A 53,687-nucleotide genomic window follows, 5' to 3' on the forward strand; every position below is an offset into this window, starting at 1 on the left:
TGCCGCGCCTGAAGGACATGGCGATCGGCCTGTGGCAGCGCGCGTGGATCTTCCTGCGCCGCGCGGGCACGATCATCTTCACCGTCTCGGTGGTGCTCTGGCTGCTGCTCAACTTCCCCAAGGCGCACCCCGGCGAAAGCCAGGTCAACGCCTCGGTCGCCGGGCACATCGCCAATGGCCTTGCCGTGGTGGTCGAGCCGATCGGCTTCAACCGCAACATGGCGCTGGCGCTGATCCCGGCGATGGCCGCGCGCGAGGTTGCCGTCTCGGCGCTCGCGACCACCTACGCCGTCGATGCCAGCGACAGCGAGGACCAGCAGGCGGTCGACCTCGGCAAGCGCCTGCAGGGCGTGTGGACGCTGCCGATGGCGCTGGCGTTCCTGGCATGGTTCGTCTTCGCGCCGCAGTGCATGTCGACCATCGCCGTCGCCCGGCGCGAGACCAACGGCTGGAAGTGGCCGCTGGTGATGCTGGGCTACCTGTTCGCGATGGCCTACGTCGCAGCGGGCGTGACGTTCTGGCTGGCGACATGGGCCGGGCTGGGCTGAGGGCTCGGGGGTTCAGGTTAAGAGCAAGGGTTAGGGCAGGGGCTATTGCCCCTGCACCCCGTTACGTTTTCCGGCGCTGATCTCGCGCCTGAGGCCGCTGCCCCCGCGTATTTCAGACGTCTCGCACTCTAAGCCCGTCATCCCGGCGAAAGCTGGGACCGCTGTGAGGCCTGGTACGACGCTGAAAACGATCCCGGCCTTCGCTGGGATGACGGTTGGGGTGAGGGATTTCACGTCGTGGACATCTCCCTTTCCGCACTTTGCGATCCGCGCGCAGATTGGCTACCCCGTTCGCCACATTCCAAGGGATACCCGATTCTATGGCAGGCAGCGTCAACAAGGTCATCATCGTCGGCAACCTCGGGGCCGACCCTGAGGTCAAGTCGTTCCAGAACGGCGGCAAGGTCTGCAACCTGCGCATCGCCACGTCGGAAAGCTGGAAGGACCGCAACACCGGTGAGCGTCAGGAGCGCACCGAGTGGCATTCCGTCGCGATCTTCTCGGAAGGTCTGGCGGGCGTGGCTGAGCGGTTCCTGCGCAAGGGCTCGAAGGTCTACATCGAAGGCCAGCTGCGCACCCGCAAGTGGCAGGACCAGAACGGCCAGGACCGCTATTCGACCGAAGTGGTGCTGCAAGGCCCCGGCGCGGTGATGACGATGCTCGACGGGGCGCAGGGCGGCGGCGGCGCTGGTGGTAGCGGGGGTGGCTTCGGCGGCGGCTCGCGCTCGGGTGGCGGCAGCTCCGGCGGCGGCTGGGGCAATGACGGCGGTTCGTCGGGCGGCGGCTTTGGCGGCGGCGGCCGTTCGGGCGGTGGTTCGCGCGGGGGCTCGTCCTCGGGCGGCGGTGACGAGTGGGGCCGCAGCGGCGGTTCCTCGGGCGGTTCGGGCGGCGGCTTCGGCGACGATCTCGACGACGACATCCCGTTCTGATCGCCGCGCTTACAGTACGAAACACGAAAAGGCTCTTCCCTTTGGAGGAGCCTTTTTCGTTGGTGCAAACAGGTCCGCCGCGAAGATTGTGCGCCGCGCAAGTCCGCTTGCGTGTGCTTGCCCTTTCTTCTTGCGCCCATTTGCCATACAGGCGCCTCTCCCATGCCGATCACCCGTCTTTCAGACCTCGCCGATCCCGCCCTTTGCCCCTGCCTTGTTGTCAAGGTGGGCTCTGCGCTGCTGGTCGGCCCGGAAGGCGTGCGCGCCGCGTGGATCGATGCACTGGTGGACGAGATCGCCGAGGCGCGCGCGCGCGGCCAGCAGGTGATCGTGGTGTCCTCGGGCGCGATCGCGCTGGGCGCGGCGACGCTGGGGCTGGAGAAGGGCGGGCGCGGCAGCCTTGCCGATGCGCAGGCGAGCGCGGCGGTCGGCCAGATCGCGTTGTCGGGCCTGTGGTCGGACCTGCTGGTCTCGCACGGGATCACCGCGGCGCAGATGCTGCTGACGCTGGAAGACCTTGAGGACCGCCGCCGCTACCTGAACGTCACCGCCACGCTCTCGCGCCTGCTCGATTGCGGCGCGGTGCCGGTGATCAACGAGAACGATTCGGTCGCGACGCAGGAAATCCGCTTCGGCGACAACGACCGGCTGGCCGCGCGCGTGGCGCAGGCCGCAGGCGCCAGCGCGGTGGTGCTGCTCTCCGACATCGACGGCCTCTATGATCGCCATCCGAAAGAGCCCGGCGCGCGGATGGTGCCGGTCGTCGCCGGGATGACCGACGCGGTGCGGGCGATGGCCAGCGCCGAATCGAGTTCGGGCATGGGCTCGGGCGGCATGATCTCGAAATTGCAGGCGGCCGAGATCGCCGAGCTGGCGGGCATCGCCATGGTGATCGGCTCGGGCCAGCACCAGCGCCCGCTGGCGCGGATCATCGGCTCTCATGAAGCGCAGGATGGCATCGGCACGCTGTTCCGCCCGATGCGCCGCGCGGGCGCGCGCAAGGCGTGGCTGGGCGGACGGTTGCGCCTGAAGGGAACGATCGTAGTCGATGCCGGGGCGGCAGAGGCGCTGGCGCGCGGCGCCAGCCTGCTGGCCAAGGGCGTGACCGGGGTTTCGGGCACGTTCGAGCGCGGCGATGCCGTGGCGATCGAGGCGCCGGACGGGCGCGTGCTCGCCCACGGCCTCAGCGAATACGATGCGCGCGAATGCGTGGAAATCCGGGGGCTCCATTCGAATGAGCAAGCCAGTGTGCTCGGCTATGCGCCGCGCTCCTCGGTTGTGCACCGGGACCAGATGGTGATGAAGTGAACCAGCATAAGACAGTTATCGCGCTGACCGGGGGGACCGGTTTCGTCGGCAGTGCGACCATCGAGGCGGCGCTGGCCGCTGGCTATCACTTGCGCGCGCTGACCCGCCGCGAGCAGGCGCCGCGCGCCGGGATCACCTGGGTCCGTGGCGAGCTGACCGACACTGCCTCGCTCGAAAACCTCGTGCATGGCGCCGATGCGGTGATCCATGTCGCGGGCGTGGTCAACGCGCCCGATGCCGAAGGCTTCGAGCTGGGCAATGTCACCGGCACGCTCAACCTCGTGACCGAATGCGTGGCGGCAGGCGTGCGGCGCTTCGTCCATGTCTCGTCGCTGAGCGCGCGCGAGCCCGACCTGTCGGACTATGGCGCGTCGAAGGCGCGGGCCGAGACGGTGGTCAAGGCCAGTCCGCTCGACTGGACGCTGGTGCGCCCGCCCGCGATCTATGGCCCGCGCGACAAGGAGATGTTCGAGCTGTTTCGCGCTGCGCGCTGGGGGGTGATCCCGGTGCCGGGCAACGGGCGCGCCTCGGTGATCCACGTGCAGGATCTGGCGCGACTGCTGGTCGGCCTCGTCCCGCATGACGATCGCACGGCGGGGCGCACTTTCGAGCCGGACGATGGCACGCCGCAGGGCTGGGCGCACTACGAACTGGCGCAGGCGATCGGCTATGCCATGGGCCGCCGCCCCAAGGTGCTGGGTCTGTCGCGCCGCACGCTGGAGTTCGCGGCGTGGTGCGATCACTTCGCGCGCGGCACCAAGGCGAAGATGACGAAGGACCGCGCGGCCTACTTCAGCCACCCCGACTGGGTGGTGTCTGCGGGGGCAATGCCGCCTCCGGCCTTGTGGGCGCCGCAGATCGAGACTCGCGCCGGGCTGAAGGCGACGGCGCAGTGGTATCGCGACGAGAAGTGGATCTAGGCCAGGCCTGACCTGCATGGCGTGCAACCGCGCTGGCAGGAAAGGGCACGGAATCCGGCTCTTTCGGTGGGTTCCGATGCACATTCACGCTTGTTCGGAAGGGGGGAGAGGGGTAAATTGCGCGCCTGCACGGGCGCGCGCACCGCAAACGGATGCAAACGATTTTGGATATGACGACAGAACGCAAATTCATCGAGGCCATCGCGCTGCGGCGCATGGTCGTTGCCCTGTACAATGGCAACGAGATGCGGCTGGCTCCGCACCAGCTGTTCTCGCGCCACGGCGACCTGTTCGTCAGCGCGCTCAACACGCTCAAGAACTGGCGCTCGGACGATGATCGCCGCCTGACGCAGTACAAGCTGCTGGGCCTGAGCGAAGTGACGCTGACCGACGAGACGTTCGAGCCGCTCGCCGTGTTCGACGGCACGCTTCCCCGCGAAACCGACACCGAAGTCTTCGCGCTCGCGCTCGCCTGATCGCAAGATCGGGACGCGCTCGCCTGAGCGCAAAGCCAAGGCGCGCTCGCCTGAGCGCATGCGGGGTGGCCCGGTCTGAAAAACGAGGCATTCTTCCGGCTCGCCCCATGGCGGGCCGGTCGCGTTTCCGGCACCCGCCTCCGGCTGGAGGCACCGGCAGTAGGCTGGGCCTGCAAAGGATGTCATTCCCCCGTTCGACTGTTCGGAACCTTGTTTCGGCTGCGCCGTTACTATGGGCAACAGAACGAAACACGGAGATGGGACTATGACTCTTCTGCTTATCCTGATCGTTGGCGGCGTGATCGGCTGGCTGGCCAGCCTCGTGATGCGCACGGATGCCCAGCAGGGTATCTTCCTCAACATTGTCGTGGGCGTGGTCGGCGCGGTGATCGCCGGCTTCCTGATTACCCCGCTGATCGGCGGCGCGCCGATCACCAGCGGCAGCTTCGACCTGATGTCGCTGATCGCCTCGTTCCTGGGTGCGGTGGTGCTGCTGGCGATCGTCAATCTGGTGCGTCGCGGCTCGGTCCGCTAAGCGCTGCGAAAATCGCAATGCAATAGATTGCATGCAATAAAACGGAGCGGCGCGGAACCAACTGCGCCCTCCATTGCTTGAACATCGGGCGTATCGAACAGAAATGATGCGCTTTATTCAGGTAAAACAGGGAAAGGATATCCTGTCATGAAATTCGTCACCATGCCGCGCGTCGCCATGATCGCTGCCGCCACCGCCTCGCTCGGGCTTGCCGCCTGCCAGAAGTCGGGCGCCGACAAGGAAGCCGAGGCGATCGCCAGCAGCTCCGATGCGGCTGCCGATGCGATGGACGATCAGGCCTCGCAGATGTCGGGCGCTGCGGCGGACCAGATGAACGACGCTGCCGATGCCACCCGTGCGCAGGGCAATACCGATGCCACTGCGGTCAAGGATCAGGCCTCGGAAGCTGCCGGGAACTGATTTCGGCACCTGATGCCGCGAGACTGATCCGCGATAAGGGTCGCATGACTGCCTGCGTGAGACTGCGAATCCCCCACAGGCCAGCCAACGGATCAGCGAGGAGGGGTGGCATATGCCGCCCCTCTTTCGTTGCGAGCAATAAAATTACCGATAATCATGCTGCTACTGCGAAAATGTCACCAGTGAACGCTTGAATTGTCGGCCTCCAGCGCTGACATAGGCCCCGAACGCGCGCGGGGCCAGATGCGCGCGGAAAATCGCAGGTCACCAAGAACCGCAAAACAGGAAGACATGCCATGACGATCCCTTTGATGCCGCTGCCCTATGCCCTCGACGCGCTTGAGCCGCATATCTCCAGCAAGACGCTCGAAATCCATCACGGCGCCCACCACAAGACCTACGTGGACAAGCTGAACGCCGCCATCGAAGGCACCGACAACGCCGGCAAGTCGGTGGAAGAGATCGCCAAGGCCGCTTCCGGCCCGCTGTTCAACAACTCGGCCCAGACCTGGAACCACGGCTTCTACTGGCACTCGCTGTCGCCTGAGAAGACCGCCCCCAGCGAGAGCCTGCTGGCCGCCATCACGGTCGATTTCGGCTCGCTCGACGCGCTGCTCGAAGCGCTCTCGAACGAGGCGGTCAACCACTTCTCGAACGGCTGGGCCTGGCTCGTCGTCGACGGCGGTAAGCTCAAGGTCATCTCGACCCATGACGCCGACAGCGCGCTCGTCAAGGACGTGCTGCCGCTGCTGACCGTCGATGTGTGGGAGCATGCCTACTACATCGATCAGATGAACAAGCGCCCGGCCTACGTGAAGGCGGTTCTGGAGAACATCCTGAACTGGACCTTCGCCAGCGACAACTTCGATCGCGGCACGGCCTGGACCTATCCGGCCTGATCCCGGTCTGAAGTTTCTTCCGGTCTGAACGGGCCGGACATCTGTTAGGGGGAGGGGCGTCCCGTCCGGCTGCGGCCAGGCGGGGCGCCCCTTCTTCGTGGCTTTTCGGTGTTCGTCTGGAAATTCGCCAAAGGCGAATTTTGCGGCACCGGCCCTCGCCCCCACCCTACCACCCGCAGGATACTACCGTTGGGTGGTAGGGTGGGGGAGAGGGCCGGTGCCGCGCCATAAATGCCCTGCTGGGCATTTATCGAACAGTCTTTAGCCACGTTTCCGCACCTATCCTCCCAAGAACTATCCAAGGATATCAGCATATGAAGATCGGCATCATCGGCCTCGGCAGCATGGGGCGCGGCATGGCCGCCAATCTGGTTCAGGCCGGACAAGAGGTGGTCGCCTGGAACCGTTCGGGGGGCGAGGTTGCGGGCGTGACGATGGTGGCAACGCCCGTCGAGGCCATGCAGGGCGAAGTGCTGTTCACCATGCTCAGCCAGGACGAGACCATCGAGGAGGTGATCGTCGGCCCCGGCCTGCTGGATCAGGCGGCGAAGGGCCTGATCCATGTGGTCAGCGCGACGATCTCGGTCGCCTATGCGAAGAAACTGGTGGACCTGCACGAGGCGGCGGGCCTCACCTATGTTTCGGCGCCGGTGCTGGGGCGCCCGGACGTGGCGGCGGCGGGTAAGCTCAACGTGCTGGCGGCAGGCCCGGCAGAGGCGTTGGCGAAAGTCTCGCCCGCGCTGGAGGCGGTTGCGGGCAAGGTCTGGGATCTCGGGCGTGAGGCGCCCACCGCCAATGCCGTGAAGATCGCCTGCAACATGATGATCACCATGGCGATCGAGGGCATGGCCGAGGCGGTCGTGCTCAGCGAGAGCGAGGGCTGCGGGCGCGAGCAGTTCTTCGAGGTGATGCTGGGCACGCTGTTCGGCTGCCGCGTCTACGAAGGCTATTCGGGCATCATCGCCAAGGGCGAATACCAGGCGGGCTTCAAGGCGACGCTGGGCCTCAAGGACCTGCGCCTCGCCAGTGAAGTGGCGAAAGCCTCGGGCGGCGACCTGCCGATGCTCGCCGCCGTCCACAAGCGCATGGGCGAGGCGGTCGAGGCCGGGAACGGCAACAAGGACTGGGGCGTGATGGCAGGCTACACGATTGCGACGGCGAAGGGCGCGCCAGCCAAGGATGCGATCGGCGGGTAAACTCGGAACTACCGGATAACCGGGAACATTCGGGTCGGCGCGGGCTGCGGGCGGATCGCCGCGTCCACGCTGGCCCGGTCCCATTCAAGTCCCCGGAATGCGTTAACCGCTTAAGGACGATTTCATGGCATACTGCCGGGAATCGGAAAGGCGTGTTCCCGGGAGGTCGTCGAAGTGCCGTCAGCCCTGCCCAGTTCTTCTGCTCTGTCATGGCGCGCCCTCGCGATCGCGGGCGTGCCGCTTGCGTTCGCGGGAGTGCATCTGGCTGCGCTCCACGTCCTGCCGTTTCGCGGGGACCAGATCTCGTTCGCGTTCCTGATGCTGGCGCCGCTGCTGGCCGCGCTCGGCTGCCTGTGGCGGGTCTGGCGCGAGGGCGCCGAAGGCTGGCTGGCGATGGCCGCGGCGATGCTGCTGTGGGCCTCGGGCATGTTCACCGCGATGATCGGGGTGATGGTCTATGCGATGGAGGGCGAGGAGCGGCTGAGCATGCTGCTTTTCGTGCTCTACGGCGTGCCGCTGATCTTCACACTGGCCAGCCCTGTGGGAGACAAGTGGCCCAAGCGCGCGATAGATGCCGCGCTGGCGGCGGCACTGGGCTATCTCTACTACGCCTATGTGTTCCGCCTGATCGCCGCGCAGGGTGCCGATGCGGTGGGGCATTCCGCACTGATAACGATGTTCGATATCGAGAACCTGTTCGTGGCGTTCTGCGCGGTTCTGCGCCTCGTCACCTGCGTCGATACCGCGCGGCTGCGGTTCCATCGCATCTGTACAGGGTTCGCGTTCAGCTATCTGGTTATGGCCTTCTACATCAACCATTTCCAAGGCGCGTCCGATTACGGCGGGGTGACCGATCTGGTGATCGACCTGCCGTTCCTGGGCCTTGCGACAGCGGCTTTCGTGGGGCGGCGCAGCCCGGCGACGCTGCGCCGTCCGGTCGGCAACCGCACGGTGATCCGCGCCGTGGAAGTGGGCAGTCCGCTGCTGATCCCGGTGACGCTGCTGTCGGTCTCGGCGCTGCTGGTCTCGCACAACCCGGCGCAGGCGGTCAGCGGCTGCATCGCGGCGATGCTGGGTTATGGCCTGCGCACGATACTGGTGCAGATGCGCACCATCAGCGAACGTGACCGCATGGCCGCGCTCTCGCATCTCGACGGACTGACGGGGATCGCCAACCGCCGCCAGTTCGACGAGTGCTTCGCGCAAGGCTGGCTCGATGCGCGCCGGACGGCTGCGCCGCTGGCGCTGCTGATGATCGACATCGACCATTTCAAGCCACTCAACGACCGCTACGGCCACGCGATCGGGGACGAGCGGCTGATCGAGGTGGCGCAGGCACTGGTCGCGGTGCCGGTGCGCGGCGGCGGCCTCGTCGCGCGCTATGGCGGCGAGGAGTTCGCGGTGATCGCGCCGGGAGTGGACTTCGCCGAGGCGCAGCGGCTGGGCGAGGCGATGCGCGGGGCGGTGGAAGCGCTCGCGCTGGCGGCGCCCGATGGCATCGTCACGGTCAGCGTCGGGCTGGCGCTGGCACAGGCGGGGGACGATCCGCCCAGCCTGCTGGCAGCGGCCGACGCGGCGCTCTACGACGCCAAGCGGGCCGGGCGTAACCGGGTGTCCGGCCAGCCGGTGCGGCTGCACATGGTCCCCCCGTCGCCGCCTGCCGACGAGCGCTCGGCGGCAGGGTGAGCGCGGTCAGGCGGTTTTCACCAGACGCGACGCTCCTTCAGATCAGCCCCGGATAGGCCCCGCCGTCGAGCGCGAGGTTCTGGCCCGAAACGAACCCGGCCTGCGCCGAACACAGATAGGCGCAGGCATCGCCGAACTCGGCAGGATCGCCGATCCTCCCGGAAGGCCCGCGCGCGCGGCCTAGCTTGGCGAAGGCGGCTTCCAGATCGATGCCGTCTTCTTCGGCGATGCGGCGGGCACGATTGGCGAGCCGGTCGGTGCGGAACGGGCCGGGCAGCAGGTTGTTGATCGTCACGTTATCGGCAATCGCCTCGATCTGCACGGCCTTGGCCATCGCCGTCAGCCCGGCGCGCGCCGCGACCGAGAGCGCCATGTCGGCGGGCGGCGCCTTGACCAGACCTGACGTGATATTGACGATCCGCCCGAACTTGCGCGCCCGCATCCCGGGCAGCGCGGCGGTGATGAACTGGATTGGCGCGAGCATGTTGGAATTGACCGCCGCAGGCCAGTCTTCCGCCACGATATCCGCGAACCTGGCGACGCGCGGCCCGTGGTTGTTGGTCACGAGAATGTCGGGATCGGGGCAGGCGGCGATCAGTGCGGCGCGGGCATCCGCATCGTCGAGATCGGCCGCGAAACGATGGACTTTCGCGCCGGTGGCGGCCTCGATGATCTGCGCGGCCTCGGCCAGCCGGGCATCGTCGCGACCGTTGATCCACACCTGAGCCCCTTCGCGGGCGAGTGCGGTGGCGCAGGCAAGGCCGAGCCCTTTCGAGGATGCGCAGACCAGAGCGCGGCGACCGGCGATGCCAAGGTCCATTCTCTACTCTCCCGGATAGTCTTGGAGGTTGTGCTTATCCGATCCTGCGGGCGCGCAGGTCGAAGGGCTTTTCGGCATCGACGTCGAGCATGCGGGCAAGGTCGGCGCGGGCGCGGGCGACACGGCTTTTCATCGTGCCGATCGGGCATTCGGCGATCGCGGCGGCCTCTTCGTAGGAAAAGCCCGAGGCGCCCACCAGCAGCACCGCCTCGCGCCGTTCGGGGGCGAGATTGCGCAGCGCCGCTTCCATGTCGTCGAGATGGAGCGGGGCCTCCTGATCGGCCTCCATCACCAGCAACCGCTCCGCCACGCCCTCGTCGAGGTCGGTCTGCCGCTTGGAACGGCGCAGTTCGGAAAGGTAGTGGTTGCGCAGGATCGCGAAAGTCCAGGCGCGCATGTTGGTGCCGGGGGTGTAGCGCTCGCGCGCGGTCCACGCCTTGATGGTGGCTTCCTGCACCAGATCGTCGGCGAAGTCCGGGCGACCGCACAGGCCGCGGGCGAAAGCGCGAAGGTGGGGAAGCACCCCCATGAGTTCCTTGCGAAAAGCCTCGTCCTGCGAGGAAGGCTGGATGCGCTCAGGCATCGCCGTCGCCGTCAAGCTTCTTGAGAAGATCCCTGAAGCTGTCCGGCAGCGGTTCATCCACCACGGAGTTGTAGAGCTTCCTCAGGCCGCCTGCCCAGCCGGGCTCGCCGTCGCGGCGCACTTCCGGTGGCAGTCCGGGAACGGCATTCCCGGCGGGGCCATCTCCTTCTGGATGAGTCAACTCAAACTCCTTTTCGCCCGGCCCCGATGCCCGCAGGTATCCGTGCGGTCAAGCGCCTTTGGGGCGCGACCGATGGAGTCGGCGGAAGCGGGGCGGAGCCTGTCGGTCTGTCACGGTTCAGGCATGGAACATTTCATCACGCGCAAGGTTCCCCTCGCGTCAAAGACTTGCCATAGATGTACCGGGCGCGCTCTCCTTGTCGGGGGCGATCCGTCGATCCGGGGCCAGATTTCAAGGAATACATCGGGTGATTGACCAGCCGCTGCTGGACCGGGTGAAGAAGCAGGCATGGTTCCACCGCTATCCGCGCGGTTGGCCGCTGCTGCTGTTCGTGATCGCGGGCATGACCACGGCGGTCTCGGTCATGGCGATCGAGCGGGCCGACCGGCAGACTCGCCAGGTCGAGCTGGATCGCAACCTCACCGAGATCTCCTCGGCCCTGCAGCGGCGCGTCACCGAAAACATGGCGCTGCTGCGCGCAGGCGCGGCGCTGTTCGCCACCCAGTCGAACGTCAGCGCCGACCAGTTCCGCGACTTCGCGCAGGACCTGCAGGGCAGCGGCAACATGTACGGCTCGCTTGGCATGGGGTGGGCGCCGCTGCTGACCGCCGCGCAAGTACCCTTCTTCGAGGTGGCGGTGCGTCAGTCACCGGGCAGCGAGACGTACGCCGTCACGCCCTATGTCGATGGTGCGGATCCCTATTCGGTGCCGGTGCTGTTCCTGGAGCCGGGATCGCCCGACAACCGCAAGGCGATCGGCTTCGATATGTATTCGGAAGCCGTGCGCCGTGCCGCGATCGACAGGGCTCGGGCCGCGCGCGCGCCGGTCGCCTCGGGCAAGGTCACGCTGGTGCAGGACAACGGACGCCCCGATGCCGCCGGGTTCCTGATCTACATGCCGGTGGTGATGGGGCGGGGCCACAACCAGTACATCAAGGGCTTCCTCTATAGCCCTTTCCGTGCCGAGGATTTCCTCAGCTCGGCCAGTGAACTTTATCGCAACAACCGCATCGACGTGTCGATCTACGACCAGAGCGTCGATCCGGCCAACCTGCTGGCCGAACGCACTGCCGAAGGCACCGAGGGGCCGACGACCGAACGCACCATCGATGTGGGGGGCGAGCAGTGGGTCGTCGTCGTCAGCGACCGGCAATATGGCGCGCTTTCGCCGCTGGCCCGGATCACGCTGTTCTTCGGGATCATCGCCTCGCTGGCGGCGATGGCGGTGGGACGCTTCATCACCCACCGCGCGGCCGAGGACCGGCAGGTGCTGGAATGGCTTCAGGGCCAGTCGGCGATCCGCGATTCACTGACGCGCGAGCTGAACCACAGGGTGAAGAACACGCTGGCCAACGTGCTTTCGATCGCCGCGCTGACGCGCCGGCGGGCGACCGACCTTGACGATTATACCGAGAGCCTGAGCGCGCGCATCCGTGCGCTGTCGGCCACGCACGATATCCTCTCGCAGTCGGACTGGACCAGCGCGGCGTTGGGGGATGTGATCGAGGCGGAACTCGCGCCCTACATGGAAGGCAACGAGAGCCATGTCGAGCGCGGCGGCCCGGATATCAAGCTGGCGCCCAACGATGCGATGTCGCTGGGCCTCGCGATCCACGAACTGGCGACGAACGCGGCCAAGTACGGGGCGCTGTCGACTATCGAGGGGCGCGTTCACGTTCACTGGAAGATGGTGTCGGACCGGCTGGCGCAGATCAGCTGGCGCGAAGAGGGCGGCCCGCCCGTGGTGGCACCGAAAAAGCGCGGTTTCGGGCGCGACCTGATCGAGAAGATCGTCGCGCACGAGTTGAAATCGGCGGTGGACCTGCGGTTCGAGCCGACCGGCGTGGAATGCATGCTGCGCGTGCCGGTGCGCGCAGCGCGCGAGTTTGCCCTGAGAACCGAGCAGCGGCTCGGGCCAACAGGCGGTTCGAGGGGCGGGCGGCGATAGCCGGTCCGAAAATGTCCGCGGGCGCTTTTCGGACCGGCTTCTGAAAAGCGCCTAGAGGTACTTGGCCAATTCCCCCAGCTTCGAGAGGTCTTCTCGCACGGCGGCGGGCAAGGGGCCGATCAGGTCTTCGATGTGATGTTCGATATGGTCGGTGACGATCAGCGTCTTGGTCTTTTCCAGCGCCGCGACGACCGCCTGCATCTGCTGGGCGATCTTGAGGCCATCCTCGCCCTCCTCGACCATGCGGATAATGCTGACCAGATGGCCGTTTGCGCGACGCAGGCGGTTGAGAAGGTCGGGGCTGGCAGCGTGGCTCATGATGGGCAATCCGATGCTGGATAGTCTGTTTCAGGGAAGTGTCTGATATCCCTGTAGCGCAAGATAGACGCCAAGGCACAGGATCACGATGCCGCTGGCATAGGGGGCCTTGCGCACCAGCGAACCGAAGCCGCCGAACGTCTTCTGTGCATAGCGCACACTGAGCGCGGCAATCACGCCGGACATCACCATCGTCAGCGCCAGGCCGATGCTGAAGCACAGTACCAGAACCGAACCGAGCGCGATCCGCTTGAGTTGAAGGCACAGCAGCAGCACGGTGATCGCACCGGGGCAGGGGACCAGGCCGCCGGTCAGGCCGAACAGCACGATTTGCCCGGTCGTCACCTCGCGGCCGGCAAAGCGGCGGCGGATATCCTCGGCGTGCTGGCGCTCGTGCGCGTCCTGATAGCCGCCGTCCGTCAGGTCCAGGGCATGGGCAAGATTATGGTCGATCGCTGCGCCATCGTGTCCGTGTTTATGGTCGTGCCCATGCCCGTTATCGTGATGATGATCATGGTCATGGTCATGGTCATGATCGTGGTCATGATGATGATCATGATCATGGGTGTGCTCGCGATGGATGCGCCAAAGCATCCAGAGTGCAACCGCGACGATCACGATGCCGGAGGCGAACTGGAAGTAGGGTTCGATGCCTTCGGGATTGAGGCCCTGAAACAGATAGACGCCGCCCAGTGCCACCACCCACACGACGGCAGTGTGCGAAAGCGTGGCGGCCAGTCCCAACAGCACTGCCTGCCGCACGGTTCCGCGCACCGCGACGATGAACGCGGCCATCATTGTCTTGGAATGTCCGGGTTCGAGGCCGTGCAGGGCGCCGAGCAGGATGGCGCTCGGGATGAAAAGCCAGGCGTGGGCAGCGCTGTGCTGCAACAGGTCGGAAAGTGAGGTCATGGCGGGCGCTCTAGCAAGGTCTGTTTATGAATCCTATCCCCCTAGAGGGGATATTTTGATGTACGCGCGGCGCGACCGGAATGGTCCGTCGCGGAAGGGTGCTGCTGTTCGGGAAAGGGCTGCTCGGGAAAGGCGCTGGCGGGAACTCTGTCACCTGATGCCTGGCATCGGTATTTAACCAAGTATAAGTCCGTATTAGCTGGCGTGCTAACCCCCGGAACTGATGCACTAACAGGACAGGGCCTGAGGAAAAGTCCTGATTTTCGGCTGTAAAGCCGATTTCACGTATATATCCGTATGTTCACTTTAGCCCTGTCGAGGTTAGGCCCGTGGCAAAGGTCGTAAAGCGGGTGCAATCGCTTTCAATAAAGACAGAGCAAAGGACTACAACACAATGGGACGCGCCTTCTCTGCCCGCCGCTGGCTGGCCGAACTGGATGATCTTGCGCTGGCGGCGAGCCAGGCCTCGCCCGAATCCGAGGAGGCGTGTCTGCGCGCCATGGTCGCGCTGCTACGGGCCTGCCCGGAGGGGTATCGCGTACTGGAACTGGAGGGAGAGCGGGCCGATGTCCTTGCCTGCCGGCTGGCCGCAGGTGCATCGGAATCGGCGGCGATGACGCTGCTGCCGGTCCATGCCGGGATAATGACCTCGCGCGGGGGAAACGGCACCCATTTCGCCTCGGTCGTACTCGATGGAGACATGGGGGAATCCACCTCGATCGGCAGCACGTTTGCGCTGGCGCTGGTCGGCGCGCTGGCGCTGTCGATCGTTGATGTGGCGCAGCCGGTGATGCCTGCGATCTTCTGAGGTCGGGGCTGGCTTTCAGGAGGAAGAAGCCCCCCTTCGCAAGGGAGGGGGCAGGGGCTTCGCAACTGAAAAGGGGCGCCCAACTGAACAACATCGGCATCCGATAACGGGTGGCCGATACCGGAAGAAGGCGCCGTCAGCCCGCCGCGTGGCTGGTCCCGAAGAACAACGCCTGGCTGATCGCCGCACGCACGGTCGCTTCCTGGAACGGCTTGGTGACGAGATAGGTCGGCTCGGGCCGCTCACCGGTCAGCAGGCGTTCGGGATAGGCGGTGATGAAGATCACCGGCACATCGCCGAAGCGCAGCAGGTCTTCCACCGCCTCGATCCCCGAACTGCCGTCGGCCAGCTGGATGTCGGCCAGGACCAGGCCGGGGCGGGTGGTCGCGCGCGAGAATGCCTCGACCGCCTGCGCATGGGTGGCCGCAGTGCCGACGACCCGATGGCCAAGATCCGACACCAGGCCTTCGAGTTGCATCGAGATCAGCGGCTCGTCCTCGATGATGAGTACGTCGGTGGCGCTCTCGTTCTCGATCTCGGCGATGGCCTGGTTCACCAGCGCATCGACATCCTCGACATCGACGGCGAGCACGCGGGCCGTATCCTCGCGCGAGAAATCCTCGACCGTGGTGAGCAGCAGTGCCTGACGGTGCGTGGGCGCGATCGTGCGCAGGCGCGACTGGGCGACTTCCTCGCGGGTGTCGCCCTCGCCGCTGACCGGTTCCTCGACGTGGCCGGTCGACCAGATGCGGGTGAAGGCAGCGTAGAGGGAGGCGCGGTCGCGGGCGATCGCCTCGCGCAGGGCCGGATCGGCAAGCGCGGCCTCCAGCGTGGCGCGCACATACGTATCGCCCGACTGCTGCGATCCGGTAAGCGCACGCGCATAGCGGCGCAGATAGGGCAGTTGAAGGGCAATCTGGTCAGAAACGGACATCGGGGCTCCTCGGCCGTGATGAAACGCGGGCAGAAACACAGGCAGATCGGGCGCGATAGTGCGACGTCTCCCCGCGTGGACGTGTTGGAAGCTGGCCTTCCAGCCCGGTACAATGATCTGAGCGCGCATTGGCTTCAGGGCAAGGCGAAAATTTTTCGCGATCGACCGACAATCCGGGAACCGAATGTGAAGTGTGCGGGTTTGAACGGCATCACCACTGGACCCACCCCCCCCGCAACCCGGTGGTGACCCGATCCCGGAGCCCCCTGATGCCGCAAGGTTATCGGGGGGCTCTTTTTTTGTCCGGCGATTTTTGCTCTGCCGGTCTTTGCCCGGCGATTTTTTGTTTGAAGGCTTCCTCTTGCTGACATTGCGGGCCGATGTTGAGCGCTGTCGGTATCGGCGGGGGTGTTCGCGGGCTCTTGTCGGCGCAGATTGATGAAGTGGATGCCGGTTTCCGGTCGTTCCATGGCAATTATACGTAAAACCCGCGAATTTCCGGGGTTGCCGGGCTCAGTGCATGCAGTGTCTCTGCGACGAAGCGTTGCGCGGTAAGGATGCCCGGAGCGCATTTCCGGGACTTTCGGGGAACTATTTCCGCGCAGTTAACGTTCCCTCGGCAACTCGTCACACATACAAGGATTTGCCGCATGCAAGCTCTTGCAGCTACCGCTCCCGAAACCGCTGAGACCATGGACAACGCCACGGATACGGCCAGGATCGAGACGCGGGAGGTGACAGCGCTCAGCGAGCGGGACTTCAAGCGCGCACTTCAGGACGTCGCACCGCATCTGCGCGCCTTTGCGCGCGGCCTGTGCGGCGACCGCGACCGCGCCGACGATCTGGCGCAGGAAGCCATGTTGCGCGCCTGGGCTGCGCGGGACCGCTACACTGCCGGGACCAACTTCAAGGCCTGGACCTTCACGATCCTGCGCAACCACTTCTACAGCGAGGCCCGCCGCGCGCGCTTCCACGGCGAATACGACGAACTGGCGGCCGAGCGCATTCTATGCGCTCCTGCCGGTCAGGAAAGCGCCGTAGACCTCGGTGACGTGCTGCGCGCGCTGACGGCCATCCCCGCCAGCTATCGCGAGGCGCTGATCCTCGTTGCCGCAGGCAACCTGTCGTACGAGGAAATCGCCGAGATCTGCGGGATCGCGCTGGGCACGGTGAAGAGCCGCATCTGCCGCGCCCGCTCGATGCTGTCGAAGATCATCGAATCGGGTCAGTTGCCCGACTCGCGACACAACTTCGTACTGACCGGCGAGGCTATCGATGCCTTCTTCGCGGAGATGGCGCTGATCGCCAATGCCAATGAAGGCGCGCTCGCCGCCGCTCGCTTCCTCGCGGCCTGACGGTCGAAGCGAAAGCGCAGGGCGGCCTGGCAGCAAGACAGATCAGAGCAGACAGAGCAGGGACGCAAGGCTTTGGATTCGGTATCGCAGTCGATGATCGGGGCGGGACAGCAAGGCGCGCTCGCTGCCGATCGTGCCGCTGAGCGGACTGCCGATTGCGATATGAAGGGGGGCGCTGCCGCCAAGGTTCTGATCGTTGAGGACGAATTCCTGCTGGCCCTGCAACTCGAAGACATCGTCTTGGATGGCGGCCACACCGTGGTCGCCACTGCGGCCGACCGCGCTTCGTTGGAGCGGGTGGGCATCGCGCCCGATGTCGCGCTGGTGGACCTCAACTTGCGCGACGGGTTGACCGGCCCGGCCATCGCTCACGATCTGGCAGCACGCTACGGGTCTCGGGTGATCTACGTGACCGCCAACCCCGGCCAGATCGACACGCCCGCCGAAACGGCCGTGGGCATCGTCACCAAGCCCTTCTCGCAAGCGACGATCCTCGCCGCCATCGCCTACGCCCTTGCGGGCTGCCCCGACCACGGCCGCCCCGGAGACCTGCATCCTCTGCGCCGTATGGGCTGAGCTTTCGGGCAAGGAAGCAGCCGTTGCGCTGGTCCACCCCACTGCAACTGGCATCGCCTGTGGCTCTGCAAGTCTCGCTGCCCCTCCCGCTTGCGGGAGGGGCAGAAGGCTTGGGAACGCAGTGTCCTAGCCGGACGGGGTGGGCGAGCAGCGACGAACGTCTGTTATGGGTGGAGAGCGGACTGGCGCCTGCCTTCGCTGAAGGTGACTATTTCATGCAGCCACGCTTCGGCGCCCTAGCTAGCGCGCTTTTGGCATACGAAAGGGTCAACGGGAATGACTGAAACGGATCAGATGGGATGACGGTCTGGCCGGCGGGCGATGATCTGTTGCTTTGTACACAGGCGGATGCACGCCCCGCAAGTGACAACGGGGCAAGGTCAGGGCATCGCGATCAGGCCATGCGATGCGCCTCTCCCTTTTCGCTGCTGATCGGCCCGCTGCTTCTGGCTCCGCTGCTGGCCGGGTGCGGAAGCAGTGATGGCGATGCTCCGGCGGACAGCGCGAGTGCAGTGCCGGTCAGCGTGACGATGTCGGGTACTGCAGGGGCGTCCGAGCCGGTCGAACCGGTGCATGTCGTGGCGAAGTCTGTTTTTGCCCCACCCGGAGCCATTCCGACGGATGCCCCCTCTGCCGTGGCGCCAACGGCCACGTCTGCGCAGGTGGTGGAGGACGGGGGCTCCGATGGGGCTGCGTCGGTGGATGCGCCGGGCTCTGCTACGGCTCCGACTCCGGCGCCCGCGCCGGTGCCCACCCCGCTGGCGACACCGTTGCCCGAAAAGCCTGCGGTGCCCAGTGCGAAGCCAGTGCCCAGCCCTAAGCCGGTCTCGGGCCCCGCTGCCAGACCGGCAATGGTCAGCCCGGTCGGCGATACGTCGGCCTATCCGGTCGGGCCGAGCGTGCCGCTGAGGCCGGGCTACTACGCGACCGGCGATACCCCGTGCGACAGGGTGAGCGCCAGGACCGTGCTGGTGCTCTACCGCGACGGGATGGACAGCGCTGCGGGCTCCTGCGCGTGGAGCGAGGTGCAGCCCGTGGCGGGCGCAGGTGCAGCTACGAGTGTATCCGGAAGCTGGCGAGTGACGCGGCGCTGTCTGGTCGGTCAGCAGGAAGGCGTCAGCGACGGCACCCCTTATGTCCGCCATGCGCGGATCACGCTGGCAGGCAAGGGCGCGTTCGTGCTGCGCGACGAGGGCGGCGTGGCGCCGGTCCGGGCGAAGTGGTGCCCGCAGGCGAGCCTCCCCGAACCCTGGCGCTCGCAGCCGCCGATCGGGGGCTGAGGGGCGGGAGCCACGCGATGCATATGGCCGACCGCGCTCCAACCTGAACGTCTCGTTCAGATTTCGCGACAAACTGTTACGAAAGCCCGGGTGCACTGACATGAATGCGCGACAATCTGCGGGCAGAGCATGCGCCATGCGCAAACCTCTCGCCGCTTCGGCCGCTTCCGCCCTTGGGCTCGCCCTTGCATCCGTTCTGCTCGCGGCCTCGCCCGCCCTGGCCCAGATGGGCGATATGGGTGGCGGCATGGGCCAGATGGGCGGCATGGGCGATATGGGCGGCGGTGGCGGTCCGGGTGGCGGCGGCCATCATGGCGGTGACGAGGGCGGCCCTCCGGGTGGCGGTGCGGATCGTCCGCGCCCTCCCAAGCCTTTGAAGCGCAAGGACTACGACAAGATCGTCGAGCAGATGTTCGACGAGGCCGACGCCAACCACGACGGCACGGTGACGGTGGCCGAACTGCATGGCGTGGTCGAGGCCAAGCGCGAGGCGCTGATCCGTGCGCGCTTCACTGCCGTCGATGCCAACCATGACGGCACCATCTCGCCTGACGAGTTCATGGTATGGCAAAAGCAGATGGGCTCTGCCGCATCGGACGAGGGCAGCGCGTTTGGCGATCGCAATGGTCCGATCCCCGATGCCATCATGCCGCACACCAAAGACGAAGGCGACCGCATGGCGCTGCGCCTGATCGAGCCGCTGACCGGCACTGTCATTGCCAAGGCGAACACCAACTACGATGCAGGCATCTCGCTGGCCGAACTGATCGCCTATGAAGGCAAGGCCTTCGAGGCGGCCGACAAGGACCACGACGGCGAGCTGTCGATGGATGAGCTGCGCCCGATGGATGGCCCCGATGGCCATCGGGGTGGCTTCGGTGCCCGTCGCGGGCCGGGTGGTCCGGGCGAGGGTGGGCCGCCGCCGTCGCAGTAAGGGGCAGGTGTCACGGCGTTGCGGGCGCTGGACCGCACCGACAGCGAATAACAGGGTCGGAGAATAACAGACGGGGCGGCGAACCATAGGTCCACCGCCCCGCTATTTTCCGTTTTCAGTGTCTCAGTGACCCCGATGTCCGCCGCCCTGATGACCGCCACCGCCCTGGTGCCCGCCACCCTGCGGATTGCCGCCGCGGAAATTGGGCATCTGGTTGCCACGCTGCGGGTGCATCTCGCCCCGGAACTGGCGGAAGTTGTGCTGGCCCTGCGGCGCATCGCGGCGGAAGTGGCCCGGATCGCCGCGGCGATAGCGATGGTCGCGCCCGTTGCCGCGATACCAGAAGTAGCCGTCGCTGCCCCAGTAGCCATCGTATACCGATCCGTAATAGCCGTCGTACCAGCCGTCATAGGGATAGGGCGCGCCGTAATCCATGTAGCCGATACCGCCGCCGTACCCGCCGTAGCCATAGCCATCGTCGTAACAGCCGGAAAGCGAAGCGACGCCGCCCAGAAGCGCGACGGCAAGTAGTGTCCTTTTCATGGCGACCTCTCGTGTGACCAGTCCGAAGCGCAATTCGCGCCCGTGAAGACGGGTAATATGCGCCGGTGAACATGTCTGTGTGCTGACTGGTAAACGTACGGAAACACTCGACGGTTCCGGAAGGCGCCCGAGGCTGGTGAGGCGATACTGGCGAAAGCCGCGTTTGCGCGCTATGAGCCGCCGCCATCATGGACTCCCCCCTCATGCCCTCAACACACATGTCTCCTGCGATACCTGCTTTAGAGGCCGGACCGTTCACGGTCGCGGCGCTCTATCACTTCACGCCGTTCGCCGATCCGGCTGCCTTGCGTGGACCGCTGCTGGCGCTGTGCGAGGCGCAAGGGATATTCGGCACGCTGCTGCTCGCGCGCGAGGGGATCAACGGCACCGTCGCCGGAACCGCGCCCGCGATCGCCGCGCTGCTCGCGCATATCCGCGCGCTGCCGGGGTGCGAGGGGATCGAGGTGAAGTTCTCCGAGGCCTCGGCGATGCCCTTCCACCGCACCAAGGTGCGCGTGAAGAAGGAGATCGTGACGATGGGCGAGCCGGACATCGACCCGACCGCCTCGGTGGGCACATATGTCGCCCCGCAGGACTGGAACGCGCTGATCTCGGACGCGAACACCATCGTCATCGACACGCGCAACGACTACGAGGTCGCTGCCGGGACGTTCCGGGGCGCGATCGATCCGCAGACCAAGAGCTTCCGCGAGTTTCCGGGCTGGTTCCGGGCCGAGCGCGAGCGCCTGCTCGCCGCCTCGCCCGACGGTACGCCCCCCAAGGTCGCGATGTTCTGCACCGGCGGCATCCGCTGCGAGAAGTCCACTGCGTTCCTCAAGCAGGAGGGCGTCGAGGACGTCTATCACCTGCAGGGCGGCATCCTGAAGTACCTCGAAACCGTGCCCGAGGAAGACAGCCTGTGGCAGGGCGAATGCTTCGTGTTCGACGGCCGGGTGAGCGTGGGCCATGCGCTGGTCGAGGGCGCGCACACGCTGTGCCACGCCTGCCGCCGCCCGGTGAATGAGGCCGAGCGCGCCTCGCCGCTCTACGAGGACGGCGTCAGCTGCCCGGCCTGCTACGACGAGCGCACCGACGAACAGCGCGCCGGCTATCGCGAGCGGGCGAAGCAGGAAGCCCTCGCCGCCGCGCGCGGCGTGGCGCACGTGGGAGCCAGGCGCGACCCTCGCTGACGCTGGTATTTTATGGCACCGGCGCGCCTGCTTCGAAACTCTCCCCCGCGTGAGCAATTGCGGATGGTCTGGAGACGCCCCTTAGCGGACGTTAAAATCCTGTCGTCATCCCAGCGAAAGCTGGGATCGCTTTCGGCATTATGTAACGATAGCGGGATGGGAGGCTGGACCTACATTCTTGCGAACAAGCCGCACGGCGTTCTGTACATCGGAGTGACCAGCAATCTAGCGTTGCGGATGATGCAGCACCGTGCCGGAAGCGGATCGGCATTTTGCCGGAAGTACGGCGTTACACACTTGGTGTTGGTGGAGGAACACGCCGAGATAATTGCCGCCATTGCCCGAGAGAAGGCAATGAAGGCATGGAAGCGTGAGTGGAAAATCGAACTCATCGAAAAGCACAATCCCGGATGGTGCGATCTGTTCGACCGTCTCGTTTGACCGAGAGCGATCCCAGCTTTCGCTGGGATGACGGTATTATGAGAACGTCCGCTCCCCACCCATAACAGCCCTCCAGCGGGTCTCGAACGTGTCCGCGCCGCCTAGGTCTTCGGGTATACCCCGCCCAACACCGTTTCGAAGTGGCGGCGGACGTGGGTGTTGCAGTTGCAGGCCCGCTCGGCGAGTTCGATGGGCTTGAGCACTTCGATCCCGCCGCGTCGGGTGCGCAGCAGGCCTTCGGCCTTGAAGCGCTGGAGCACGCGGCTGGCATAGCTGCGCCCGATCCCCATCATCGAGGCGAGCTGCTCCTGCGTCATCGTCACCTCGTTGCGCCCGATCCGCTCGACCGCGGCAGTCAGCCACTTGGCGGCGCGCTGCTCGATGGTGTGGACGGCATTGCAGGCGATCGACTGGAACACCTGCGCCATCACGCAATCGGCATAGCGCGCGAAGAGATGGCGCACCGCCGCGTTTTCCTGCTTGATCGCGTCGAGTTCGCGGACCGGCAGACGCAGATAGCGACCGCCATGCAGGACGTTGGCCCGCGCATAGGACGGCAGCGCACCCTGGCTGACGATCCCGCCCAGCGCGCCCTCGCGTCCGACCATGATCGTCTCCACCGCGATCCCGCTGTCCAGCAGCACGAAGTACGAGCTGAGCGCATCGCCGCAGGGAAAATAGCAGTAATCGACGTTGTCGCCGCTCTCGTAGATGACGTGCCCCTGATGAAAGTGCACCTCCTCCAGCCGCGTTTCGAGCTGGTGCCGGTCGGCGTCGAGCAGCACGGCCATGAGGTCGTTGCCAGGTGCCATCGGGGGTTTTCTCCGTCGCTTGAGGCCGGATCGCTCCCTTCCCGCTCCCTGTTCTCGGGAGCGCGGACGCATCCGGCGGTTGTCTCGGTTCGGCTGTCTTCGTTCGACAGGGAAATGCGAGCGCGCGCAGGAGGTTCCCATCTTTCGCCGGATATGGCCACTTTTGAACAGACACCGGCGCAATAGAGGCATAAACGTTCACCAGGAACATTTCCCGGCCTCGGGCATTTGCGGATACCGTCAGGTTTTCCCAGACCGCCGCGCGACATAAGCTCATCGGCTCAGGGACTTGCCAGATCTTGCATGCACGGGCGCTTGCAGGAAACTTCGTTTGCTATACGGGAGCGTGATGCGGATCGTTGACCACCTGTCGGGAGGCCTGCACGACACCGCTTTCCGGTGCATGCTCGCTCCAGTTTCCCCTTGCGCGCCGACCTGCAATCCGGCGCGCGAAGGCATGTCGGCATGACCGAGACCCTGCCTTCTGCCCACGATACGGCCACCGTCGACCTGACGACCTGCGATCTCGAGCCGATCCACATCATCGGCCGCATCCAGAGTTTCGGCTGGCTGATCTCGTTCTCCAGCGACTGGATCATCAACCACGTCTCGATGAACTGCGAGGCGCTGTTCGGCGAGGCCCCGCAGGACATGGTGGGCGTGCCCGCCGCCGGGTTCCTGTCACCCAGCGCGCTCCACGATATCCGCTCGCGCCTGCAGGTGCTGGGCCACGGCGGCAGCGTGGAGCGCCTGTTCGAGGTGGACCTGCGCGGCGACGGGCGCCTGTTCGACCTCGCCATCCATGCCTCGGGCCGCTCGTTCGTGGTCGAGATCGAACCGCACGAAGGCGGACGCCGCCGCGATTACGTGAGCTACGTGCGCCCGATGATCGACCGGCTGCGCGATGCGGAAAGCGTCGAGAAGCTCTGCGCCTCCGCCGCCCGCCACTTGCGCGGGCTGACCGGGTTCGACCGGGTGATGGTCTACCGCTTCGATGCCGATGGCGCGGGCGAGGTGATCGCCGAGAGCCTGAACGGCATGGTTGACAGCTTCAAGGGCCAGCACTTCCCGGCGTCCGACATCCCGGCGCAGGCGCGCAGGCTCTACACCCGCAACATGCTGCGCATCATCACCGATGTCGACGATCCCACAGTGCCGATCCATCCCGCCACCGGGCCGAGCGGCGAGCCGCTGGACCTGTCGATGTCGGGCTTGCGCGCGGTCTCGCCGATCCACATCGAATATCTGCGCAACATGGGCGTCAAGGCGTCGATGTCGGTCTCGATCATGCGGCGCGGCAAGCTGTGGGGGCTGATGGCCTGCCACCATTACGCGCCCTTGCGCCTGTCCTATTCGGTCCGCACCGCCAGCGAGCTGTTCGGCGAGTTCTTCGCCTACCTGCTCGACCAGAAGGAAACCGACGCGGCGATGGGCATGCGGCTCGATTCGCTGCGCCTGCACGACGAGATCATGGCCCGCGTCGCCGCCGGCGGCACGCTGGTCGACGCCTTCGGCGATTTCTCGCAATCGATCGGCCGGGTGATCCCCTTCGACGGCGCCGTGGCGTGGATCGATGGAGAGTTCATGCGCTACGGCATTACGCCCGACGAGGCGCAGTTCTCGAAGTTGGCGCGCTTCCTCAACACCGCAGGGGCCAGCACGGTGTGGTCGACCGACCGCATCGTCACGCTGTTCGAGCCTGCCGCCGAATGGGCCGATCGCGCCGCAGGGCTGCTGGCGCTGCCGGTCAGCCGCTCTCCCCGCGATTATATCGTGTTGTTCCGGCAGGAGCACGTTCGCGAGGTCAAGTGGGCGGGCAATCCCGAGAAGCCGGTGGAGCTTGGCCCCAACGGCGCGCGCCTGACGCCGCGCAGCAGTTTCGAGCTGTGGAAGGAAGAGCGCCGGGGCCAGTCGCGCCCGTGGACCGAGGAGGAAGTGCAGGCCGCCGACGCGCTGCGCGTCACCCTGCTCGAAGTCGTGCTGCGCCTGGCCGAGATCGCCAATGCCGAGCGTGACAAGGCCCATCGCCAGCAGGACATGCTGATCGCGGAGCTGAACCACCGCGTGCGCAATATCCTCAACCTGATCCGGGGCCTCGTCACCCAGAGCAAGGACGGCGCGAAGACGATCGACGACTTTGCCGAGATCGTCGGCAGCCGCATCCACGCGCTGGCCCGCGCCCACGATCAGGTGACGCAGACCGACTGGTCGCCCTCCTCGATCTACAATCTCATCCGCACCGAGACCGACGCCTACGCCAGCCACAGCCTCGACCGGGTGGTGATCGAGGGGCCGGACGCGATGATCGCGCCCAGCGCCTTCACCACGCTGGCGCTGGTGATCCACGAGCTGATGACCAATTCGTGCAAGTACGGCGCGCTCTCGGATTCGCGCGGTACGGTCAATGTGCTGCTGTCGCGCGGGGACGACGGCTCGCTGGAGATCGACTGGCGCGAAAGCGGCGGCCCGCCGGTGCAGGCCCCGACCCGGCGCGGCTTCGGCTCGACCATCATCGAGCGTACGATCCCGCACGAACTGGGCGGCAGCGCCTCGGTGGTCTATCCCGAGCAGGGCCTTCATGCGCTGTTCCTGATCCCCGACGAGCATATCGCCACCTTCGCCACGCCCACCGCCTCGCCGCGCGAGCCCGCCCCGGTGCCGACCGAGAGCGAGATGCGCGACGACGGCTTCTTCAAGGGCGCCGCGCTGATCGTGGAAGACAACGTGATCATCGCCATGGAGGCCGAGGACCTGCTGCGCGGGATCGGCTTCGAGGATTGCCGCATCGCCGGATCGGTGCGCGGCGCGCTGGACCTGATCGACGAGACCGAGATCAGCTTCGCCATGCTCGACGTCAATCTGGGCAAGGACACCAGCGAGCCGGTAGCCAAAGCCCTGTACGAGCGGGCGATCCCGTTCATCTTCGCCAGCGGCTATGGCGAGAACGCGATCCAGTCGGCAGACCTCGGCAACGTGCCCACCGTCACCAAGCCCTATTCCGAGCGCGACGTGAAAAACGCCGTGGTGCGGCTGATGCAGGACCGGCTGTAGGCGGTTCGGGCCGGGGCGGGTAGAACGGGGCAGGGCGGTTCCACAAGCGACCCACCTTGACCCCATCCCGCCGATCCCCTACAGGCGCGCATCCCTTGCGGGTTCGCTCGTGGGGGCAGTACAAGGCTGAACATTGTCATTCGGCAAGGTTTGTCGCGGTTTTCCAGTGCGTTCGCGTGTCTGGAAGCGAGTCGGTGAACCGGGTTCGAACGGGTCTTTCGGGGCGCCTCGCGCGATTCGAAAAGGCATGTGTCCGACCGTCAGGTGGCAAAGTAATCCGGTGCAGGGCGCCGGGTGGAGTGTTTTCGGCTCATGTGCGGCAAGGCGTATCGCCTGCGGCTGTGGTTCTTCCGGTTTTCCGGTGGCGCCGTTGCAGGGGTGAAAAGCCGGTGCTGCACCTGACCTTCTTCTCTCTTCCCGTCGAAATGGACCGGCCCCGTACAGCGCTTATGCGTCTCATCGGGGGTGCGAAGGGTGCGTGCCGTGGTTCGTGGATCTGCCTGAAGATCCGAAGCGAATACGCGGCCCGGATCCATCGCACTCCAAAAATTCGAAAGAAGAGTATAGATGCCCACTATCAACCAGCTGGTCCGCAAGGGCCGCGAGCCGCAGAAGGCCAAGTCCAAGGTCCCTGCGATGGAGCAGAACCCGCAGAAGCGCGGCGTTTGCACCCGCGTCTACACGACCACCCCGAAGAAGCCGAACTCGGCACTTCGCAAGGTCGCCAAGGTCCGTCTGACCAACAGCCGCGAAGTCATCTCGTACATTCCGGGTGAAGGCCACAACCTGCAGGAGCACTCGGTCGTGCTCATCCGCGGCGGCCGCGTCCGCGATCTTCCCGGCGTTCGCTACCACATCCTGCGCGGCGTGCTCGATACGCAGGGCGTCAAGGATCGCAAGCAGAGCCGCTCGAAGTACGGCGCCAAGCGTCCGAAGTGACCATGCCGGGGGCATGGTCATCCCAGCGAAAGCTGGGATCGCTGGCCTCCGAAGCTAAGGTCGGTTGAAACAGTTTATCGACGTCGCGCAATGCCGGTAGCGGTCCCAACTTTCGCTGGGATGACGGGCTCCAAGGCACAAGCGGCGGTCTAATGAAGGAATTTGCGACATGTCACGTCGTCGTCGTCCCGAGAAGCGGGAAATCCTGCCTGATCCCAAGTTCGGTGATCTGGTCCTGTCGAAGTTCATGAACAACCTCATGCTCGACGGCAAGAAGTCGGTCGCCGAATCGATCGTCTATGGCGCCATGACCACCATGGAAACCCGCGCCAAGGCCGATCCGGTCCAGCTGTTCCACGATGCGCTGAACAACGTGAAGCCGCAGATCGAAGTCCGCAGCCGCCGCGTCGGTGGTGCGACCTACCAGGTTCCGGTCGAGGTTCGCCCCGAGCGCGCCCAGGCTCTCGCCATCCGCTGGCTGATTTCGGCGGCGCGCAACCGTCCCGAGACCACCATGGCGGCGCGTCTGTCGGGTGAGCTGCTCGACGCCGCGAACAACCGTGGCAACGCGGTGAAGAAGCGCGAAGACACGCACCGCATGGCGGATGCGAACCGCGCGTTCTCGCACTACCGCTGGTAAGTCTTGCGGTGATGCCCGGGCGGCCGTCTCCTTCCTTCATTCTTCACGGGATGAAGGCGGGGGGCTGGTCATCCGGGCGTCACACTTTTATTTCAGGGGGCAAGGTCTTATCTCTAGGCCGCTTCCGCTCCCGAAACCCTCGCTAAGGATTCTCCCATGGCACGCAGCCATCCGCTGAATATGTACCGTAACATCGGTATCATGGCGCACATCGATGCTGGCAAGACCACCACGACCGAGCGTATCCTCTACTACACCGGCAAGTCCTACAAGATCGGCGAAGTCCACGACGGCGCCGCGACCATGGACTGGATGGAGCAGGAGCAGGAGCGCGGCATCACGATCACGTCGGCCGCGACGACCTGTTTCTGGACCGCCGAGGGCCAGGAATACCGCATCAACATCATCGACACCCCCGGACACGTCGACTTCACCATCGAAGTCGAGCGTTCGCTGCGCGTGCTCGACGGTGCTGTCGCGTGCTTCGACGGCGTTGCCGGCGTTGAGCCGCAGTCGGAAACCGTGTGGCGCCAGGCCGACAAGTACGGCGTGCCGCGCATGTGCTTCATCAACAAGCTCGACCGCACCGGCGCGAACTTCAAGTACTGCGTGCAGTCGATCATCGACCGCCTCGGTGCGACGCCCGCCGTGCTCTACATCCCGATCGGTCTCGAGTCGGACCTGAAGGGCCTCGTCGACCTCGTGCACAACCGCGCGATCATCTGGAAGGACGAGTCGCTGGGCGCCGAGTTCTTCTATGAAGAGATCCCGGCCGAGCTCGCTGACGAAGCCGAAGAGTACCGCATGAAGCTCATCGAGCTCGCCGTCGAACAGGACGACGAGGCGATGGAAGCCTACCTCGAAGGCAACGAGCCCGACGTCGCAACGCTCAAGAAGCTGATCCGCAAGGGTACGCTGGGCCACGCCTTCGTGCCGGTCGTCTGCGGTTCGGCGTTCAAGAACAAGGGCGTGCAGCCCCTGCTCGACGCCGTTGTCGACTACCTGCCTTCGCCGCTCGACATCGAAGACGTCCAGGGCGTCAAGGTCGACAGCGACGAGGCCGACAGCCGTCCGCCCAAGGACGACGCACCGTTCTCGGCGCTCGCGTTCAAGGTCATGAACGATCCGTTCGTGGGCTCGCTCACCTTCTGCCGCATCTACTCGGGCACGCTCTCGAAGGGTTCGTACCTGAACTCGGTGAAGCAGAAGAAGGAAAAGGTCGGTCGTATCCTCGAGATGCACGCCAACGAGCGTAAGGACATCGAAGAGGCTTACGCAGGCGACATCGTCGCACTGGCCGGCATGAAGGAAACCACCACGGGCGACACGCTCTGCGCGGAAAAGGCGCCGATCGTTCTCGAGCGTATGGAATTCCCCGAGCCGGTTATCGAGCTTTCGGTGGAGCCCAAGACCAAGGCCGACCAGGAGAAGATGGGCGTCGCGCTCAACCGTCTCTCGGCCGAAGATCCCTCGTTCCGCGTGTCGACCGACCACGAATCGGGCCAGACCATCATCAAGGGCATGGGCGAGCTTCACCTCGACATCATCGTCGACCGCATGCGTCGCGAGTTCAAGGTCGAAGCCAACGTCGGTGCGCCGCAGGTGGCCTACCGCGAATACCTCGGCAAGCCTGTCGATGTGGACTACACCCACAAGAAGCAGTCGGGCGGTACGGGTCAGTTCGGCCGCGTGAAGGTCAAGGTCACGCCGGGCGAGCGCGGTTCGGGCATCACCTTCAAGGACGAGATCAAGGGCGGTAACATTCCGAAGGAATATATCCCCGCGATCGAAAAGGGCATGCGCGAAACCGCTGCCTCGGGCTCGCTGGTCGGCTTCCCGATCATCGACTTCGAAATCGTCCTCTACGACGGTTCGTACCACGACGTCGACTCGAGCGCGCTGGCGTTCGAAATCGCCGGTCGCGGTGCCATGCGTGAAGTCGCCCAGAAGGCCGGCATCAAGCTGCTCGAACCGATCATGAAGGTCGAGGTCGTGACCCCGGAAGAGTTCATGGGCGACGTCATCGGCGACCTCAACTCGCGTCGTGGCCAGATCCAGGGCACCGACACCCGTGGTAACGCACAGGTCGTGGAGGCGAATACGCCGCTCGCGAACATGTTCGGCTACGTGAACTCGCTGCGCTCCTTCACCCAGGGTCGCGCGAACTATTCGATGATCTTCTCCCACTACGACGAAGTCCCGGCGAACGTCGCGGCCGAAGTCAAGGAGAAGCTCGCCTAAGGGCGGGTTTCAAGGAGAAGCTTGCCTGCGGGCAAGAAAGGTTTTAGGGGCGGCGCCTGATTCCATGGGAGCCGCTCCGATACCCGCGGATTCAAATTCAAGACGAAAGAAGGTTTGAAAATGGCCAAGGCAAAATTCGAGCGGAACAAGCCGCACTGCAACATCGGCACCATCGGTCACGTTGACCACGGCAAGACCACGCTGACTGCCGCCATCACCAAGGTGATGTCGGAGACCTTCGGTGGTGAAGCCGTTGACTTCGCGAACATCGACAAGGCTCCGGAAGAGCGCGAGCGCGGCATCACGATCTCGACCGCACACGTCGAGTACGAGACCGACGCCCGTCACTACGCGCACGTCGACTGCCCGGGTCACGCTGACTACGTGAAGAACATGATCACCGGTGCTGCCCAGATGGACGGCGCGATCCTGGTTGTGAACGCTGCTGACGGCCCGATGCCGCAGACCCGCGAGCACATCCTGCTCGCTCGCCAGGTTGGCGTGCCGCAGCTCGTCGTGTTCATGAACAAGGTCGACCAGGTTGACGATCCGGAGCTGCTCGAGCTCGTCGAACTCGAAGTTCGCGAACTGCTCTCGTCGTACGACTTCGACGGCGACAACATTCCGATCATCATGGGTTCGGCTCTCGCCGCTCTCGAAGGTCGTGACGACAACATCGGCAAGGAAAAGATCCTTGAGCTGATGTCGGCAGTCGACACCTTCATCCCGCAGCCGCCGCGCCCCACCGACAAGCCGTTCCTGATGCCCGTCGAGGACGTGTTCTCGATCTCGGGTCGTGGTACGGTTGTGACCGGCCGCGTCGAGACCGGCATTGTCAAGGTTGGTGAAGAAGTTGAAGTCGTGGGTATCCGCGACACGCAGAAGACCACCGTCACCGGCGTTGAAATGTTCCGCAAGCTGCTCGACCAGGGTGAAGCCGGCGACAACATCGGCGCACTGGTTCGTGGCCTGAAGCGCGACGACGTTGAGCGTGGCCAGGTTCTCTGCAAGCCCGGCACCGTCAAGCCGCACACCGAGTTCTCGGCAGAAGTCTACGTCCTGTCGAAGGACGAAGGTGGCCGTCACACGCCGTTCTTCGCGAACTACCGTCCGCAGTTCTACTTCCGCACCACGGACGTCACCGGTGAGGTTATCCTCCCCGAGGGCACCGAGATGGTGATGCCGGGCGACAACGTGACCATCTCGGTCAAGCTGATCGCACCGATCGCCATGGACGAAGGCCTCCGCTTCGCAATCCGCGAAGGCGGCCGCACCGTCGGTTCGGGCGTCGTTGCCTCGATCACGAAGTAATTCGCTGATCGTCAGCTCCGGCTGAGACACGAAAGGCCCGGTCTTCCGATAAGGAAGGCCGGGCCTTTTCGTTTGTCCGGAGCAGATGCGCTTGCTCTGCAGAGATTGAGGGGAGCGGGCTCTTCCCTGCAAGCCGTCAGGGTGCGCGCTGTTCGCCCTGACCGATCTTCCAGGCGTCGGAATTTTTCGGGGCCTCGGGAATGCTCTTTAGGTCGATGTAGTAGACCGGAGGAGGGACGTGACCGAAGGGGATGGTGATGCAGGGGCCCAGGCATCCCGGAATGCCGCTTACGTCAGGGGCATGCAGGGCGCCGTCGCGGGTGCTTTCGTCAACGGACTTCGATGGCGAGACGCGCTGGCTTTCGCCGTCGCCTCCATGCGAGCACACGACGATGGTGCCGCCATCCTCACCGCTGCTGGCTTTGGCGGCCTGACGGCAGGCATCGTCGACCGCCCCGCCGGCGGGATCGGGTGTTGTCGCATGGGCTGTCAGGGTGGTCGTGTCGTCGCCGAGATCCACAGGAACGGCCTGCGCGGTGGGCGCATAGGGATCCTGTGTCGCAAAGGCGAGGTTCGGCGCAAGTATTGCAAAGGCCAGTGGGCCAAGCGCGCCGGAAAAAATCTTGAGCGGTTGCATCGAAAAATAAGGCATCCAGTAGGCGTCGCTCCGTCTATCTAGGTGGGGGCGGCGCTGCCGGGAAGGGGTGGCACTGTAATACTGTGTCGCGCGCGGAAAACCGGCTGCGACACGCAAATCAGGGCTTGCCCGACTCGGGCTTCGCGTGTAGGGGCGCGGTTCGAATTTGACGGGACCGCGCGTCCTTTGGCTCTTTCTCATCGGTAGTAGGTAATGGAAGCTCAGAACATCCGTATCCGCCTCAAGGCGTTTGATCACCGCGTGCTCGACCAGGCCACTGGCGAAATCGCTGACACGGCACGCCGCACCGGCGCTCTGATTCGTGGGCCCATTCCTCTTCCGACGAAGATCGAGAAGTTCACGGTCAACCGTGGCCCGCACATCGACAAGAAGTCGCGTGAGCAGTTCGAGGTCCGCACCTACAAGCGTCTGCTTGACATCGTGCAGCCCAACGCTGCCACTGTCGACGCGCTGATGAAGCTGGACCTCGCGGCCGGCGTGAACGTCGAGATCAAGCTGGCCTAAAGGCTGGCGAACGGGGTGGCCTGAAAAGGTTGCCCCGGTGGTCCTTTCCGATCGGACCTTAACTAGATCGAGGAATACTTGTCGGCTTTGATGGCCGGCTTTGCAGGGAGAAACCTGCAGAGACAGCGCCCCGAGGGAATAGCCCGAAGGGACACAAGGGATACCTCCGGCGAGGCTTTCGGGCCTGGTTCGGGAATGCGTCCCCCGTCTCGCTTCCGTGGCCCGCAAGGGCTGGCAGGGAGCACCTGACCCGGACGGGGTTCGTATCACACACAGGGTTGGACATGCGTACGGGGGATGGTCCTGCGTACGCCTCTGTAAGGAGTAAGGTCATGCGTACCGGCGTGATCGCAAAGAAAGTCGGGATGACCCGCCTGTTCCAGGAGGACGGTCGCCACGTGCCCGTCACCGTCCTGGCGCTGGAGGATTGCCAGGTCGTCTCCGTCCGTACCGAAGAGCGCGACGGCTATGTCGCCGTTCAGCTCGGTGCCGGCGAAGCCAAGCAGAAGAACGTTGCCAAGCCGCAGCGTGAGCACTTCGCGAAGGCTCAGGTTCCTCTCAAGATGCGCGTCGCGGAATTCCGCGTCGCCGACGACGCCCTCCTCGAGGTTGGCGCGACGATTGCGGCTTCGCACTTCGTCCCGGGCCAGCTTGTCGACGTGGGCGGCCACACCCAGGGTAAGGGCTTCCAGGGCGCTATGAAGCGCTGGGGCTTCGGCGGTATGCGCGCCACCCACGGTGTGTCGATCTCGCACCGTGCGCACGGTTCGACGGGTAACCGTCAGGATCCGGGCAAGGTGTTCAAGAACAAGAAGATGGCCGGCCACATGGGCGACCGTCAGCGCACCCAGCAGAACCTCGAAATCGTCCGCGTGGACGATGAGCGTGGCCTGATCTTCGTCAAGGGCTCGGTCCCGGGCGCGAAGAATTCGTGGCTCACCGTTGCGGACGCCGTCAAGGTCGACCGCCACGCCGAGGCTCCGTACCCCGCCGGCATCAAGTCGGTGGCGAACAGCAACGACACGGCCGCTGCCGAGACCCCCGCTGACGTGGCGGCTCCCGAAGCGACCGAAGGCCAGGAGGGCTAATCATGAAGGTTCAGGTCCTCAACATCGACGGTTCGGCCGGTAACGGCGACATCGAACTTTCGGACGACGTGTTCGGCCTCGAGCCGCGCGCGGACATCCTGCACCGCGTCGTCACCTGGCAGCTCGAGAACCGTCGCGGCATCGCCCGCGCGACCCGCGAGCGTTCGGACGTTGCCCGCACGGGTAAGAAGTTCGGCAACCAGAAGGGCGGCGGTTCGGCTCGTCACGGCGATCGTGCGGCTCCGGTGTTCATCGGCGGTGGTAAGGCTCACGGTGCCCGTCGCCGCGAGTTCAACATCTCGCTGAACAAGAAGATCCGCGCACTCGGTCTGAAGATGGCTCTGTCGTCGAAGGCGCAGGGCGGTCTCGTGATCGTCGACACCCTGGACGTGGCGGATGCCAAGACCAAGGCTCTGGCCGGTCAGCTCGCCAAGGCGAACTTCGGCAAGAAGGTGCTGATCGTGGACGGTGAGCAGGTCAACGAGGGCTTTGCCCGCGCTGCCCGCAACATCGTCGGCGTGAACGTGCTCCCGGCCATGGGCGCCAACGTCTATGACATCCTGAAGCACGACACGCTGGTGCTGACGCGCGCTGCTGTCGAAAAGCTGGAGGCGCGTTTCAATGGCTAAGTCCACTGTGAACATCCGTCATTACGACGTGATCCTCGCACCGCACATCACCGAGAAGTCGACGCTCCTTTCGGAGAACAACGCGGTCGTCTTCAAGGTTGCCGGCGATGCGACCAAGCCCGAGATCAAGGCTGCCGTCGAGGCTCTGTTCGACCGCAAGGTCGCCAGCGTCAACACGCTCGTCACCAAGGGCAAGACCAAGCGCTGGCGCGGTAAGGAATACCGCCGCAGCGACGTGAAGAAGGCGATCGTCACTCTGGCTGCCGGTGAGCAGCCGATCGACATCACCGAAGGCGTACGGGGCTGATCCGATGGCACTTAAGCATTACAACCCGACCAGCCCGGCCCGCCGCGGCCTGGTCCTCGTCGACAAGTCGTCGCTCTGGAAGGGCAAGCCCGTCAAGGCGCTGACCGAAGGCAAGAGCAAGACCGGCGGTCGTAACAACAAGGGTCATGTCACCTCGCGTGGCATCGCCGGTGGTCACAAGCAGAAGTACCGCTTCATCGACTTCAAGCGTCGCAAGTGGGACATGGAAGCGACCGTCGAGCGTCTTGAGTACGATCCCAACCGTACGGCGTTCATCGCTCTGGTGACCTACACCGACGGCGAGCAGACCTACATCATCGCGCCGCAGCGTCTTTCGGTCGGCGACGTCATCGTCGCTGGCGAGAAGACCGACGTGAAGCCCGGCAACGCCATGCTTCTGTCGCAGATGCCGGTCGGCACGATCTGCCACAACGTCGAGATGAAGCCCGGCAAGGGCGGTCAGATCGCCCGTTCGGCAGGCACCTATGTGCAGGTCGTCGGTCGTGACCGCGGCATGGTCATCGTTCGCCTGAACTCGGGTGAGCAGCGTTACCTGCGCGGCGATTGCATGGGCACCGTGGGCGCCGTGTCGAACCCCGACAACGGCAACCAGACCCTCGCAAAGGCCGGTCGCAAGCGTTGGATGGGCCGTCGCCCGCTGACGCGCGGTGTCGCAAAGAACCCGGTCGATCACCCGCACGGTGGTGGTGAAGGCCGTACCTCGGGTGGTCGTCACCCGGTTACGCCCTGGGGCAAGCCGACCAAGGGTGCCCGCACTCGCAACAACAAGCAGACGGACAAGCTCATCATCCGTTCGCGCCACGCCAAGAAGAAGAGGTAAGACACGATGGCACGTTCCGTCTGGAAAGGCCCCTTCGTCGACCTGTACCTTCTCAAGAAGGCCGAGGTCGCGCAGGATGCCGGTGCAAAGGCTGCTCCGATCAAGACCTGGTCGCGTCGCTCCACCATCCTTCCGCAGTTCGTTGGTCTGACCTTCCAGGTCTACAACGGGCACAAGTTCATCCCTGTCTCGGTCAACGAGGACATGGTCGGCCACAAGCTCGGTGAATTCGCGCCCACGCGCTCGTTCCCCGGCCACGCTGCCGACAAGAAGGGCAAGCGCTAATGAGCAAGCAGGCAGCACCCCGCCGCGTCGGCGACAAGGAAGCTCTTGCGGTCAACACCACCATCCGTGGTTCGGCCCAGAAGCTCAATCTCGTCGCTGCGCTCATCCGTGGCCGCAAGGCCGAGGAAGCGATGAACATCCTCACGTTCTCGACCAAGGCCATGGCCGTTGAGGCCCGCAAGGTTCTCGCCTCGGCGATCGCCAATGCGGAAAACAACCACAACCTCGACGTCGACGCTCTCGTCGTCGCCGAGGCGTCGGTCGGCAAGTCGATCACCATGAAGCGTTTCCACGCTCGCGGTCGCGGCAAGTCCACCCGGATCCTCAAGCCGTTCTCGCGCCTGCGGATCGTCGTTCGCGAAGTCGAGGAGGTTTGATCCATGGGTCATAAATCTAATCCGATCGGTCTGCGTCTGCAGATCAACCGTACCTGGGACAGCCGCTGGTTCGCGGAAGGCCGGGACTACGGCAAGCTGCTTGAGGAAGACCTCAAGATCCGCAAGTTCATCATCGAGACCGTGCCGCAGGCTGCTGTCTCGAAGGTGGTCATCGAGCGTCCGGCCAAGCTGTGCCGCATCTCGATCTACGCAGCTCGTCCCGGTGTGATCATCGGCAAGAAGGGCGCGGATATCGAGAAGCTGCGCAAGCAGCTCTCGGCCATGACCGGCAGCGAAGTGAAGCTGAACATCGTCGAAATCCGCAAGCCGGAAGTCGATGCCAAGCTGATCGCCCAGGGCATTGCCGACCAGCTGATCCGCCGTGTCGCTTTCCGCCGTGCGATGAAGCGCGCGATGCAGTCCGCCATGCGTCTGGGTGCCGAAGGCATCAAGATCATGTGCGGTGGCCGTCTCGGCGGCGCTGAAATCGCCCGTGTCGAGCAGTACCGTGAAGGCCGCGTGCCGCTTCACACGCTGCGTGCGAACATCGACTATGCCGCTGCCGAAGCGCTGACCGCGTACGGCATCATCGGCATCAAGGTGTGGGTCTTCAAGGGCGAGATCCTCGGCCACGACCCGATGGCGCAGGACCGGCTGATGATGGAGGCTCAGACCTCCGGCGTCCGCCCGGCGCGCTGAGGCTTAGGATAGAGTAAGCACCATGCTGCAACCGAAAAAGACCAAGTTCCGCAAGGCCTTCAAGGGCAGGATCAAGGGCGATGCCAAGGGTGGCACCGACCTGAACTTCGGCTCCTACGGCCTCAAGGCTCTCGAGCCGGAGCGTATCACCGCCCGCCAGATCGAAGCGGCCCGCCGCGCGATCACGCGTCACCTCAAGCGCCAGGGTCGTCTCTGGATCCGCGTCTTCCCGGACGTGCCGGTTTCGAAGAAGCCTGCCGAAGTCCGTCAGGGTAAGGGCAAGGGTTCGGTCGAATACTGGGCGGCCCGCGTCAAGCCCGGCCGTATCCTGTTCGAAGTCGACGGCGTTGCCGGCCCGCTCGCAGCCGAGGCATTCAGCCGCGCTGCGATGAAGCTGCCGATCAAGACCAAGGTTGTTGCCCGTCTCGGCGACACCTCGCACCTGGAGGCCTAAGACATGGCTGACAAGACCGAAGATCTGCGCGCCAAGACCGACGACCAGCTCACCGCTGACCTCGTTGATCTCAAGCGCGAACAGCTCAACCTGCGCTTCCAGGCTGCAACCAACCAGCTTGAGCGTCCTGCTCGCGTCAAGGAAGTGCGTCGCGATATCGCGCGCATCAAGACGCTCCAGGCCGAACGCGCAGCTAAGGCTTAAGGAGACCACCGATGCCCAAGCGTATCCTGATCGGGACGGTTGTTTCCGACAAGACCGACAAGACTGTTACCGTGCTCGTTGAGCGTAAGGTGAAGCACCCCCTCTACGGGAAGATCATCCGCCGCTCGAAGAAGTACCACGCCCACGACGAGGACAACGCCTTCAAGACCGGCGAGCGCGTCCGGATCGAGGAGACGAAGCCCTTCTCGAAGACCAAGACCTGGAAGGTTCTTGACCGTCTTCAGGCGAGCAAGGGAACGGCGCTCGAAGCCGAGGTCTAAGACCTCGGCCCAGGGCCTTCGTGACGTGAGTTGACCTTGGCAGATAAATGCGGCAAAGGGCCGCCTTCGCCTGCCAAGGCGACTCGGGCCTCTTCGGGGGCCTGTATTTTTAGGAACTGCCGGACTGGTTCCGGCAAGCCAGTTGAGAAGGACTCGGATCCATGATCCAGATGCAATCCAATCTCGACGTCGCGGACAACAGCGGCGCAAAGCGCGTCCAGTGCATCAAGGTGCTGGGTGGCTCTAAGCGTCGTTTCGCGGGCGTCGGCGACATCATCGTGGTGTCGATCAAGGAGGCGCAGCCCCGCGCTCGCGTCAAGAAGGGCGACGTTCACCGTGCGGTGATCGTGCGTACCCGCAAGGACGTGCGTCGCGCTGACGGCAGTGTCATCCGCTTCGACAGCAATGCTGCGGTTCTCGTGAACAAGAACGAAGAGCCCATCGGCACCCGTATCTTCGGCCCCGTCGTGCGCGAACTGCGCGGTCGCGGTTTCATGAAGATCATCTCGCTCGCGCCGGAGGTGCTGTAATGGCTGCCGCGAAGATCAAGAAGGGTGACCAGGTCGTCGTCCTGTCCGGCAAGGACAAGGGCCGCACCGGCGCCGTGCTGCAGGTTCTCCCCAAGGATGGCAAGGTCATCGTTGAGGGCGTGAACGTTGCGACCAAGCACCGCAAGCCTACCCAGCAGAACCCGCAGGGCGGCATCGACCGCGTCGCGGCCCCGATGGCGATCAGCAAGGTTGCCGTTGCCACCAAGGATGGCAAGCCGACCCGCGTTCGTTTCGAAGTGCAGGATGGCAAGAAGGTCCGCGTGGCCGTGAAGTCCGGAGAGACGATCGATGGCTGACAAGTACACCCCGCGTCTGCGCTCGAAGTACGACGCTGAAATCGCGAAGGCGATGACCGAGAAGTTCGGTTACAAGAACGTGATGGAAGTGCCCAAGATCGAGAAGATCACGCTCAACATGGGCGTCGGTGAGGCTAGCCAGGACAAGAAGAAGGTCCAGACTGCCGCTGCCGAGATGGAAGCCATCGCAGGGCAAAAGCCCGTCATCACCAAGGCCCGCAAGTCGATCGCCCAGTTCAAGCTGCGCGAAGGCATGCCGATCGGCTGCAAGGTGACGCTGCGTCGTGAGCGTATGTACGAATTCCTGGATCGTCTCGTCACGATCGCGATGCCCCGCATCCGCGACTTCCGTGGCCTGAATCCGAAGTCGTTCGACGGTCGCGGCAACTACGCGATGGGTCTCAAGGAGCAGATCATCTTCCCGGAGATCAGCTACGACAAGATCGACAAGGTGCGTGGCATGGACATCATCGTCACCACCACTGCGAAGACCGATGAGGAAGCGCGCGAGCTGCTTCGTCTGTTCGGTTTCCCGTTCCCGGCCGATGCGTCGGAACAGAAGGAAGCGGCGTGAGCCGCTGAGGAAGAGAGCTTAAGTCCATGGCGAAACTGAGTTCCGTGAACAAGAACGAGCGCCGCAAGCAGCTCGTTCAGAAGTATGCAGGCAAGTACGCGCGCCTGAAGGCCGTTGCCGATGACGAATCGCTCGACGAAACCGAGCGCCTCATCGCCCGCCTCAAGCTGGCCGAGATCCCGCGCAACGCAAACCCCACGCGGGTTCGCAACCGTTGCGCCACGACCGGTCGTCCGCGCGGTTACTACCGCAAGTTCGGTCTGTGCCGCGTCGAGCTGCGTGATCTTGCCAACAAGGGCATGATCCCCGGCGTGACCAAGTCGAGCTGGTAAGGGATACCCGAAAATGGCTATGACCGATCCCCTGGGTGATATGCTCACCCGCATCCGCAACGGCCAGCGTGCAAAGAAGGACTCCGTCCTTTCGCCGGCCTCCAAGCTTCGTGCCCGCGTGCTCGAAGTGCTCCAGCGCGAAGGCTACATCCGTGGCTTCAGCGACGATGCGACCGGTGCTCACCCGCAGCTTCGCATCGAGCTGAAGTACTTCGAGGGCGAGCCCGCCATCAAGCACATCGCTCGCGTTTCGAAGCCGGGCCGCCGCGTCTATTCGGGCTCGAAGGAGCTTCCGATCGTGCGCAACGGTCTGGGCATCACCATCGTTTCGACGCCCCGTGGCGTGCTCTCGGACGCCGAGGCCCGCACCCACAACGTGGGCGGCGAAGTGCTCGCGGAGGTGTTCTGATGAGCCGCATTGGCAAAAAGCCGGTGGCCGTGCCTGCTGGCGTTACCGCCAGCATCGCTGACGGCAACCTGACCGTGAAGGGCCCCAAGGGCGCCCTGAGCATCGGTCTGTCGAACCTCGTGACCTACACCGTCGAAGACGGTTCGGTCGCCGTGCAGCCGGTGAACCAGTCGAAGGCTGCCCGCAGCCACTGGGGCATGCAGCGCACGCTCGTCTCGAACCTCGTGGAAGGCGTGACCAACGGCTTCTCCAAGGTCCTCGAGATCAAGGGCGTCGGCTACCGTGCGGCAGCGCAGGGCAAGAACCTGAAGCTGCAGCTCGGCTACTCGCACGATGTCGACATCGCCGTGCCGGAAGGCATCGAAGTCAAGACCCCGGACAACACCACGGTGGAGATCTCGGGTATCGACAAGCAGAAGGTCGGCCAGCTCGCGGCCGAGATTCGTCGCTGGCGCAAGCCCGAGCCCTACAAGGGCAAGGGTATCGCCTATCGCGGCGAGTACATCTTCCGCAAGGAAGGGAAGAAGAAGTAATGGCAAAGCTGTCCCTCTTCGCGCGTCGTCGCCGTCGCGTCCGTACCGCCCTGCGCGCCCGCGCCGGTGGTCGTCCCCGCCTTTCGGTGCACCGCACCGGTCGCCACATCTACGCGCAGATCATCGACGATGCCCAGGGCCACACCGTGGCTGCCGCCAACACGCTTGGCGCCAAGGGCACCGACACCGATGCAGCTGTGCGCGTCGGCAAGGAACTGGCCGAGGCTGCTCAGAAGGCAGGCATCACCTCGGTCGTGTTCGACCGCGGTGGCTTCCTGTACCATGGCCGCGTCAAGGCGCTGGCCGATGCCGCCCGTGAAGCCGGGCTGGAGTTCTGATCATGGCTGACGAAAACACCAACGAAACGCCGATCGCGGCGGAAACCCCCCAGGCTACCGAGGCCACCGAAGCACGCGGCGACAACGCTCGTGGCGGTGATCGCGGCGGTCGCGGCGGTCGTGGTCGCGGCAATGATCGTGGCGGTGAGCGCGGTGGCCGTGGCGGCCGCCGTGACGACCGTCGCGGTGGTCGTCGTGACGAGGAAGAGCAGGGCGAGGAGCTCATCGAGAAGCTCGTCCACATCAACCGCGTCAGCAAGACCGTGAAGGGCGGCAAGCGCTTCGGTTTCGCAGCGCTCGTCGTTGTCGGCGACGGCAAGGGTCGCGTGGGCTTCGGTCACTCGAAGGCTCGCGAAGTGCCCGAGGCGATCAGCAAGGCAACCGCTTCGGCCAAGAAGAAGATGATCCGCGTCGCGCTGAAGGAGGGTCGTACCCTCCATCACGACGGCAAGGGCCACTTCGGCGCCGGCAAGGTGAACGTGCGTACGGCGCCTGCCGGTACGGGCATCATCGCCGGTGGTCCGATGCGCGCCGTGTTCGAGAGCCTGGGCGTCCACGACGTCGTGACCAAGTCGGTCGGCACCTCGAACCCGTACAACATGATCCGCGCCACCTTCGACGCGCTGCAGGACCAGACTTCGCCGAAGTCGGTCGCACAGCGTCGTGGCAAGAAGGTCGCTGACCTGCTTGGTCGCGGTGGTGCAACCGAAGCAGAGGCCGAGGCCGCTGCCGAAGCCATCGCGGAGTAAGCATCATGGCGAAGATCAAGATCAAGCAGATCGGTTCGCCGATCCGTCGTCCCGAGAGCCAGAAGAAGATCCTGATCGGTCTGGGCCTTGGCAAGATGCACCGTGTCGTCGAACTCGACGACACTGCTGAAGTTCGTGGCGCGATTGCCAAGCTTCCGCACATGGTCGCCATCGTCGACTGATCGGTCCGGGATGTTCCTGACATTCCGATACTGACAAGAACAAAGCCCCGGTGGAAACGCCGGGGCTTTTTCGTGTGCACTGTGAACCGGCATTGCTGCACCTCGAGATCGCCCTTCCGGCGCTTGCGGCGGGGGGCATCCGGTCGAAATGCAGGGAAGTCTGCGATTCTCGCATTTTCCGCCTTGAGGGTTGTTTCCAAGCTGCCGGAAAATGCTCTAAGGCGCCGTTTCCCCGTTTTTCTCTGGAGTCTGTGAGTGGCCAAACGCCTCGGATCGATCCTTGCCCTTGGTGCTGCGCTGGTAGCGTTGAGCGCCTGCGGCCAGAAAGAAACGCAGGTTGACCAGGTGGAGGGCGCGCCGGTCGACATCCGGGCGAGTTGCGTCGATCCGATGTCGGACCCACAGGTGCTAGCCTCCAGGGAGCGCATGGATGATGCCTTGCGGGCCGAACTGCGGCAGGGTGCTGCCGATGCCGTGAAGGAAGCGGGCAAGGCGCTCGCCGCGGGCGATTTCCGCCTGGTGGCCAGCATCGGCGAGGGCGGTGTCTCCACCGAGGACTTCGGTGCCGAATGCCGGGTCGGCGACCGTCTCGACCAGCGTATGACCCGGGTGATCGCCTACCACGACACTGACGACAAGCTGGAAGGCTATGCAGCTGCCGGTGCGCTGTCGAAATTCGGTCACGCCTATAATGAGGCGATGCTGGACGATCCTCGCTATCCTTATCGCGACGTCTGCCGCAGCGTGAAGACCGCGCCCGTGGAGGAGCCGAATCCCGGTGGAGAGCTCCCGCATCGTTACGGCTTCAGCTATTTCGCACGGACTTCTGGCGTTCTCAGCGCGGCACAGGCGGCGCGTCGTGGTGATCTCGGCGCACTCTCGCAGGCCGTGGCGCGCGATCCGAAATCGCTGGACCGGCCCGATCTCTTCGGGCTCACGCCGCTTGCCTGGGCCGTGGCTTATCGCGAGCGCGATGCAGCGGAATGGCTGCTGGATCACAAGGCCAGTCCGGCGGGTCCGGGGTGCCACACGATTCTCGATCATATATCGCCGATGCAGGTCGCTCGTGCGATCCACTGGCGGGCGATGGTGACGCGAATGCGCCCGCTCGTCTCGGTGGAGGACTTCAACGACCTTCGTGAAGCGCCGCGCGTGAGCGACGCGGATATCTCGGATTTCAATCACGGGCTGACCGAGTTGAACGAGAAGTACCGCAAGGTCTTCAACAAGCGATACCTGACGCGCCATCACCTGATCATCTCGCTCGACGATACCGGCAAGCAGTTGTCGTGCCGATTCGAACCGGCGACCTCGCAGCCGGGATACGATGCCGGCATGTGCGCGCTTGGCGCCGATGTACTGCACTGGGAGCCGGCGCGCAGTGCCTATGGCACCGCGATTCCCGAGGATGCATCGCTGCTGGTGGGTGTCAGGGGCGAATAACCGCAGGATACCGTGCGAAAGAGGGGTGACAGGCAGGGCGCTTTCCGTTAGGGGCGCCGCTTCCTATCAGCGCGTAACAAGCGAAAGCGAGTGCACAACATGAAACTGAATGAACTTCGCGACAACGCCGGTGCCCGTCACCGCCGCATGCGTATCGGCCGTGGTATCGGCTCGGGCAAGGGCAAGACCGGTGGTCGCGGCCAGAAGGGTGCCAAGGCACGCTCGGGCGTTTCGATCAACGGCTTCGAGGGCGGCCAGATGCCGCTCCACATGCGTATCCCGAAGCGCGGCTTCACCAACGCCAAGTTCCGCAAGGACTACGCTGAAGTGAACCTCGGTGCGATCCAGAAGGCCGTGGACGCTGGCAAGCTCGACGTCGCCGCGACTGTCGATCATGCCGCTCTCCAGGCTGCCGGTCTTGCCCGTGGTGGCAAGGATGGCGTGCGTCTGCTCGGCAAGGGCGAACTGACTGCCAAGATCACCTTCAACGTCGCCGGTGCCTCGAAGGGCGCTGTCGAAGCTGTCGAGAAGGTCGGCGGTTCGGTGATCCTCCCCGCCAAGGAAGCCGTCGAGGCCTGAGCCTCTTCGTCGCGTCCTTCGCGATGATCTGAACGCGAAAGGGCGGGGCGCTTCAGGCGCTTCGCCCTTTTTCATGTGTCCTTCGTGCCGCTGCGGGGTGGACAATTTGGCCTAGTTGCATTTCGGGGCTTCCCGAATGCAGGACAGGCGCCATATTGCCTCTTCGTTACCGGGGTTCGACAAGGCAGGCAGCAGCCGCTAAGGCCGAATCCGAAGAGATTTATTCAAGGCTTCCCATCGTCATGGCTTCTCGCGCCGACAATATCGCCAGCTCGCTCAGCCTGGCCAACTTCTCCAAGGCAACCGAGCTGAAGAACCGCATCTGGTTCACGATCGGTGCGCTGATCGTCTTCCGCTTCCTCAGCTTCGTGCCGCTGCCGGGCATCGACCCGATCGTGCTGCAGACGCTCTACTCGAAGACGCAGGGCGGCATCCTCGACCTGTTCAACACCTTCTCGGGCGGTTCGCTCTCGCGCATGAGCCTGATCGCGCTCGGCGTGATGCCGTACATCACCGCCTCGATCGTGGTGCAGCTTGCCGCCTCGCTTCATCCCGCGCTGATGGCGATGAAGAAGGAAGGTGAGGCTGGCCGCAAGAAGATGAACCAGTACACCCGCTACGGCACGGTGTTCCTCTGCGCGCTGCAGGGGTATTTCCTGGCCGTCAGCCTTGAGGCCTATGGCGCCTCGACCGGTGCGCAGGCCGTTGTCGATCCGGGCATCGTGTTCCGCATCGGCGCGGTGATCTCGCTGGTCGGCGGCACGATGTTCCTGCTGTGGCTGGGTGAGCAGATCACCTCGCGCGGTCTGGGCAACGGCGTTTCGCTGATCATCATGGCGGGTATCGTCGCCCAGATGCCGACTTTCGCCAGCAACCTGGGGCAGGCCTACAGCGCCGGTGATACCGGCTCGATCCTGATCATCGCACTGATCGTACTGGTCATCGCGCTGATCCTGATGATCTGCTTCTTCGAGCGCGCGCAGCGTCGCCTGCTGATCCAGTATCCCAAGCGCGCCACGCAGCGCGGCATGATGCAGGCCGATCGCAGCCACCTGCCGCTCAAAATGAACACCGCTGGTGTCATCCCGCCGATCTTCGCCAGCTCGCTGCTTCTGCTGCCGCTGACGATCACGCAGTTTGCAGGCAAGTCGCTGAATCCCGATTCGACGATGGGCAAGGTCGTGGTGACGCTCAACCAGTACCTGGGTCACGGCAAGCCGCTCTACATGCTGCTTTACGCAGCGGGCATCATCTTCTTCAGCTTCTTCTACACCGCCGTCGTCTTCAATCCTGAGGAGACCGCTGACAATCTGAAGAAGAACGGTGGCTTCATTCCCGGTATCCGTCCGGGCAAGAAGACGGCGGACTACCTCGACTACGTGCTGACGCGCGTGACGGTGATCGGTGCGATCTATCTGACGGTTGTCTGCACCGTGCCGGAGTACTTCCTGTCGCTGACCGGCCTGCCGCTGCTGTTCATGGGCGGCACCAGCCTGCTGATCGTCGTCAATGTGACCGTTGACACCATCACGCAGATCCAGTCGCACCTGCTGGCGCACCAGTATGGCGATCTGATCAAGAAGGCCAAGCTCAAGGGCCGCCTGCGCTGAGGGGCGCAGGGACAACGGCTGAATTCATAGAGGGAATGAAGGCGTGAACATCATCCTGTTGGGGCCGCCGGGCGCGGGCAAGGGGACGCAGGCCCAGCGTCTGGTCGAGCGTCGCGGTATGCGTCAGCTGTCGACCGGCGACATGCTGCGCGCTGCCGTCAAGGCGGGGACGCCTGTCGGGCTTGAGGCCAAGGCCGTGATGGACCGTGGCGAGCTGGTATCGGATGCCATCGTTTCGGCGCTCATCGGCGAAGAACTTGACGCGATGAATGCCGAGACGGGCGCGATCTTCGATGGCTATCCGCGCACCGCAGCGCAGGCCGAATCGCTGGATGCGATTCTTGCCGAGCGCGGTCGCAAGCTTGAGCGCGTGATCGAGCTGGTCGTCGACGAGGATGCGCTGGTCGAGCGTATCACCGGTCGCTTCACCTGCGCGACGTGCGGGAAGGGCTATCACGACAAGTTCGAGCAGCCCAGGGTTCCGGGTACTTGCGACAAGTGCGGTGGCACCGAGTTCAAGCGTCGCCCCGACGACAATGCCGAGACCGTGCGCACGCGCATGGCGGAGTATCGCGCCAAGACGGCGCCGATCCTTCCGATCTACGAGGCACGCGGCATCGTCGTGACGGTTGACGGTATGGCCGACATGGATGCCGTGACAGCGGCGATCGAGGGGGCGCTGGCAGGCTGATCCTGCTCGTTCCCTTTGGAATTGCACGATCCCGAGCCGACGATTGATCCCGTCGCGCTCGGGATTGTCATATTTGCGAGGGTCATTTGCCGAAAATTTTGACGGCCCGGCGCAAATGCGGTAAATACGCAAGCACAACGATCCTGACGCGGCCGGCTCCACCGGTTCCGGCGTCGCGCGTCCTTGCCCCTGCATTGACAGGGCTTGCGAATCGTTCTAAGCGCCCCCTTCGCTCGATAAAAACGGCCCGTCCGATCGGCATCGCTTTTGCGCGATGGCTCCGCCGGGCGTGTTTCCGTTTGGGTTCGAGGGTATTTTGCAGCGTTGAGATAGGGCGCTTTGCGGCACCCTGTGGAGCAGGAGTTTTTTAAGTGGCACGTATCGCCGGGGTCAATCTCCCCACCAACAAGCGCGTTATCATCGCGCTCACCTACATTCACGGTATCGGTCGCACCAAGGCGCTCGAAATCGCCGACAAGCTGGGTATCGATCACACCCGCCGCATCCAGGACCTGTCGGACGCCGAAGTCCTGCAGATCCGCGAGACGATCGACGCCGAGCACACCGTGGAAGGTGACCTTCGTCGCGAAACCGCGATGAACATCAAGCGTCTCATGGACCTCGCTTGCTACCGTGGCCTGCGTCACCGCAAGGGTCTGCCGGTTCGTGGCCAGCGCACGCACACCAATGCGCGCACCCGCAAGGGCAAGGCCAAGCCGATCGCCGGCAAGAAGAAGTAAGATCCGCCGGGCCATCAGGCCCAGCGATCTTTCCTCCAGCGTTTTACGACAGGATATACGGACATGGCACGCGAACCCCAGCGCATTAAGCGCCGCGAGCGCAAGAACATCACCAGCGGCATTGCGCACGTCAACGCCAGCTTCAACAACACCATGGTCACCATCACCGATGCCCAGGGCAACGCCATTTCGTGGTCGTCGGCCGGCATGATGGGCTTCAAGGGCAGCCGCAAGTCGACTCCCTATGCTGCGCAGGTCGCCGCTGACGACGCCGGCAAGAAGGCCGCCGAGCACGGCGTGCGTACCCTCGAAGTCGAGGTCAAGGGCCCCGGTTCGGGTCGCGAGAGCGCCCTTCGCGCCCTCCAGGCCGTCGGCTTCACGATCACTTCGATCCGCGACGTTACCCCGATCCCGCACAACGGCGTGCGTCCTTCGAAGCGTCGCCGCGTCTGATTGTGCTTTTTCGGGTGGCGTACCGGTCGCCACCCGGTCTATCGGTTTGTTCTTCATGCCTTTCCACCAGGCATGAGGGGCAAGTCGCCATCGAACACCCCAGGGGAAGTCCATGACTGTCAACATCAAGAACTGGCAGGAACTCAAGAAGCCGAACAGCCTTGAGATCAAGCCGGGACCAGACCCCAAGACCAAGGCGACCTTCGTCGCCGAACCGCTCGAGCGTGGCTTCGGTCTGACGCTTGGCAATGCGCTGCGTCGCGTGCTGCTGTCCTCGCTGCAGGGCGCTGCCGTGACCTCGATCAAGATCGAGAACGTTCTGCACGAGTTTTCCTCGCTGGCAGGCGTGCGCGAAGACGTCACGGACATCGTTCTCAACGTCAAGCAGATCGCGCTCAAGATGCAGGGCGAGGGCGCCAAGCGCCTGCAGCTCTCGGCAACCGGTCCGGCTGTCGTCACCGCCGGCGACATCGCCGTCACCGGTGACATCGAGGTCATGAACAAGGACCTCGTGATCTGCACCCTCGACGACGGTGCGACGCTGAACATGGAACTGACTGCTGACGTCGGCAAGGGCTACGTCCCCGCCGTCGCCAATCGTCCCGTGGACGCGCCGATCGGTCTGATCCCGGTCGATTCGCTCTACTCGCCGGTTCGCCAGGTCAGCTACAAGGTCGAGAACGCCCGTATCGGCCAGGAGCTCGACTTCGACAAGCTGAGCCTCTCGGTCGAGACCGACGGCACTGTCACGCCGGAAGACGCGGTGGCTTACGCTGCGCGCATCCTTCAGGACCAGCTCGCGCTGTTCGTCCACTTCGAGGACATCGTCCCCGTGGGCGCCGCGCCGATGGTCGGCATGGCTGCCGGTGCTGCACCGGAAGAGAACGACGCCAACCAGCTCAACCGCTACCTTCTCAAGAAGGTGGACGAGCTGGAACTGTCGGTGCGTTCGGCCAACTGCCTCAAGAACGACAACATCATCTACATCGGCGATCTGGTCCAGAAGACCGAAGCCGAGATGCTGCGCACGCCGAACTTCGGCCGCAAGTCGCTCAACGAGATCAAGGAAGTCCTCTCGTCGATGGGCCTGCGCCTCGGCATGGACATTCCGGGCTGGCCGCCCGAGAACATCGAAGAGATGGCCAAGAAGCTGGAGCAGGAACTGCTCGGCTGATCGGTTCCTTCCGATACGAAACAGGACAAGGCCCTGCGAGCAATCGCGGGGCCTTTTTCTTTGCGACTGGCGCGACGGTGGGGAGGGCTGGCGGGCAGGGCAGCACTGTGGTGAGATCGCTCCATGATCGAATCGCCCGATGTTCCGGCTCGTCCCGCCCGTTTCAGCATCCTGTCACGGCTGAAGAGCTTCGTCTTTGCGTGGAACGGCCTGCGCTGGCTGGTGCGAAACGAACACAACGCCCGTGTCCACCTGGCCGCGACGATTGCCACCGCAGCGGCAGGCCTGATTCTGCAGGTCTCGGCCAATGACTGGCGCTGGCTGTTTCTGGCTATGGCGCTGGTCTGGCTGGCCGAGGCCTTCAACACCGCGATCGAACAGCTCTGCAACCGGATCGAGCCGGGCCTCGATCCGGTGATCGGGCGGATCAAGGACGTGTCGGCAGGCGCGGTGCTGGTGGCTTCGGTCGCGGCGGCAGGGATCGGGTTGCTGACGCTGGGGCCGCCTTTGCTGGCGTGGCTGGCGATGGTCAGGACTTGACTCTCGCCCCATTTTCCTTCTTAGGGCAGCGCTTCACTCCCATGTGAACCGGTTTTTGGGCGTTGGCCGAATGCAACGCCCGGCGGGCAGTACCTTGAACGGCTGTCCGACGAACGAAAGAAGAGATCATGCGTCACAAAATGGGTCAGCGCAAACTGCAGCGCACCTCGGGCCACCGCGCTGCGCTGCTGCGCAACCTGGCCGCCGCGCTCATCAAGCACGAGCAGATCAAGACCACGGCTCCCAAGGCCAAGGAACTGCGCCCCTACGTCGAGAAGCTCATCACGCTTGCCAAGCATGGTGGCCTGTCGAACCGCCGTCTCGCCCACGCCCGTCTGATGGACGAAGCGCAGGAGAAGAAGCTGTTCGAAGTTCTCGCCGAGCGTTACGCTGGCCGTGAGGGTGGTTACACCCGCATCATCAAGGCCGGCATCCGCGCTTCGGACGCCGCTCCGGTTGCGATCATCGAGCTGGTCGACCGCGACGTGGCTGCCAAGGGCCAGGACTCGGGTCCGGTCATGAGCGACGCGGAAGAGTACGCCGAGGCCTGAGCCCAGGCGGATACTTCCGGCTTCCTTCGGGATAGAGAAACGGTCGCGAGCCACCCGCTCGCGGCCGTTTTTTCATGTCCACCGGAAGCGACAGGGCAGGGCTTGCCAGCGCCGGGGCGTGAGCCCATCTGGTCTGCACGATGACCCAGATCCCCTATCCCCAGACCCGCCGCGACGATACGCACGATACCCTGTTCGGAGAAACTGTCGCCGATCCCTACCGCTGGCTGGAGGCCGATGTGCGCAACGATGCGGGCGTTGCCGAATGGGTGGGGCAGCAGAGCCGCACGACCGAGGCCTATCTGGCAAACCTCCCGCAGCGCGATGTCTTCGCCGCGCGGATCAGGGCACTGTTCGATCATGAGCGCTTCGGGGTGCCGGTGCGCAAGGGCGGCCGCTATTTCTTCTCGCACAACACCGGGTTGCAGCGCCAGTCGGTGCTGTGGCTGCGTGACAGTCTGGACGGCGAGGGCCGGGTGCTGATCGATCCCAATGGCTGGTCGCAGGACGGGGCCACTGCGCTTTCGGAATGGCTGCCGAGCGAGGACGGCTCCAAACTGCTCTACGGCATCCAGGACGGCGGCAGCGACTGGCGCAAGGCCCGCGTGCGCGATCTGGAGACTGGCGAGGACCTGCCCGAGACGCTGGAGTGGATGAAGTATTCGCTCGGTGCCAGCTGGGCGAAGGACGGCACGGGCTTCTTCTATTCGCGCTATCCCCAGCCTCCCGTCGGTGAGGAGTTCCAGGCGATCACGCAGGATCATGCGGTCTACTTCCACCGCCTCGGCACATCGCAGGCCGAAGACCGACTGATCTACGCCACGCCCGAGCAGCCGACGTGGAGCCATTATTCCGGCGTCACCGACGATGGCGACTGGCTGGTCGTCACCACTTACGAAGGCACGGACAACCGTTATCGCATCACGCTGATCGACCTGACCCGGTCTGACGCTCCTGCGCGCACCGTGGTTCCGGCGCTGGAGAACATGTGGAGCTATGCGGGCAATCAGGGCACGCGCTTCCTGTGGGTGACGGACCGCGCCGCGCCGCGTGGGCGGATCGTGGCGATGGACGTCGCCAGCGCCGATGCCGGGCCGGACACGGTCGAGGAACTGGTGGCCGAGCAGGACGCGACGCTGGAAGGCGCCGGGCTGGTCGGCGGCGCGATCTTTGCCAGCTACCTTGTCGATGCGCGCACCGAGATCCGGCGCTTTGCACCCGACGGGAGCGTCTCCACCCTGCCGGTCGACCTGCCGGGGATCGGCACCGCGAGCGGCTTTGGCGGCACGGTGGCCGATACCGAGACGTTCTACGCCTTCACCAGCTTCAACTATCCCACGACGATCTTCCGCTACGATATCGCCAGCGGTGAGAGCACCGTCTGGGCGCAGCCGCAGGTGGCGTTCGATCCGGCGGACTTCGTGGTCGAACAGCGCTTTTTCGCCTCGAAGGACGGGACGAAAGTGCCGATGTTCGTGTTGCGCAAGGCGGGGGCCACTGGTCCTGCGCCGACGCTGCTCTATGGCTATGGCGGGTTCAATATCTCGCTGACGCCGAACTTCGCGGGATCGCGTCTCGCCTGGGTCGAGGCAGGGGGTGTCTACGCCGTGGTGAACCTGCGCGGGGGCGGTGAATACGGCAAGGCCTGGCACGACGGCGGACGCCGGGCGAACAAGCAGAACAGCTTCGACGATTTCATCGCGGCGGGCGAATACCTGATCGCCGAGGGGATCACCGCGAAGGACGGCCTCGGCATCCAGGGCGGCTCGAACGGCGGCCTGCTGGTGGGCGCGGTGACGAATCAGCGCCCGGATCTGGTCGCCTCGGCGGTGCCGCAGGTGGGCGTGATGGACATGCTGCGCTTCAACCGTTTCACGGCGGGCCGCTACTGGGTGGACGACTATGGCCATCCGGATCGCGAGGAGGATTTCCGCGTGCTTCGCGCCTATTCGCCCTATCACAATGTGCGCGAGGGCGTGGATTACCCTGCCGTGCTGGTGACGACTGCCGACACCGACGACCGCGTGGTGCCGGGCCATTCGTTCAAATATGCCGCCGCGCTCCAGTCCGCCGAAATCGGACCGCGCCCGCACCTGATCCGCATCGAGACGCGGGCCGGGCACGGCGCGGGCAAGCCGATCGACAAGGCGATCGAGGAAGCGGCGGACGTGCTGGCGTTCACCGCGCAGTGGACCGGGCTCGCTGTATCCGCAGGCGTTGCAGCAGGCTGACGGTCGGTCTATCTTCACATGGTTCATGGCGCCGCAAGCAAGATTTGCGCATACTTCCCGGTATTGCGGCGCCGTTTCGATTCGCTTTGAAGTTCGCCGCCAGAGGTATTGGCCCATGTCGTTTCTGCATTCGCGTACCGCCGCTCTGCTCGCCGCCACTGCGGCTCTGACCCTGACGGCGACCCCGGTTCTCGCGCAGCCGGGGCCGTACTGGCACCATCACCACCATGGTGATGGCGGCGCGGGCCTGCTCGCTGCGCTCCTGATCGGCGGTGGCGTCGGTGCGATTGCGGCAACGGCGGCAAACAACGCGAACAAGACGCCGCCTCCGCCGCCGGCGCCTCCCGTTTACAACTATGAGACGCCGCCGCCCGCGGCGGTGGCTGCACCGGCAGGTGTGCCGGCCTATCCCGGTGGTCCGCTGCCGGGTGAGGACAACCGTCCCGTCTACGTGCCGCCGCAGGCCGACAGCGCCGGGTTCGCGCGCGCTGCGCCTTACACCGGCCCCAACAGCAACGCGCCGTCCGGTACGGAACAGGATGCGGATGCCGATCGCTCCGGTCATCGTGAAGCGGTAGGCTTCGATGGCGCGGTGGACTCGTGCTCGTCGGAGATCGATCGCGATGGGCAGTCGATGGGCAAGGTCGACAATGTCGGCAGCGCCGAAGACGGCGGCTATCGCGTCGAAGGCCATATGAACGACGGCAGCAACTTCGCCTGCACGATGGACGGCGATGGGCGTATCCGCACCGCCACGGTGAACGGTCACGCGGTAGATTAACGGGACAAACGCTGAGTTGGCCGTCACACGATGGCCACGATTGGCGGTTCACGTCAGATGATGACGAATCCCCCGGATCGCCGCCATGGTTCATGGCGGCGGTCTTGATTCAGAGGTGGGGGTAAGGCTCGAGGTCTTTTTTCAGGCCGTGGCGAAAAGCTGGTCGAGATCGGCGAAGGCCTTCATCTCGATGGCGTTGCCCGAAGGGTCTCGGAAGAACATCGTCGCCTGCTCGCCGACCTTTCCGGCAAAGCGCACATAGGGCTTGATCCCGAAGTCCACGCCCGCCGCCGTCAGACGGTCGGCCAGTGCCTGCCAGTCCTGCTTTTCCAGCACGATGCCGAAATGCGGCACCGGCACGCCGTGGCCGTCGACCGGATTCGCGCCGACGGGGCCTTGCGCCATTTCGGGAACGAGGTGGGCGACGATCTGGTGGCCATAGAAGTCGAAATCGACCCAGGTGTCCGCACTGCGCCCCTCGCGACAGCCGATGAGATCGCCCCAGAAGGCGCGGGCGGCGGCAAGATCGTGGACGGGGAAGGCGAGGTGGAAGGGGCGAAGCGACATCTTGGGCAGCACTTTCTGCGACGGGGAGGCCCGATAGTGTCACTGCGCCGGGAGAGACGCAATGCCGGGCTTCGGGGCTCAGCTTCGGCGCAGAAGCCGCTTCAGTCCCATGCCGAGGGCAGGGCGAATGACCAGTCCGATCACGTCGATGGTCACATGCACGGCTATCGCCAGCCACAGGTTGCCGCTGATCGCGTAGATGGCCGTCAGGAGCAGTCCGGCAAAGCCTACCGCCAGGACGCCCACCCACCCCTGATAGACATGGCAGGCCGCGAAGATCACGCAGGACACCAGCAGGCCTGCTGTCAGCGGCAGGCCCAGAGCGGCGAGGGCATGGGGGATTTCACCCCGGAACAGCATCTCCTCGCCCAGTCCCGCGCCGATCGCGAGAAACAGCGCATAGGGCAGTTCCGCCGGACTTTGCGGCAGCAGCGCGGTGAAGTTGCCCAGCACCAGCCGTCGTTTCCAGCGAAACAGGATCGGCAGGGCTTCGAGGACGACGATGACAATCGTCAGGGTGACGGCCATCGAAGACAGCAGCGACAGGTCGAAATCGTCCGGTGAGGCGCCGGTGAGCGTGGCTGTCAGCCGTGCGGCAGGGGCGATGGCCTCTCCGGGCGTGAAGGCGCTGTGCAGCAGCCCGGAGAGCGTCAGGGCAAGAAGCGGCGCGACGATCATCGTCTGCCACTGCGCGACCAGCTTGTCGCGGAAGAACTGGCGGCGGTTCAGCGGTCCCTGCCGCGTGCGCAGCGCTGCGGTCGCCGAGAGGCCACGGCGGATGTATCGCTGGAGCAGGACAAGGCAGGCGAGCAGGGCAACGGCAGTGACGAAGGTCATACCTTGTTCGATGGGCGAGACGGGCGGGAATTACCAGAGGGGATAGGGCGGCGTTCCCTTATCCGTTCGTGTCGAGCGCAGTCGAGACACGGTAGCGCAGGTGTCTCGACTGCGCTCGACACGAACGGATGAGGGCTGGCGGATGCGGGCTGGGTTCTGCCGGGAGAGGTGAGGGGCTGAGCCCCGGAACGGCAAACGGCGCACGCCGGGACGAGGACCGGGTGCGCCGTCAGTACGCCGTGCCAAACGCAGGTAGTCGCAGGCACGGGATGCGGCGGAGCACACAAGGGCGCTCCGCCGGGATCGGGATCAGATGTGGATCGGCTTGCCCAGGACGGCCATGGCCGCTTCCTTGATCGCTTCCGAGTGGGTCGGGTGCGCGTGGCAGGTGTAGGCGATGTCTTCCGACGTTGCGCCGAATTCCATGGCCTGCGCAGCCTGGCCGATCATCGTGCCCGCCACCGA

Annotated in this window: 66 protein-coding genes (2 of these 66 only partly in view); 54 read left to right on the forward strand and 12 right to left on the reverse strand. The window is 64.7% G+C overall.

The window, feature by feature from the left end; all coding sequences use genetic code 11:
* From feoB to AC3EC3_RS00915, 10 genes are all read left to right on the forward strand, one after another.
* A protein-coding gene (feoB, locus tag AC3EC3_RS00870; RefSeq protein WP_488487853.1) for a ferrous iron transporter B crosses the window boundary here: on the forward strand, window positions 1-548 show its end. The gene continues 1,300 nt to the left of window position 1, outside the view; the window shows 548 of its 1,848 coding nt (coding positions 1,301-1,848); its start codon lies beyond the left edge, outside the window; it ends in the stop codon at window positions 546-548.
* Between the two features lie 320 nt (window positions 549-868).
* Window positions 869-1,477 (forward strand): single-stranded DNA-binding protein, encoded by a 609-nt coding sequence (gene ssb / locus AC3EC3_RS00875; RefSeq protein WP_488487854.1) that lies wholly within the window; start codon window positions 869-871, stop codon window positions 1,475-1,477.
* 162 nt (window positions 1,478-1,639) lie between these two features.
* Window positions 1,640-2,785, forward strand: a complete 1,146-nt coding sequence (proB, locus tag AC3EC3_RS00880; RefSeq protein WP_488487855.1) for a glutamate 5-kinase — start codon at window positions 1,640-1,642, stop codon at window positions 2,783-2,785.
* Window positions 2,782-3,705, forward strand: a complete 924-nt coding sequence (locus AC3EC3_RS00885) for an NAD-dependent epimerase/dehydratase family protein (RefSeq protein ID WP_488487856.1) — start codon at window positions 2,782-2,784, stop codon at window positions 3,703-3,705. The genes proB and AC3EC3_RS00885 overlap by 4 nt, the downstream gene beginning before the upstream one ends.
* A 170-nt stretch (window positions 3,706-3,875) precedes the next feature.
* Window positions 3,876-4,181: a hypothetical protein gene (locus AC3EC3_RS00890; RefSeq protein ID WP_488487857.1), complete on the forward strand. Its 306-nt coding sequence runs from the start codon at window positions 3,876-3,878 to the stop codon at window positions 4,179-4,181.
* 265 nt (window positions 4,182-4,446) lie between these two features.
* Window positions 4,447-4,716: a GlsB/YeaQ/YmgE family stress response membrane protein gene (locus AC3EC3_RS00895; RefSeq protein WP_260927044.1), complete on the forward strand. Its 270-nt coding sequence runs from the start codon at window positions 4,447-4,449 to the stop codon at window positions 4,714-4,716.
* Window positions 4,717-4,863: 147 nt separating this feature from the next.
* Entirely contained in the window at window positions 4,864-5,136 is a 273-nt protein-coding gene (locus tag AC3EC3_RS00900) for a hypothetical protein (RefSeq protein ID WP_260927046.1), read from the forward strand.
* Between the two features lie 296 nt (window positions 5,137-5,432).
* Window positions 5,433-6,035: a superoxide dismutase gene (locus AC3EC3_RS00905; protein ID WP_488487858.1), complete on the forward strand. Its 603-nt coding sequence runs from the start codon at window positions 5,433-5,435 to the stop codon at window positions 6,033-6,035.
* Between the two features lie 314 nt (window positions 6,036-6,349).
* Entirely contained in the window at window positions 6,350-7,231 is an 882-nt protein-coding gene (locus tag AC3EC3_RS00910) for an NAD(P)-dependent oxidoreductase (protein WP_488487859.1), read from the forward strand.
* 174 nt (window positions 7,232-7,405) lie between these two features.
* The gene (locus AC3EC3_RS00915) at window positions 7,406-8,917 is read left to right on the forward strand and encodes a GGDEF domain-containing protein (RefSeq protein WP_488487860.1); all 1,512 of its coding nucleotides are present in this window, start codon (window positions 7,406-7,408) and stop codon (window positions 8,915-8,917) included.
* A gap of 37 nt (window positions 8,918-8,954) precedes the next feature.
* On the opposite strand, the gene AC3EC3_RS00920 is transcribed toward AC3EC3_RS00915, so the two are convergent.
* The 3 genes from AC3EC3_RS00920 to AC3EC3_RS00930 are packed head-to-tail and all read right to left on the reverse strand — an operon-like array spanning window position 8,955 to window position 10,501.
* Entirely contained in the window at window positions 8,955-9,737 is a 783-nt protein-coding gene (locus tag AC3EC3_RS00920; RefSeq protein WP_488487861.1) for an SDR family oxidoreductase, read from the reverse strand.
* 34 nt (window positions 9,738-9,771) lie between these two features.
* Entirely contained in the window at window positions 9,772-10,320 is a 549-nt protein-coding gene (locus AC3EC3_RS00925) for a sigma-70 family RNA polymerase sigma factor (RefSeq protein ID WP_488487862.1), read from the reverse strand.
* Window positions 10,313-10,501, reverse strand: a complete 189-nt coding sequence (locus AC3EC3_RS00930; protein ID WP_260927055.1) for a NepR family anti-sigma factor — start codon at window positions 10,499-10,501, stop codon at window positions 10,313-10,315. The genes AC3EC3_RS00925 and AC3EC3_RS00930 overlap by 8 nt, the downstream gene beginning before the upstream one ends.
* Window positions 10,502-10,748: 247 nt before the next feature.
* Here AC3EC3_RS00930 and AC3EC3_RS00935 point away from each other — a divergent pair, with 247 nt between their 5' ends.
* Window positions 10,749-12,449, forward strand: a complete 1,701-nt coding sequence (locus AC3EC3_RS00935) for a CHASE domain-containing protein (RefSeq protein ID WP_488487863.1) — start codon at window positions 10,749-10,751, stop codon at window positions 12,447-12,449.
* Window positions 12,450-12,500: 51 nt separating this feature from the next.
* Here the strand turns inward: AC3EC3_RS00935 and AC3EC3_RS00940 are convergent, their stop codons facing one another.
* Window positions 12,501-12,767: a metal-sensing transcriptional repressor gene (locus tag AC3EC3_RS00940; protein ID WP_488487864.1), complete on the reverse strand. Its 267-nt coding sequence runs from the start codon at window positions 12,765-12,767 to the stop codon at window positions 12,501-12,503.
* Between the two features lie 30 nt (window positions 12,768-12,797).
* A complete protein-coding gene (locus AC3EC3_RS00945) occupies window positions 12,798-13,679 on the reverse strand; it encodes a nickel/cobalt efflux transporter (protein WP_488487865.1) in 882 nt (293 codons plus the stop codon).
* Between the two features lie 394 nt (window positions 13,680-14,073).
* Between AC3EC3_RS00945 and AC3EC3_RS00950 the strand changes: the two genes are divergently transcribed.
* On the forward strand, window positions 14,074-14,487 hold the full coding sequence (locus AC3EC3_RS00950; RefSeq protein ID WP_488487866.1) for a hypothetical protein: 414 nt from the start codon (window positions 14,074-14,076) through the stop codon (window positions 14,485-14,487).
* A gap of 136 nt (window positions 14,488-14,623) precedes the next feature.
* On the opposite strand, the gene AC3EC3_RS00955 is transcribed toward AC3EC3_RS00950, so the two are convergent.
* Entirely contained in the window at window positions 14,624-15,421 is a 798-nt protein-coding gene (locus tag AC3EC3_RS00955) for a response regulator (RefSeq protein WP_488487867.1), read from the reverse strand.
* 692 nt (window positions 15,422-16,113) lie between these two features.
* Here AC3EC3_RS00955 and AC3EC3_RS00960 point away from each other — a divergent pair.
* The 4 genes from AC3EC3_RS00960 to AC3EC3_RS00975 all read left to right on the forward strand — a co-directional run bounded on the left by AC3EC3_RS00960 (window position 16,114) and on the right by AC3EC3_RS00975 (window position 19,566).
* Window positions 16,114-16,776, forward strand: coding sequence for a sigma-70 family RNA polymerase sigma factor (locus AC3EC3_RS00960; protein ID WP_488489163.1), 663 nt, complete (start codon window positions 16,114-16,116; stop codon window positions 16,774-16,776).
* A 72-nt stretch (window positions 16,777-16,848) separates the two neighbouring features.
* Window positions 16,849-17,352, forward strand: a complete 504-nt coding sequence (locus AC3EC3_RS00965; RefSeq protein ID WP_488487868.1) for a response regulator — start codon at window positions 16,849-16,851, stop codon at window positions 17,350-17,352.
* 299 nt (window positions 17,353-17,651) lie between these two features.
* Window positions 17,652-18,632 carry a hypothetical protein gene (locus AC3EC3_RS00970; protein ID WP_488487869.1) on the forward strand — a complete coding sequence of 327 codons (981 nt, stop codon included), beginning with the start codon at window positions 17,652-17,654 and terminating at the stop codon, window positions 18,630-18,632.
* A gap of 136 nt (window positions 18,633-18,768) precedes the next feature.
* A complete protein-coding gene (locus AC3EC3_RS00975; RefSeq protein WP_488487870.1) occupies window positions 18,769-19,566 on the forward strand; it encodes an EF-hand domain-containing protein in 798 nt (265 codons plus the stop codon).
* Window positions 19,567-19,689: 123 nt separating this feature from the next.
* Here AC3EC3_RS00975 and AC3EC3_RS00980 read toward each other — a convergent pair whose 3' ends face one another.
* The gene (locus AC3EC3_RS00980; RefSeq protein WP_488487871.1) at window positions 19,690-20,109 is read right to left on the reverse strand and encodes a hypothetical protein; all 420 of its coding nucleotides are present in this window, start codon (window positions 20,107-20,109) and stop codon (window positions 19,690-19,692) included.
* 218 nt (window positions 20,110-20,327) lie between these two features.
* Here AC3EC3_RS00980 and trhO point away from each other — a divergent pair, with 218 nt between their 5' ends.
* Both trhO and AC3EC3_RS00990 read left to right on the forward strand, forming a co-directional pair.
* Window positions 20,328-21,299: an oxygen-dependent tRNA uridine(34) hydroxylase TrhO gene (trhO, locus tag AC3EC3_RS00985; protein ID WP_488487872.1), complete on the forward strand. Its 972-nt coding sequence runs from the start codon at window positions 20,328-20,330 to the stop codon at window positions 21,297-21,299.
* A 156-nt stretch (window positions 21,300-21,455) separates the two neighbouring features.
* Entirely contained in the window at window positions 21,456-21,740 is a 285-nt protein-coding gene (locus tag AC3EC3_RS00990) for a GIY-YIG nuclease family protein (RefSeq protein ID WP_488487873.1), read from the forward strand.
* 101 nt (window positions 21,741-21,841) lie between these two features.
* Here AC3EC3_RS00990 and AC3EC3_RS00995 read toward each other — a convergent pair whose 3' ends face one another.
* Window positions 21,842-22,552, reverse strand: coding sequence for a Crp/Fnr family transcriptional regulator (locus AC3EC3_RS00995; protein ID WP_488487874.1), 711 nt, complete (start codon window positions 22,550-22,552; stop codon window positions 21,842-21,844).
* 465 nt (window positions 22,553-23,017) lie between these two features.
* On the opposite strand from AC3EC3_RS00995, the gene AC3EC3_RS01000 reads away from it, so the two are divergent.
* From AC3EC3_RS01000 to tuf, 5 genes are all read left to right on the forward strand, one after another.
* The gene (locus AC3EC3_RS01000) at window positions 23,018-25,603 is read left to right on the forward strand and encodes an HWE histidine kinase domain-containing protein (protein ID WP_488487875.1); all 2,586 of its coding nucleotides are present in this window, start codon (window positions 23,018-23,020) and stop codon (window positions 25,601-25,603) included.
* A gap of 567 nt (window positions 25,604-26,170) precedes the next feature.
* Complete coding sequence (gene rpsL, locus AC3EC3_RS01005; RefSeq protein ID WP_007011879.1) at window positions 26,171-26,542, forward strand: 30S ribosomal protein S12; 372 nt, start codon at window positions 26,171-26,173, stop codon at window positions 26,540-26,542.
* A 169-nt stretch (window positions 26,543-26,711) separates the two neighbouring features.
* The gene (gene rpsG / locus AC3EC3_RS01010) at window positions 26,712-27,182 is read left to right on the forward strand and encodes a 30S ribosomal protein S7 (protein ID WP_260927074.1); all 471 of its coding nucleotides are present in this window, start codon (window positions 26,712-26,714) and stop codon (window positions 27,180-27,182) included.
* A 156-nt stretch (window positions 27,183-27,338) separates the two neighbouring features.
* A complete protein-coding gene (fusA, locus tag AC3EC3_RS01015) occupies window positions 27,339-29,423 on the forward strand; it encodes an elongation factor G (RefSeq protein ID WP_260927077.1) in 2,085 nt (694 codons plus the stop codon).
* Window positions 29,424-29,543: 120 nt separating this feature from the next.
* Entirely contained in the window at window positions 29,544-30,734 is a 1,191-nt protein-coding gene (tuf, locus tag AC3EC3_RS01020; RefSeq protein ID WP_260927079.1) for an elongation factor Tu, read from the forward strand.
* Window positions 30,735-30,870: 136 nt separating this feature from the next.
* Here tuf and AC3EC3_RS01025 read toward each other — a convergent pair whose 3' ends face one another.
* Complete coding sequence (locus AC3EC3_RS01025) at window positions 30,871-31,371, reverse strand: hypothetical protein (RefSeq protein WP_488487876.1); 501 nt, start codon at window positions 31,369-31,371, stop codon at window positions 30,871-30,873.
* Window positions 31,372-31,584: 213 nt separating this feature from the next.
* On the opposite strand from AC3EC3_RS01025, the gene rpsJ reads away from it, so the two are divergent.
* The 31 genes from rpsJ (at window position 31,585) to AC3EC3_RS01180 (ending at window position 51,818) form a co-directional block, all read left to right on the forward strand.
* Window positions 31,585-31,896 carry a 30S ribosomal protein S10 gene (gene rpsJ / locus AC3EC3_RS01030; RefSeq protein ID WP_007011873.1) on the forward strand — a complete coding sequence of 104 codons (312 nt, stop codon included), beginning with the start codon at window positions 31,585-31,587 and terminating at the stop codon, window positions 31,894-31,896.
* Window positions 31,897-32,228: 332 nt separating this feature from the next.
* Window positions 32,229-32,984, forward strand: a complete 756-nt coding sequence (gene rplC / locus AC3EC3_RS01035) for a 50S ribosomal protein L3 (RefSeq protein WP_260927086.1) — start codon at window positions 32,229-32,231, stop codon at window positions 32,982-32,984.
* A gap of 2 nt (window positions 32,985-32,986) precedes the next feature.
* Window positions 32,987-33,613 carry a 50S ribosomal protein L4 gene (gene rplD, locus AC3EC3_RS01040; RefSeq protein WP_260927088.1) on the forward strand — a complete coding sequence of 209 codons (627 nt, stop codon included), beginning with the start codon at window positions 32,987-32,989 and terminating at the stop codon, window positions 33,611-33,613.
* Window positions 33,606-33,920 carry a 50S ribosomal protein L23 gene (locus AC3EC3_RS01045; protein WP_260927097.1) on the forward strand — a complete coding sequence of 105 codons (315 nt, stop codon included), beginning with the start codon at window positions 33,606-33,608 and terminating at the stop codon, window positions 33,918-33,920. The genes rplD and AC3EC3_RS01045 overlap by 8 nt, the downstream gene beginning before the upstream one ends.
* 4 nt (window positions 33,921-33,924) lie before the next feature.
* Window positions 33,925-34,761, forward strand: a complete 837-nt coding sequence (gene rplB, locus AC3EC3_RS01050; protein ID WP_260927098.1) for a 50S ribosomal protein L2 — start codon at window positions 33,925-33,927, stop codon at window positions 34,759-34,761.
* 6 nt (window positions 34,762-34,767) lie between these two features.
* Window positions 34,768-35,046: a 30S ribosomal protein S19 gene (rpsS, locus tag AC3EC3_RS01055; protein ID WP_260927107.1), complete on the forward strand. Its 279-nt coding sequence runs from the start codon at window positions 34,768-34,770 to the stop codon at window positions 35,044-35,046.
* A complete protein-coding gene (gene rplV, locus AC3EC3_RS01060; RefSeq protein WP_488487877.1) occupies window positions 35,046-35,423 on the forward strand; it encodes a 50S ribosomal protein L22 in 378 nt (125 codons plus the stop codon). The genes rpsS and rplV overlap by 1 nt, the downstream gene beginning before the upstream one ends.
* 3 nt (window positions 35,424-35,426) lie before the next feature.
* Complete coding sequence (gene rpsC / locus AC3EC3_RS01065) at window positions 35,427-36,122, forward strand: 30S ribosomal protein S3 (protein WP_260927111.1); 696 nt, start codon at window positions 35,427-35,429, stop codon at window positions 36,120-36,122.
* A 22-nt stretch (window positions 36,123-36,144) separates the two neighbouring features.
* Window positions 36,145-36,576 (forward strand): 50S ribosomal protein L16, encoded by a 432-nt coding sequence (gene rplP / locus AC3EC3_RS01070; RefSeq protein WP_260927113.1) that lies wholly within the window; start codon window positions 36,145-36,147, stop codon window positions 36,574-36,576.
* 3 nt (window positions 36,577-36,579) lie between these two features.
* Window positions 36,580-36,780, forward strand: a complete 201-nt coding sequence (gene rpmC / locus AC3EC3_RS01075; RefSeq protein ID WP_260927120.1) for a 50S ribosomal protein L29 — start codon at window positions 36,580-36,582, stop codon at window positions 36,778-36,780.
* An 11-nt stretch (window positions 36,781-36,791) separates the two neighbouring features.
* Window positions 36,792-37,061: a 30S ribosomal protein S17 gene (gene rpsQ, locus AC3EC3_RS01080; RefSeq protein WP_021233437.1), complete on the forward strand. Its 270-nt coding sequence runs from the start codon at window positions 36,792-36,794 to the stop codon at window positions 37,059-37,061.
* A gap of 161 nt (window positions 37,062-37,222) precedes the next feature.
* A complete protein-coding gene (gene rplN, locus AC3EC3_RS01085; RefSeq protein ID WP_260927122.1) occupies window positions 37,223-37,591 on the forward strand; it encodes a 50S ribosomal protein L14 in 369 nt (122 codons plus the stop codon).
* A complete protein-coding gene (gene rplX / locus AC3EC3_RS01090; RefSeq protein WP_260927125.1) occupies window positions 37,591-37,908 on the forward strand; it encodes a 50S ribosomal protein L24 in 318 nt (105 codons plus the stop codon). The genes rplN and rplX overlap by 1 nt, the downstream gene beginning before the upstream one ends.
* Window positions 37,901-38,482 carry a 50S ribosomal protein L5 gene (gene rplE / locus AC3EC3_RS01095; RefSeq protein ID WP_488487878.1) on the forward strand — a complete coding sequence of 194 codons (582 nt, stop codon included), beginning with the start codon at window positions 37,901-37,903 and terminating at the stop codon, window positions 38,480-38,482. The genes rplX and rplE overlap by 8 nt, the downstream gene beginning before the upstream one ends.
* A 26-nt stretch (window positions 38,483-38,508) precedes the next feature.
* Entirely contained in the window at window positions 38,509-38,814 is a 306-nt protein-coding gene (gene rpsN / locus AC3EC3_RS01100; protein ID WP_488487879.1) for a 30S ribosomal protein S14, read from the forward strand.
* Window positions 38,815-38,827: 13 nt separating this feature from the next.
* Window positions 38,828-39,223 (forward strand): 30S ribosomal protein S8, encoded by a 396-nt coding sequence (rpsH, locus tag AC3EC3_RS01105; RefSeq protein ID WP_260927132.1) that lies wholly within the window; start codon window positions 38,828-38,830, stop codon window positions 39,221-39,223.
* On the forward strand, window positions 39,223-39,756 hold the full coding sequence (gene rplF / locus AC3EC3_RS01110) for a 50S ribosomal protein L6 (RefSeq protein WP_260927134.1): 534 nt from the start codon (window positions 39,223-39,225) through the stop codon (window positions 39,754-39,756). Before rpsH ends, rplF begins: the two co-directional genes overlap by 1 nt.
* Window positions 39,756-40,094 carry a 50S ribosomal protein L18 gene (gene rplR / locus AC3EC3_RS01115; protein WP_260927135.1) on the forward strand — a complete coding sequence of 113 codons (339 nt, stop codon included), beginning with the start codon at window positions 39,756-39,758 and terminating at the stop codon, window positions 40,092-40,094. Before rplF ends, rplR begins: the two co-directional genes overlap by 1 nt.
* 2 nt (window positions 40,095-40,096) lie before the next feature.
* Window positions 40,097-40,843 (forward strand): 30S ribosomal protein S5, encoded by a 747-nt coding sequence (rpsE, locus tag AC3EC3_RS01120; protein ID WP_488487880.1) that lies wholly within the window; start codon window positions 40,097-40,099, stop codon window positions 40,841-40,843.
* Window positions 40,844-40,848: 5 nt separating this feature from the next.
* Window positions 40,849-41,025, forward strand: a complete 177-nt coding sequence (gene rpmD / locus AC3EC3_RS01125; protein WP_488487881.1) for a 50S ribosomal protein L30 — start codon at window positions 40,849-40,851, stop codon at window positions 41,023-41,025.
* A 255-nt stretch (window positions 41,026-41,280) separates the two neighbouring features.
* Complete coding sequence (locus AC3EC3_RS01130) at window positions 41,281-42,468, forward strand: ankyrin repeat domain-containing protein (RefSeq protein WP_488487882.1); 1,188 nt, start codon at window positions 41,281-41,283, stop codon at window positions 42,466-42,468.
* 99 nt (window positions 42,469-42,567) lie between these two features.
* Complete coding sequence (gene rplO, locus AC3EC3_RS01135; protein WP_488487883.1) at window positions 42,568-43,047, forward strand: 50S ribosomal protein L15; 480 nt, start codon at window positions 42,568-42,570, stop codon at window positions 43,045-43,047.
* A 242-nt stretch (window positions 43,048-43,289) separates the two neighbouring features.
* Window positions 43,290-44,657 (forward strand): preprotein translocase subunit SecY, encoded by a 1,368-nt coding sequence (secY, locus tag AC3EC3_RS01140; protein ID WP_488487884.1) that lies wholly within the window; start codon window positions 43,290-43,292, stop codon window positions 44,655-44,657.
* Between the two features lie 43 nt (window positions 44,658-44,700).
* On the forward strand, window positions 44,701-45,348 hold the full coding sequence (locus AC3EC3_RS01145; RefSeq protein WP_488487885.1) for an adenylate kinase: 648 nt from the start codon (window positions 44,701-44,703) through the stop codon (window positions 45,346-45,348).
* 371 nt (window positions 45,349-45,719) lie between these two features.
* Window positions 45,720-46,088: a 30S ribosomal protein S13 gene (gene rpsM, locus AC3EC3_RS01150; RefSeq protein WP_103099215.1), complete on the forward strand. Its 369-nt coding sequence runs from the start codon at window positions 45,720-45,722 to the stop codon at window positions 46,086-46,088.
* A gap of 63 nt (window positions 46,089-46,151) precedes the next feature.
* Window positions 46,152-46,541: a 30S ribosomal protein S11 gene (rpsK, locus tag AC3EC3_RS01155; protein ID WP_007011846.1), complete on the forward strand. Its 390-nt coding sequence runs from the start codon at window positions 46,152-46,154 to the stop codon at window positions 46,539-46,541.
* Window positions 46,542-46,653: 112 nt separating this feature from the next.
* Entirely contained in the window at window positions 46,654-47,715 is a 1,062-nt protein-coding gene (locus AC3EC3_RS01160) for a DNA-directed RNA polymerase subunit alpha (RefSeq protein WP_260927144.1), read from the forward strand.
* A gap of 123 nt (window positions 47,716-47,838) precedes the next feature.
* Window positions 47,839-48,255: a diacylglycerol kinase family protein gene (locus AC3EC3_RS01165; protein WP_488487886.1), complete on the forward strand. Its 417-nt coding sequence runs from the start codon at window positions 47,839-47,841 to the stop codon at window positions 48,253-48,255.
* Between the two features lie 128 nt (window positions 48,256-48,383).
* A complete protein-coding gene (gene rplQ / locus AC3EC3_RS01170) occupies window positions 48,384-48,806 on the forward strand; it encodes a 50S ribosomal protein L17 (RefSeq protein WP_260927150.1) in 423 nt (140 codons plus the stop codon).
* 140 nt (window positions 48,807-48,946) lie between these two features.
* Window positions 48,947-51,037, forward strand: coding sequence for a prolyl oligopeptidase family serine peptidase (locus tag AC3EC3_RS01175; protein ID WP_488487887.1), 2,091 nt, complete (start codon window positions 48,947-48,949; stop codon window positions 51,035-51,037).
* Between the two features lie 115 nt (window positions 51,038-51,152).
* Window positions 51,153-51,818 carry a hypothetical protein gene (locus AC3EC3_RS01180; RefSeq protein ID WP_488487888.1) on the forward strand — a complete coding sequence of 222 codons (666 nt, stop codon included), beginning with the start codon at window positions 51,153-51,155 and terminating at the stop codon, window positions 51,816-51,818.
* A gap of 141 nt (window positions 51,819-51,959) precedes the next feature.
* On the opposite strand, the gene AC3EC3_RS01185 is transcribed toward AC3EC3_RS01180, so the two are convergent.
* The 3 genes from AC3EC3_RS01185 to lpdA form a co-directional block, all read right to left on the reverse strand.
* Complete coding sequence (locus AC3EC3_RS01185; protein ID WP_488487889.1) at window positions 51,960-52,385, reverse strand: VOC family protein; 426 nt, start codon at window positions 52,383-52,385, stop codon at window positions 51,960-51,962.
* Window positions 52,386-52,463: 78 nt separating this feature from the next.
* Window positions 52,464-53,222, reverse strand: a complete 759-nt coding sequence (locus tag AC3EC3_RS01190) for a CPBP family intramembrane glutamic endopeptidase (protein ID WP_488487890.1) — start codon at window positions 53,220-53,222, stop codon at window positions 52,464-52,466.
* Window positions 53,223-53,531: 309 nt separating this feature from the next.
* Window positions 53,532-53,687: the 3' portion of a dihydrolipoyl dehydrogenase gene (lpdA, locus tag AC3EC3_RS01195; protein ID WP_488487891.1), read on the reverse strand. Its footprint extends 1,242 nt past the window's final position; the window shows 156 of its 1,398 coding nt (coding positions 1,243-1,398); the start codon falls outside the window, past its right edge; the stop codon is at window positions 53,532-53,534.

Source organism: Novosphingobium sp. BAM6 (assembly GCF_057784955.1).

Excerpts from the sequence above, each read along its gene's own strand:
- ssb (WP_488487854.1), top strand. The coding sequence starts at position 869 with ATGGCAGGCAGCGTCAACAAGGTCATCATCGTCGGCAACCTCGGGGCC.
- proB (WP_488487855.1), top strand. The coding sequence starts at position 1,640 with ATGCCGATCACCCGTCTTTCAGACCTCGCCGATCCCGCCCTTTGCCCC.
- AC3EC3_RS00890 (WP_488487857.1), top strand. The coding sequence starts at position 3,876 with ATGACGACAGAACGCAAATTCATCGAGGCCATCGCGCTGCGGCGCATG.
- AC3EC3_RS00895 (WP_260927044.1), top strand. The coding sequence starts at position 4,447 with ATGACTCTTCTGCTTATCCTGATCGTTGGCGGCGTGATCGGCTGGCTG.
- AC3EC3_RS00900 (WP_260927046.1), top strand. The coding sequence starts at position 4,864 with ATGAAATTCGTCACCATGCCGCGCGTCGCCATGATCGCTGCCGCCACC.
- AC3EC3_RS00905 (WP_488487858.1), top strand. The coding sequence starts at position 5,433 with ATGACGATCCCTTTGATGCCGCTGCCCTATGCCCTCGACGCGCTTGAG.
- AC3EC3_RS00910 (WP_488487859.1), top strand. The coding sequence starts at position 6,350 with ATGAAGATCGGCATCATCGGCCTCGGCAGCATGGGGCGCGGCATGGCC.
- AC3EC3_RS00920 (WP_488487861.1), bottom strand. The coding sequence starts at position 9,737 with ATGGACCTTGGCATCGCCGGTCGCCGCGCTCTGGTCTGCGCATCCTCG.
- AC3EC3_RS00925 (WP_488487862.1), bottom strand. The coding sequence starts at position 10,320 with ATGCCTGAGCGCATCCAGCCTTCCTCGCAGGACGAGGCTTTTCGCAAG.
- AC3EC3_RS00940 (WP_488487864.1), bottom strand. The coding sequence starts at position 12,767 with ATGAGCCACGCTGCCAGCCCCGACCTTCTCAACCGCCTGCGTCGCGCA.
- AC3EC3_RS00945 (WP_488487865.1), bottom strand. The coding sequence starts at position 13,679 with ATGACCTCACTTTCCGACCTGTTGCAGCACAGCGCTGCCCACGCCTGG.
- AC3EC3_RS00950 (WP_488487866.1), top strand. The coding sequence starts at position 14,074 with ATGGGACGCGCCTTCTCTGCCCGCCGCTGGCTGGCCGAACTGGATGAT.
- AC3EC3_RS00955 (WP_488487867.1), bottom strand. The coding sequence starts at position 15,421 with ATGTCCGTTTCTGACCAGATTGCCCTTCAACTGCCCTATCTGCGCCGC.
- AC3EC3_RS00960 (WP_488489163.1), top strand. The coding sequence starts at position 16,114 with ATGGACAACGCCACGGATACGGCCAGGATCGAGACGCGGGAGGTGACA.
- AC3EC3_RS00970 (WP_488487869.1), top strand. The coding sequence starts at position 17,652 with ATGACGGTCTGGCCGGCGGGCGATGATCTGTTGCTTTGTACACAGGCG.
- AC3EC3_RS00975 (WP_488487870.1), top strand. The coding sequence starts at position 18,769 with ATGCGCAAACCTCTCGCCGCTTCGGCCGCTTCCGCCCTTGGGCTCGCC.
- AC3EC3_RS00980 (WP_488487871.1), bottom strand. The coding sequence starts at position 20,109 with ATGAAAAGGACACTACTTGCCGTCGCGCTTCTGGGCGGCGTCGCTTCG.
- trhO (WP_488487872.1), top strand. The coding sequence starts at position 20,328 with ATGTCTCCTGCGATACCTGCTTTAGAGGCCGGACCGTTCACGGTCGCG.
- AC3EC3_RS00990 (WP_488487873.1), top strand. The coding sequence starts at position 21,456 with ATGGGAGGCTGGACCTACATTCTTGCGAACAAGCCGCACGGCGTTCTG.
- AC3EC3_RS00995 (WP_488487874.1), bottom strand. The coding sequence starts at position 22,552 with ATGGCACCTGGCAACGACCTCATGGCCGTGCTGCTCGACGCCGACCGG.
- AC3EC3_RS01000 (WP_488487875.1), top strand. The coding sequence starts at position 23,018 with ATGACCGAGACCCTGCCTTCTGCCCACGATACGGCCACCGTCGACCTG.
- rpsL (WP_007011879.1), top strand. The coding sequence starts at position 26,171 with ATGCCCACTATCAACCAGCTGGTCCGCAAGGGCCGCGAGCCGCAGAAG.
- rpsG (WP_260927074.1), top strand. The coding sequence starts at position 26,712 with ATGTCACGTCGTCGTCGTCCCGAGAAGCGGGAAATCCTGCCTGATCCC.
- fusA (WP_260927077.1), top strand. The coding sequence starts at position 27,339 with ATGGCACGCAGCCATCCGCTGAATATGTACCGTAACATCGGTATCATG.
- tuf (WP_260927079.1), top strand. The coding sequence starts at position 29,544 with ATGGCCAAGGCAAAATTCGAGCGGAACAAGCCGCACTGCAACATCGGC.
- AC3EC3_RS01025 (WP_488487876.1), bottom strand. The coding sequence starts at position 31,371 with ATGCAACCGCTCAAGATTTTTTCCGGCGCGCTTGGCCCACTGGCCTTT.
- rpsJ (WP_007011873.1), top strand. The coding sequence starts at position 31,585 with ATGGAAGCTCAGAACATCCGTATCCGCCTCAAGGCGTTTGATCACCGC.
- rplC (WP_260927086.1), top strand. The coding sequence starts at position 32,229 with ATGCGTACCGGCGTGATCGCAAAGAAAGTCGGGATGACCCGCCTGTTC.
- rplD (WP_260927088.1), top strand. The coding sequence starts at position 32,987 with ATGAAGGTTCAGGTCCTCAACATCGACGGTTCGGCCGGTAACGGCGAC.
- AC3EC3_RS01045 (WP_260927097.1), top strand. The coding sequence starts at position 33,606 with ATGGCTAAGTCCACTGTGAACATCCGTCATTACGACGTGATCCTCGCA.
- rplB (WP_260927098.1), top strand. The coding sequence starts at position 33,925 with ATGGCACTTAAGCATTACAACCCGACCAGCCCGGCCCGCCGCGGCCTG.
- rpsS (WP_260927107.1), top strand. The coding sequence starts at position 34,768 with ATGGCACGTTCCGTCTGGAAAGGCCCCTTCGTCGACCTGTACCTTCTC.
- rplV (WP_488487877.1), top strand. The coding sequence starts at position 35,046 with ATGAGCAAGCAGGCAGCACCCCGCCGCGTCGGCGACAAGGAAGCTCTT.
- rpsC (WP_260927111.1), top strand. The coding sequence starts at position 35,427 with ATGGGTCATAAATCTAATCCGATCGGTCTGCGTCTGCAGATCAACCGT.
- rplP (WP_260927113.1), top strand. The coding sequence starts at position 36,145 with ATGCTGCAACCGAAAAAGACCAAGTTCCGCAAGGCCTTCAAGGGCAGG.
- rpmC (WP_260927120.1), top strand. The coding sequence starts at position 36,580 with ATGGCTGACAAGACCGAAGATCTGCGCGCCAAGACCGACGACCAGCTC.
- rpsQ (WP_021233437.1), top strand. The coding sequence starts at position 36,792 with ATGCCCAAGCGTATCCTGATCGGGACGGTTGTTTCCGACAAGACCGAC.
- rplN (WP_260927122.1), top strand. The coding sequence starts at position 37,223 with ATGATCCAGATGCAATCCAATCTCGACGTCGCGGACAACAGCGGCGCA.
- rplX (WP_260927125.1), top strand. The coding sequence starts at position 37,591 with ATGGCTGCCGCGAAGATCAAGAAGGGTGACCAGGTCGTCGTCCTGTCC.
- rplE (WP_488487878.1), top strand. The coding sequence starts at position 37,901 with ATGGCTGACAAGTACACCCCGCGTCTGCGCTCGAAGTACGACGCTGAA.
- rpsN (WP_488487879.1), top strand. The coding sequence starts at position 38,509 with ATGGCGAAACTGAGTTCCGTGAACAAGAACGAGCGCCGCAAGCAGCTC.
- rpsH (WP_260927132.1), top strand. The coding sequence starts at position 38,828 with ATGGCTATGACCGATCCCCTGGGTGATATGCTCACCCGCATCCGCAAC.
- rplF (WP_260927134.1), top strand. The coding sequence starts at position 39,223 with ATGAGCCGCATTGGCAAAAAGCCGGTGGCCGTGCCTGCTGGCGTTACC.
- rplR (WP_260927135.1), top strand. The coding sequence starts at position 39,756 with ATGGCAAAGCTGTCCCTCTTCGCGCGTCGTCGCCGTCGCGTCCGTACC.
- rpsE (WP_488487880.1), top strand. The coding sequence starts at position 40,097 with ATGGCTGACGAAAACACCAACGAAACGCCGATCGCGGCGGAAACCCCC.
- rpmD (WP_488487881.1), top strand. The coding sequence starts at position 40,849 with ATGGCGAAGATCAAGATCAAGCAGATCGGTTCGCCGATCCGTCGTCCC.
- rplO (WP_488487883.1), top strand. The coding sequence starts at position 42,568 with ATGAAACTGAATGAACTTCGCGACAACGCCGGTGCCCGTCACCGCCGC.
- secY (WP_488487884.1), top strand. The coding sequence starts at position 43,290 with ATGGCTTCTCGCGCCGACAATATCGCCAGCTCGCTCAGCCTGGCCAAC.
- rpsK (WP_007011846.1), top strand. The coding sequence starts at position 46,152 with ATGGCACGCGAACCCCAGCGCATTAAGCGCCGCGAGCGCAAGAACATC.
- AC3EC3_RS01160 (WP_260927144.1), top strand. The coding sequence starts at position 46,654 with ATGACTGTCAACATCAAGAACTGGCAGGAACTCAAGAAGCCGAACAGC.
- AC3EC3_RS01165 (WP_488487886.1), top strand. The coding sequence starts at position 47,839 with ATGATCGAATCGCCCGATGTTCCGGCTCGTCCCGCCCGTTTCAGCATC.
- rplQ (WP_260927150.1), top strand. The coding sequence starts at position 48,384 with ATGCGTCACAAAATGGGTCAGCGCAAACTGCAGCGCACCTCGGGCCAC.
- AC3EC3_RS01175 (WP_488487887.1), top strand. The coding sequence starts at position 48,947 with ATGACCCAGATCCCCTATCCCCAGACCCGCCGCGACGATACGCACGAT.
- AC3EC3_RS01180 (WP_488487888.1), top strand. The coding sequence starts at position 51,153 with ATGTCGTTTCTGCATTCGCGTACCGCCGCTCTGCTCGCCGCCACTGCG.
- AC3EC3_RS01185 (WP_488487889.1), bottom strand. The coding sequence starts at position 52,385 with ATGTCGCTTCGCCCCTTCCACCTCGCCTTCCCCGTCCACGATCTTGCC.
- AC3EC3_RS01190 (WP_488487890.1), bottom strand. The coding sequence starts at position 53,222 with ATGACCTTCGTCACTGCCGTTGCCCTGCTCGCCTGCCTTGTCCTGCTC.